Here is a 54,486-nt window from a genome sequence, read left to right on the forward strand (position 1 = left end):
ATTGAAAAAGTAATGTAAAAGTCATTTTATTATGATATAATTTATAAAAAGTGGATAATTATACTGCGTGAAAGAGGCGAAAATGTCAAATATAATTGAATTTGTTGATTATAAAAATTTAAGAGATGATATTGAAAAGTATAGATCTGAAATAACTTCAAAAATTATAGAAAAAGACAATTTATTTTTTCATATATGTAAAAATATTGAATCTGATTATATATATAAGTTTGGATTTTTAGAATACAAAGCATATGAATTAGAATTGTATTATAGAAGATTAAAGAAAAAATTAGAAATTTTAATTTATTATAGAAATCACGATAAAAAAATTAAAGAATCTGAAATAGAAAGTATTCTTGATGATTTGTTTAAGGAATATATGGTTCAATTAGATAATAAATTAAAAAATATTAATAATTCCTTAGAAAGAATTAATTCAAAAGGTTTGTCTGAAGAAGATAAAAAAGAACTAAAATCTAAATATAGAAGTATTATAAAAAAATTACATCCAGATTTAAATCCAGAATTATCAGAATCAAAAATTGAATTATTTTATAATGCTGTAACGGCATATAAAAATGGTGATTTACAAACAATTAAGTTTATATTCAATATTGTTGAACTAGATAAGGAATTAGAAGTTGGAAATTCATTGGATTCATTAAAAAAAGAAAAAGATAGATTAAAAAATACGTTAGATGAAATAAATAAGATGATTGAAGATATTAAATTAGATTATCCATATGTATTAAAGGAATATTTAGAAGATGAAGAAAAATCTAAAGAGAGATTTAATTTCTTAAATCAACAAATAGAAACTTATGAAGCGTATATATTTAAATATGATAAAGAGATTGAGAAGTATTATGAAATATTATTATAGAATTATAAATGAATTATCAAAAAAATATCTAGAATGGGATCATGGTGCTTTTACAAAATATGAAAAAAATACAATGAATCAAATTTTTCAGATGTTTATGGTGATGTTATTAAATATCTATAGTTATGGAGGGAAGAATGAAAAATGAAATTCAAAAACATAGTATAAATAATATAGTAAAAAAGACTTTATCAGGAAAAAGTGAATTAAAAGAATATAAACCATTTCAAAAAGATATTTTTTTATTTGATACATATATTGCAGGGACCACTCATATTGAAAATATCGATGAATTAGAAAAAGAGATAAATATCGATAACAGATTGGAATTTTTTAGGCAAGAAGAAAATACAAATGATACAAATGCTATTGAAATAAGAAACTCTAAAAATATTAAAATAGGTTATGTACCAAAAGTTGATAATATAATTTTTTCAAGATTAATGGATGCTGGGAAATTATTGTATGCTATAGTTACAAATAAGGAATATTATGGTAAATGGGTAAAGATTTACATTGATATTTATTTGAGTGAGTTGTGAGATTGATAAAATAATAGTATTGATATATAATTAATATGAAAGACGTTTTCTAGTTAAAAATTTAAAATAAAAAAACAAATCTAATGATTTGTTTAGTTTGCCAATGCAAGCCCAAAAGGGCGATCCGAATAAATTTTTATTTGAACTCATGATGTAATCTCGTATAGGTATTAACAAGATTATGTATACATTATTTCAAAAAAAATTTTATTTGTCAAGTTTTTATTATATTAGGAGGAATAATGGGAAAATATTACTTAGGATTAGATATTGGAACAAATTCTGTAGGATGGGCAGTTACTGATGAAGTTTATAACCTTATAAGAAAAAAAGGTAAAGATTTATGGGGTGTAAGATTATTTTCTGAAGCTAAAACGGCAGCAGAAAGGAGAGGTTTTAGATCTTCAAAAAGGCGTAACGATAGGAAACGAATGAGACTCCAATTATTAAGGGAAATTTTCGAAGAAGAAATTAGTAAAGTAGACAAAAATTTTTATTTGAGGTTAGATGAAAGTAAGTATTGGGAAGAGGATAAAAAAATAAATGGAAAATACTCATTGTTTGATGACTTGAATTTTACTGATAAAGACTATTTTAAAAAATATAAAACAATTTTTCATTTAAGAAAAGATTTAATTGAACATTCTGAAAAGAAGGATATTAGGTTATATTTTTTGGCAATTAATCAAATGATAAAGAGAAGAGGACATTTCTTAATAGATGGTGAACTAAATAATATAACAGATTACAAACCATATCTATATAATTTAATGAATATAATTAATGAAGAATTAGATATAAATTTAGATGAAGATTTTTATAATGAAATATTTACTGTCTTGTTAGATAATTCATTAAAAAAGACTGATAAGAAAAATAAAGTAAAAAATATTATACCTAATTACAAATCAGATAAAACTAAAATAAAAATACTAAATAGTATTTTTACTCTTGTAATATCAGGAAAAGTTAAGGTAAAGGATATATTTAATGATGATGAAATAAAAGTGAAAGTAGAAGAAGATAAAAAAACTGATTTTGAACTTTCTGATGAAAAATATCAAGAAAATTTAGAATATTTTGAAAATTTATTAGGATATAAATATGAATTAATCATTAATTTAAAAGCAATATATGATTTCATTTTATTAAAAGATATACTAAAAGGTCATAAATATTTATCTGATGCAAAAGTTGAGTCTTATGATAATCATCAAAATGATTTAAATTTATTAAAAAAATTATTAAGAAAGTATGATTCAGATAATAAAGTTTATAATCAAATTTTTAGAGATAAATCTAATGAAAAAGGATATGTAGCATATTTGGGATATTACAATAATAAAAATAAAAAAATACCTGTAAAAAAATGTAGTTATGAAGATTTCACAAATTATATAAAAAAAGAATTAAATAAAATTGTAGATAATAATGATAAAGATTATTTATATATTATTTCAAAAATTGAAAATGAGCAATTCCTATTAAAACAAATCGTTTCAACTAATTCGGTAATACCTCATCAAGTTCATTTAATTGAGCTAAGAAAAATAATAGAAAATTTACTATTAGATTATCCATCTTTTGAAGTAAAAGAAGATGGATTTACTAGGGCTGAAAAGATTGAAAAGATATTTAAATTTAGGATTCCATATTATGTAGGACCATTAAATGACTATCATAAAAATAAAGGTGGAAATGCTTGGATAGTTAAAAATGAAGAATATAAAAATGAAAAAATTAGGCCTTGGAATTTTGAAACTGTAGTTGATTTACATAAATCTGAAGAAGAATTTATAAAAAGAATGATTAATGAATGTACTTATTTACCTAATGAGAAAGTTTTACCTAAATCATCTTTGCTTTATCAAGAGTATATGGTGCTAAATGAATTAAATAATATTAAAATTAATAATCAACCATTACAAGTTGACGTAAAGAAAAAGATAATTTACGAATTATATAAAAAATATTCTAAAGTGACTTTAAAAAAAATAAGGAATTTTTTAATTATAAATAATTATATAGAAAAAACAAATGAAATAAATTTTACGGGAATTGATACTGAACTTAAATCGAATATGAGCTCTTATGTAGAGTTTAAAAATATATTGGGTGACAATTTTGATATAAATATGGTTGAAGATATAATTGAACAAATTACTATTCATACGGGTAATATAAAATTATTAACTAAAAAAATTGGAGAAAAGTATCCTAATTTAAGTGAAAAACAACTGAAAGAAATAGTCTCTAAAAAGTATAAAGACTGGGGAAGATTTTCTAAAAAATTATTAAATGGACTAGAAGGAACTGAACTAGAAACAGATCAAATTGGGACGATTATTTATTTTATGAGAGAAAATAATGATAATTTTATGCAAATATTAAGTGGTAATTATGATTTTATTTCGAAGATAAATAAACTTAGACAAGCTAACTTACCTAAAAATTTAGATTATAGTGTTATTGATTCTTTGTATGTGTCTCCATCTGTAAAAAAAATGATATGGCAAGTTATTAACATAAATAAAGAATTGATTAAAGTATTAGGGAAAGAACCTGATAAAATATTTATTGAAATAGCTAGATCAAAAGATGAAAAACCAGAAAGAAAAGATTCAAGAAAAACACAATTATTGAATTTATATAAATTTATTAAAAAAGAAAATGGAAAATTATATAATGAATTAGAAAATTTTAATGATATTGATTTTAGAAATAGAGCGTTATATTTATATTTTACTCAAATGGGAAGATGCATGTATTCTGGAGAAAAAATTGATTTAGAAGATATTTATGATAAAAATATGTATGATTTAGATCATATTATTCCAAGAAAATTAAAAAAAGATGATTCAATTATAAATAATTTAGTTTTAGTAAAAAGAAATTTAAATCAAACAGTAAAAGGAGATAAATATCCAATACCATCTTCAATTAGAAATAATGAAGAAATAAAAAATTATTGGTATAGATTACTAAAAAATGGTCTTATTTCTAAAGAGAAATATGATAGATTAAATAGAAATCAAGAATTGACAAATGAAGAGCTAGCAGGATTTATTAATAGACAATTGGTAGAAACTAGACAGTCTACAAAAGTTGTAAAAGAACTTTTTGAAAAATATTATATTAATTCAAAAGTAATTACTGTAAAAGCTGAATTAACAAGTGAATTAAGAAAAGATTTTGAAGTTCTAAAGTGTAGAGAATTAAATGATTTACACCATGCTCATGATGCATTCTTAAATATTATTGTCGGAGATGTATGGAATAAAAAATTCACATCAAACCCTATGAATTTTATTAAAAATAATAGAAAAGAAAATTTATTAGATTATTCTATAAAACATATTTTTAAAAGGGACCAATTTTCCAAAGGTGAAAAAATATGGGATGTTGCTGAAGGTAAGAAAAAAATAATTGATACTTTGAATAAATTTTCTATATTGATTACATATGAATCTCTAGAAAAAAAAGGTGAATTATTTGATATTAATTTAATAAGTAAAAGTAGAATTAAAGACAACAATTTATATATGTCCTCAAAAAATGATAGTCGTTTGATTAATTATAAAAAATATGGTGGATATTCTAGTATAAAAAATCAAGTGTTTTTTACTGTAAAAAATGAATATGGTGAAAAAAATATAGAAGCACTTCCTATATATTATAAGAATTATAGTTTAGATGACGTGTTAAATTATTCTAAAAATGAATTGAAATATAAAAATCCTGTAATTATTAAACCGAAAATAAAATATTATAGTGAAATTATAGTTAATGGATTTAATTATTTAATTACTTCAAAAACAGTTGGTAATCAGTTGAAACTTTTACCATTTACACAAATGTTTTGGAGTGTAGAAGATACAACATTAATTAAAGAATTATTAAATATGTTAAAGAAAGATATTACTATACCAGATGAAAAAAAAGATCAAATAATTTTATTGTTAAGAAAACTTAAAGAAAAATTTAATGATAAAAAATCAATTTTTAGTAAATCTTTCATAAAAAAATCAATTTTAAAACAGATAGATAATTATGAATGTAAGGATAAATCATCAGATGAAATATTTAAATTTTTCACTGAAATGATAAAAGCTATACAAGAAAAAATATATCAACCAAAATCTTCAAATTATAAAAATATAGAAATTTTATATAAATCTATAACTGGATTATATGAAAGGAAAGAGAAATTATAATGGGATGGAGAACAGTTTTAATTTCAGGTCGAGCTAAACTCGACTTGAAATTAAATAATATGATTGTTAGAAAAGAGGAAATTTATAAAATACATATTCCTGAAATAGCTATATTAATTATTGAATCAACAACTGTTTCAATTACAACTGCATTAATTGAGTCTTTAATTGAAAATAAAGTAAAAATAATTTTTTCTGGAAGTGATCATTGTCCTATTGGGGAAATTATTAATTATTATAATAAGTTTAATTGTGTAGCTAGTATAAAAAAACAAATAAAATGGAAAAAACAAAATAAAGAAAAAGTATGGGCTGAAGTGGTTAAATGTAAAATATTTAATCAAGCAAGAGTACTATCATTTATAGATAATGATTCATACAATTTATTAACTAAATATATAGGTGAAGTAGAATTAGGAGATATTTCAAATAGAGAAGGACATGCGGCTAAAGTATATTTTAATACATTATTTGGTAAGGATTTTTCAAGGGGAATGGATCATCCTATAAATGCTATGTTAAATTTTGGTTACTCAATTTTATTGTCGATTTTTACTAGAGAAATAGTTTCAATGGGATATTTAACTCAATTAGGAATATTTCATGATAATCAATTTAATTATTATAATTTGGCGAGTGATTTCATGGAAATTTTACGTCCAATTGTTGATAATGTAGTTTTTGAATATATGCCACAAAAATTTGATAAATTTGAAAAGAGTGTAGTATTAAATATTTTAGAAAAAAATGTAAAAATTGAAGGAATAAATTATACTTTCTTAAACTCGATTACAGTATATTGTAAGAGTTTATTTGAAGCTATAGAAACAGGAGATATAAGTTTAATAAAGTTTATTGATTATGAGTTATAGATTTATGAGAATATTATTATTTTTTGATTTACCTAATATAACATTAGAAGATAAAAAAGAATATAGAAATTTTAGAAAATTTTTGATAAAAGAAGGTTTTTTTATGATGCAGGAATCAGTATACTGTAAATTACTATTAAACCAAACTACTTTAAGAACTATAAAGGATAGGATATATAAGAATAAACCAAAAGAAGGCTTGATTCAATTCATAGCTATTACTGAAAAACAATATCAATCTATGGAATATGTAATAGGAGTAAAACGTTCAGATATTATTGATAGTGATAAAGGAGTAATTTTGTTATGAATTTAGTTTATAATTTATTAAATGAACCATATTTGCTTGATTACGGAAATTTTTATAATATAACTATAGAAAATTTACATGAATTTAGAAAAGTTATAGAAGGAATAAAAAATAATGAATATATAAATATATATGAAGAAGAAAAAATTATAAATAATTTTGAATTTATTGAAAATATTACTACCTTTAATTTTGAAGATAAGAAAATAATTAATAAAATAATTAAAGATTTATTTTTATTATCAAAAAGTGAAATATTTTTAGATAAATATTATCAAAATAATATAATGTTAAAAAATTTTATTTCAGATTTGATATTTGAATATGAAATACCATTGGAAATAGAGGATGAATTAGATTTTACATATATATTAAAATCTTTTGGAATCAAAATAAATAATGAATATAGTTCATATATTGAAAATTTGATTAATTACTTAAAATTATATTTAGAAGTTTTTGGAGTGGATATCTTTATATTTATAAATTTAACACAATTTTTGAGTGATGAAGAATTTAATATATTATTTGATTTTTTAGTGAAAAATGATATTTTGATTATAAATTATGATAAAATATATACGAATAATAAAATTATAAAAAATCAAATTTTATTTGATAATGATTTATGTAGAATTTTATAATTTATACCATATATGAAATTACCACTTGTGATGGAGTTGATACAACTCATGGATTTGAGGTTTGAGGTTTGAGTATGATGTAATTTCGTATAGGTATTAAACGATTTGTTCCCACGACCTTACGACGAAATGGTTTGAGTATGATGTAATTTCGTATAGGTATTAAACCTAGCTCCTCTTTAATTCTTCTATCTTCATGTTTGAGTATGATGTAATTTCGTATAGGTATTAAACAATAAATTATTTCCCAACAAAAGAGGATGAGTTTGAGTATGATGTAATTTCGTATAGGTATTAAACTCATTTATTAATTTTTAATTCTTTTTTTATGTTTGAGTATGATGTAATTTCGTATAGGTATTAAACTTTGGTAAAAATATAATTGAGTTTAAAAGAGTTTGAGTATGATGTAATTTCGTATAGGTATTAAACACAATAATTTTCTTACAACTGTCAAGGTATGTTTGAGTATGATGTAATTTCGTATAGGTATTAAACCGAAGGACATCAAGTATTCCAAGATGATGCGTTTGAGTATGATGTAATTTCGTATAGGTATTAAACTACTCTATACCACAAACTTGGCTCAAGTAAGTTTGAGTATGATGTAATTTCGTATAGGTATTAAACATGCAAAGTAGTCTGCTTCTCGTTCATAAAGTTTGAGTATGATGTAATTTCGTATAGGTATTAAACAAATAACAGATGAACTTTTATCAGATATATGTTTGAGTATGATGTAATTTCGTATAGGTATTAAACAGTAGTAAGAGACATTGATCTACTTAATGAGTTTGAGTATGATGTAATTTCGTATAGCTATTAAACAGAACTTGCAATATAATGAAATCTTTATCTGTTTGAGTATGATGTAATTTCGTATAGGTATTAAACAGTAGTAAGAGACATTGATCTACTTAATGAGTTTGAGTATGATGTAATTTCGTATAGGTATTAAACTCTAATGAAGATAACAGAATGACAAAAGAAGAACGTTTAGCATATGTTGAATGGAAGATGAATCAGCCTTTACCTATTTATGATGATGAAGGGGAAGAAATCAAAAATATTAAGGGACAAGTTAATATGAAAGAATTATAAAGAAAGAGGTAAATATGAACAAAAAAAACTTTATTAAACTTATGATAGCTATATTAGGAGGAGCAACTTTAGGAAACTTATTGTTAAAAAAAATAAATCTATTAAATGTAGCATTTTTTTTAATAGGGTGTATCTTTTTAGGATTTTTACTTAGTAAAGAATAAATAAAAAAAGGACCTTAAGGTCCTTTTTTTATTTTAGGTTCCAAACTCTCATATAGTAATAATAAGCATCTTTACATATGCGATCATATTCTAAAAGTAAGTTAAAGGAAACAGCTCCTGCACCTGCTGTCGCAGCTATACTAGTCCATGCTGCTGGAGATAAAGTTCCCCCTGTAAATATTGCTCCTGCACCTGCAGCCGCTGCTGCCATAGTAGAAAGAGCAGTAACTCCTGCTGAGACTATTAATTTTTTTTCGACAGAATCAAGTTTATCCACTTCTTTTTTAAAACTGTTTAAATACGATTTGTTTTTGTATGTTTCTGTAGTTTGTTTGAGTATGATGTAATTTCGTATAGGTATTAAACAAAAACTAAAATATGGACTATTGAGGAATTGTTTGAGTATGATGTAATTTCGTATAGGTATTAAACAAAAATATGGAACTTTTTCGCTACGCTCAAGCTTGAGTATGATGGGCTTGAGATATAATAGGAATGCAGAGAAAAAACTTGATAATTCGGAGCGTTCAGTGCTATATCCCTATTTTAACAATAATAGAAACATAATAAAATTTTGTAAAATGAAGTTTTTATAAGAGTGAAAAAAATTTTAAATCAATATATAACTCCTTCTGCTTACAAAAAATGTGAAAATAAATTAGGTGGGTAATAAAAATATATTGTTTATATTTGTAAATGTCAATCGAAAAATGGTCACCAAAGGCGATAGAGTAAAATTATCGTTTTTTTATTTATGAATTTTAAGGAATGTAGGTAAAACGATTGAATTTCACTATTTCTATAACAGATAAGCGGAAAGATTTAATTTCTTAAAAGTTCCGAAGATATTGGTTGATGGAGAAGAATTTAAATGATTATCTGCTGAAGCTATTATCCTTTATTTAATTCTTCTTAAACGGACAAGAATGTTTTTTAAGAATAATTTGGTAGATAAAGATTGTAGCGTATTTATTTTACAAATGAACTCACAGATTGATAATTGTACTGAGAGATTATCATCATATATCAAAAAGTACCGTAAAGATATACAAAAAACATAAGATAAGAACCTTTACTTGTTTTTATAAAAATCAGGGAAGAAGCAAATAAGTAAAATATCAAATATCCAGACATGGGAAGAATATGATAAATGTGAAAATCTTTTGTAAAGCTTGCCATGAAAGGAAAGATTGAAAATGATGGAGTTTTGTGATAATAAAGAGTCTTACCATTTTATTTTTAACTTTTCAATAAGATTTTCAGAAATTGACTTAGATACTTTATTAAAATTTTCAACCTTTTCATTTTCTATGTTTTCTAAAAGTGAATTTTGCCATTTATCAAGAGTGTCTTTTAAATAAGGAATTAATTTTTTACCATTTTCAGTAAGATAACACATATTTTGTCCAATCATTTCTTCACTTGCAACTCTATAAATCAAATCCTTATTTTCAAGTTGTCTTAAAAATTTTGAGAAATTTCCTTTATCTAGAGCGGTAAAATTTAGCAATTTACTTTGGAAAATCCTTTTTGATTCATTAATAACTAAAAGTACTATTAATTCTTGCATATTTAAATTTTTATCTGACAACATTTCTTCTAAAAGTTTTTTGCCATATCTATAAAACATATTAATAAAACATATAAAATCCATAAATACCTCATAAATTTTTCATAAATATATCCTAACATTAATAGTTGTAAAATACAACTCCTTAATATATAATATATAATATATTATATAAAATTAATAAGGAGAGATAATGTTTTTAGCAATAAAAGAAATGAAAAAAGAGAAAAGTAGATTTGTTTTAATTATATGTATTGTAGTATTAATTTCATATCTAGTTTTCTTCTTAACTGGCTTAGCATATGGACTTGCAAAAGACAATGTGACAGCTGTAGAAATGTGGAATGCAAATAAAATTGTATTAAAATCAGGTACAAATTCAAATTTATCAGCATCAATGATGGATAAGAAGGCACTTGACGATTTAAAGAATTATGATATTTCACCAATAAATTTGGCAAGAGTTGTAGCATATAAAAATTCAAATGAATCTAAAGAAAATACCATTAACATTGCTATGATTGGACTAAATCAAGATTCTAAGGCTTATCCTGAAATAATAGAAGGAAAAAAACCTGAAAATAAAGATCAAGTTCTAGCTTCAATTTCACTTAAAGATGAAGAAAAACTTGAAATTGGAGACAAACTGTTAATAAGTATGAATGATAGAGAGTATGAAATAGTTGGATTTACAAAAGAATCAAAATACAATGTTTCTTCAGTTATTTATACAGAATTAAATGAATCATCACCAAACATTTTAAGTTTTGTAAAACATGATGCTGAATCAAATGATGATAAAACTGATGCAACTTCGGGTGCTACACAAAATATTCCGGAGCGAATAGCTGGTATAATTGTACATGGTGAAAATGATTTAAAAACTAATGAAAAATATGATGTAATAAGCATTGACGAATTCATAAATGAAATTCCTGGATATTTAGCTCAAGTACTTACATTTGGACTAATGATAGGATTTCTAATACTAATATCTACTATAGTACTAGGTGTCTTTATGTATATTATAACAATGCAAAAGAAACAAACATTTGGAATAATGAAAGTACAGGGGATATCAAACTTATATATTTCTAAATCTGTAATTAATCAGACTTTTTTAGTAAGTGTGATAGGTGTATTAATTGGATTAGGATTAAATCTGGTTTCAGAAATATTTTTACCTAAGACTGTTCCATTTAAATCAAATTATACATTTTACGGATTAATAGCGTTGATAATAGTTGTAATTTCACTTGTTGGTGCAATATTTTCTGTAAGAGGTGTAACAAAAGTTGATCCATTAGAAGTGTTAGATTAGGAGTTAATAATGAGCGAAATAATTAGATTTGAAAAAGTAAATAAAGAATTTCAAGATGGAAATGATAAAATAGAAGCATTAAAGGAAACGTCATTTTCAGTTAATTCTGGAGAATTAGTAGCTATAATTGGACCATCAGGTTCAGGAAAATCTACACTCCTTACAATGATGGGTGGATTGCAAAAGCCAACGAATGGAAAAATATTTTTCAATGGACAAGATATTAGTGAATTGAATGAAAAAGATAGAAATAGTTTAAGATTTGATAAAATTGGGTTTATATTGCAAGCTTCAAATCTAGTACAATTTTTAAAAATTTCTGAACAATTTGAGTTAGTTGATAAGTTTAATAAAACGAAACACAATAAGGAAAAAGCAAAATCAATAATGGAAAAATTTGGAATTTACAATAGAAAAGATCAATATCCTGGTGATTTATCTGGTGGGGAAAGACAAAGAGCGGCTATTGCTAGAGCTTTATACCCAGAGCCAAATTTAATATTAGCAGATGAGCCTACAGCAAGCTTAGATACAAATAGGGCAATGGATGTAGTAAAAATTCTAAAAGAAATTACAGAAGACTCAAATAGAACAACTATAATGGTAACTCACGATAATAGACTTTTAAAGTATTGTGATAGAGTTTTTAAAATTGTTGATGGTAAAATGAGTGAAGAATTTAGTGAATAATTAAAAATATAAAAATTGGACTGTTAAAACAGGTTAAATTATTTAAACTTGGAGAAATTTAGTTCAATTTTTTTATGTTTTTAATAAACTATATAATTTTTCTACTATTATAATTTACCTATACAAAATCACATATTTATTAACATAAAAATACTATAAATTACTCAAATATATATCCTTATTCCTCAATCAATTCTATAATTAATACAGATTCATATCTAAATATGAACATATTAAAAATTATATGGAGATGAAAATGGATAATAAAAAATGTATAAATCTAGTACAGACAAAAAAATAGATGGAGTATGTGCTGGAATAGCAGAATATTTTGAAATTGACTCTACATTGGTTCGCTCTTAAAAGATGTATTCATATGTTCATTAGGAGCATATGGCGGTCCAGAAGCTCATTATGGGATATTTACTGATCATTTGGTCTTAAAGAAAAAGTAAATTAGCGAGAAGAAATTAGTTGAATTAATTGCTTTGACAGGAGTGTTACCTGGTTTAAGTAGCTCACAGACAATTGTATCTATAGGTTATAAAATTGGAGGACCATTATTAGCATTTTTAACAATGCTCGTGTGGGCAATTCCAGCAATTATCTTTATGACAATATTATCATTCATAATTAAAAACTTTGGAAGCTTTAGTTTATCCAAAAATATTTTTAGATTTATTGGACCTATGGCGATAGCATTAATACTAAAATCTGGATATGATATTGGTAAAAAAGTAATATGTGATAAGATTACTATTTTACTGTTTATATTTGGATTATTAACTGCGTATTTTATAAGAAATGTATGGATTTTTCCTGTAGTATTGATAATTGGTGAAATTGTTACAGTATTAATTTAAAATGAAAAAAATATTTGGACAAAAGTAAGATTAACACCTTCATGGAGATATTTTATTGCATTTTTATGATTTGCAATATTGGGAATAATTTTATCAATATTTACAAAAAATATATTTGTACACCTTTTTGAAAGTTTTTATAGATATGGATATTTAGTAATAGGTGGTGGATAGGTTGTAATTCCAATGATGTACAATGATTTAGTTGAAATGAATAATTATATGACTAGCCAAGAGTTTATGTCAGGATTTGGATTAGTTCAAGGTATACCTGGACCATTGTTTAGTTTTAGTTCATTTGCAGGTGAAATGGCATCAAGTAATTTAGGTACAATATCGCAAATTACTGGAGCAATTTTATCAGGAATATCAATATTCTTGCCTGGAATATTATTAATATATAGTAAAAATGGAATCTAAAGATAAATAAAAGCAAAAAGGTTTCAAAAACAAAAAATTAATAGTTTTATATAAAAATATTGATAAGTATATTAGAATATTCTAATATACTTATATAGTTTGAAAATGAAAGGTATAGATATGGGATCAGAACTAGAAATGATAGAAACACCAGATTTCTATGAATTTAAATTTAGAGATAGTAAATTTAATATTGTAAAGGGTCTTGCACCAAATATATTTACAGAAAAACAGGCTGAATCTAATATCAAAACTGAGTCAAACTTGATTATAAAATTTAATAAAAATAATTTTTCTCTAAATACACTAATTTAAATCTTAAGGATATAAACAATGATTTGAATTTTAAAGTAAATATAAAATATGATAAAATTAATAATGTTGATGTAAATAAAATTAAAGAAGCTGAGAAAACATTTAAGGATAGAGAGAAAAATAATAATTAGAAAATAGCAATTATAGTGTAATAGATAGAATTTACTATTATTATATTATTATTGCTTTTTTTTGAACAATTTTGTACAATTTAAAACAATATATCATGGAAATTGTTTTCATGATATATTATCATTTAAACAAGATAAAAATTATAAGGAGAAAAACTATGAGTAAAAAAATATTTGCATTGTTAATGTCACTAGTACTAGTGTTTTCACTAGTTGCATGTAGTAATGGAGGAGATGGTAAAACATTAGGAGATAAAGGTAAACTTGTTGTATATTCACCAAATACTGAAAATATTATGAAGACAATTATTCCTATGTTTGAAAAAGAAACAGGAATAAAAGTTGAAGTTATTTCAGCAGGTACAGGTGAATTATTATCAAAGATTGAAGCTGAAAAAGGAAATCCATTAGGAGATGTGTTATTTGGTGGAAGTAAATCAACAATAAGAGAAAAGAAAGACTTATTTGAACAATATGTATCACCAAATGATAAAGATATGTTACCAGATCATAAAAATGTAGATGGTTTTTTAACACCATATACAGCAGATGGTTCTGTTATTTTAGTTAATACAGAATTAATAGGAGATATAAAAATCGAAGGATATGCAGATTTATTGAATCCTAAATTAAAAGGGAAAATAGCATCAGCTGATGCTTCAAATTCATCATCAGCATTTGCACAATTAACAAATCAATTGTTAGCAATGGGTGGAGATTACGAAAATGAAGCTGGTTGGAAATTTGTAGAACAATTATTGAAAAATATTGATGGTAAAATCCTAAATTCATCATCAGCTGTTCATAAAGGTGTTGCAGATGGTGAATATGCTGTAGGTTTAACATATGAAGATCCATCAGCTGCATATGTTAGAGATGGTGCACCAGTTAAAGTTATATATCCAAAAGAAGGTACAGTATATCTTGATGCAGGTGTAGAAGTTATAAAAGGAGCAAAAAATCTTGAAAATGCAAAGAAATTTGTAGATTTCGTTATTTCTAAAGAAGCTCAAGATGCATTTGGATCACAATTAACAAATAGAGCATTGAGAAAAGATGCAAAAACAGGTGATTATATGACACCACTTGATAAAATTAAAATTATAAAAGAAGACGAAGAATATGTAAAGAAAAATAGAGAAAATATTATTAAAAAATACACAGATATGCTTGTAAAGACTAGAGGTTAAAATGAGTACAACAATAAAATGTGAAAATTTAATAAAAAAATATGGAAATAAGACTATAATTCCTGATTTATCTGTAAAGATAAATCAGGGTGAGTTCTTTACTTTGTTGGGACCATCAGGATGTGGGAAGACAACGTTATTAAGAATGATAGCTGGATTTAATTCAATTGAAGGTGGAAGCATTTATTTTGAAGATAAAAGAATAAATGATGTAGCTCCAAAAGACAGAAATATAGGTATGGTATTTCAAAATTATGCAATATTTCCACACTTAACTGCTGGAGAAAATGTTGCTTTTGGTTTGAAAACTAGAAAGATTGAAAAGAAAGTTATAGAAGGAAGAGTTGATAAGATTTTAGAAACTGTTAAAATTTCAAATTTAAAAAATTCACTTCCTGAAAACATGTCTGGAGGTCAACAACAAAGAATTGCATTAGCTAGAGCAATTGTTATAGAACCAGATGTATTATTGATGGATGAACCACTTTCAAATCTTGATGCAAAGTTAAGAGTTGAAATGCGTAATGTAATTAAACGAATTCAAAAGGATGTCGGTATAACAACAGTTTATGTTACTCACGATCAGGAAGAAGCTATGGCAGTTTCGGATAGGATTGCGGTAATGAATAATGGGGTGATTCAACATATAGGTACACCACAACATATATATCATAGACCTGCAAATGTATTTGTAGCTAGTTTTATAGGAAGAACAAATATTATTTCAAGAGAGGTTGAAATTGAAAATAATAAAAAATATATTGTATTTTCTGATGATTATAAAGTTGTGTCTGAAAACATTGATATAGAAACACCTAAAAAAGTAAAATTATCAATTAGACCAGAAGAATTTATAATCAGTAGAGAAGGTAAAGGATTAAAAGGAAAAGTTATAGACAATATGTTTTTAGGAATTAATACTCATTATTTTGTAGAGTTAACAAATGGAGAAAGAGTTGAAATTATTCAAGAATCGTCACTTTCAAATATAATTCCTATAGGTGAAGAAGTTGTTTTAACTGTTAAAATGGATAAAATAAATCTATTTGATTTTGACACAGAAAAAAGTATTACAAAAGGAGTAGAAAACGATGCAAACTAAAAGAAAATCTAAAAATATTTGGTCTGTAATTACAATCGCACTTATTCTTTTGTATGTGTTATTTTTAATAGTTCCTTTATTTGGACTTATTAAATCAAGTTTTTATGTAGAAGGACAAGGATTTTCTTTAGCTTATTTTAAGAGATTTTTTGGAGAATCATATTATTCTCAAACATTGATAAATTCACTATTAGTTACTGTTGCAACTACTTTAGCTTGTGCAGTAGTAGCATTTCCACTAGCATATTTTATGACTACTGTAAAAATTAAAGGATCATCATTTATTCAAATTTTGATACTTATTTCATCAATGAGTCCTCCTTTCATTGGTGCATATTCTTGGGTACTTTTATTAGGACGATCAGGAGTTATAACAAAATCATTACGAAGTATAGGTATTACGGGAATAAGTATCTATGGTTTCCATGGTATTTTGCTAGTGCTTACACTTCAAATGGTTCCGTTAATTTATATGTATTTGATGGGAGCGATGAAGAATATAGACAAATCATTAGTAGAAGCTGCAGAAAATTTAGGTATGACAGGCTTTAAGAGAATAATGAAAGTATTTGTACCATTATTAATTCCTACAATTTTATCAGCATCATTGCTTGTATTCATGAGAGCATTTGCTGACTTTGGTACACCTATGTTAATCGGGGAAGGATATCAAACAGTTCCTGTTATGATATATAATCAGTTCGTAGGAGAGATTGGTGGAGATACAGCATTTGCAGCTGCAATATCTGTTGTTGTAATTATAATGGCTATAACAATATTCTTAGTTCAAAAGTATATTGCAGAAAAAAAGGCATTTTCAATGAGTGCCTTACATCCGATAGAAGCTAAGAAAGAATCGGGAATAAAAAATATAATTGCACACGTATATGTATATTTATATGTATTTATTTCTGTAGCGCCTTTATTGTATGTAATTTACACCTCATTTAGAAAAACAAGGGGTTCAATATTTGTAAAAGGACTATCATTAGATAGTTATAAAAATGCATTTAGTAGATTAGGTACGTCAATCACATCTACATTCTTACTTGCATTAATAGCGATAATTATTATATTAATAATGGGTGTTTTAATAGCATATGTAGCAGTAAAAAGAAGAAATAATATGTCACAAACATTAGATGTGTTATCAATGTTACCTTATATTGTTCCAGGTTCAGTAATGGGTATTTCATTATTATCAACATTTAGCGCAAAACCATTATTATTAAGTGGTACTGCTACAATAATGATAATAGCGTTTGTAATTAGAAGATTACCATATACAATTAGATCATCAGTTACAGCATTATACCAAATTAGTCCTTCAATTGAAGAAGCTGCCGAAAACTTAGGAGCAACTCCAATGAAGTCATTTACAAAAACTGTTTTACCAATGATGAAATCAGGAGTAATATCAGGTGCTATATTAAGTTGGATTTATATTTTATCAGAATTATCAACATCAATTCTTTTATATAGTCCCAAAACTAAGACAATGACAGTAAGTATTTATACAGAAGTTTTAAGAGGAAATTATGGTAATGCTGCTGCACTTGCAACAATATTGATTGTGTTGACGGTTATATCATTAATGCTATTCTTCAAAGTTTCTGGAAAGAAAGAAATTTCAATGTAGAATTTGTATATTATTAATAAAAAAGAGTGTGAAATAATATTTACGTTTTCACACTCTTTTTTGATATAATATATGTATGAGAGATAGTAAAATTACATTTAAAAAATACAACAGAAAATTAGCGTATAAGTACAGTATTATTCCAATTATGGTTATAATTATTTTAATTATGATTTTATTTATATCATTAGTACGATTTAATGAACGAAAAATAAATAAAAGCTCTAATAATACTATAAGTAATATTATAAATAAAGATTATAGTGAAATTGTAAAGTTTTCTAAAAGTTTTAAGGATGAAAAATATAAGGATGGAGTTAATAATGTAAATAAAGCAAATATTTTATATAATTTTTATAATTTTAAGAATTCATTAAAATTAGATGTAAATTTAATTGTATTTGATGAATTGTATAATTCTGTATTTACGTCAAAAAATTATGATGAAAATATTGTAAACTATAAAAATATTAATATTTGGCAAAACGAAAAAATAGATAAAAATATTTCATTGATAACAAGTTTTAATAGTAAAAAAATACAGCAATTTGTGAACATTAAACAAAAAATAAATAATAAAAATTATGTTATAATCATCGATATTGACTTAAATAGCATCTCCAGAATCTTAAATTCAAATACTAATTCGATTAATTTTATTATTGGAGAATTTAATCAAGTTATTAGTTCCAATACTGATTATATAATAGGAGAAGTTTACAAATTTAAAGGAGAATTTATATCTAATAATTTAGTTAAAATAGAAAATAATAAATTTTATTATACAGAATCAACTATTGGTAATTTAGGGGTGAGAGTTGCGACTATGACAAAGATTACACCTATTATGAATTTTGGGTGGATATTGATTTTTAGTTTATTTGCACTTTCAATTATTACTTTTTTTACAGTTGTTATTACATGGGATATTTTATCTAAAAAAAATATGAATGCATTAAAAATTATGATTTCCAATATAAGAAGAAATAATTTAAATCAAGAAAAACAATTAGATTCAGAATATTTTGAAGAATTTAAGTATTTGGATGAAGACTATAATAATATGCTAAATAAAATTCATGATTTAATTGCAAAAAATCAACAATATTCTTATTTAAATGATGTGGATCAAGTTAAATTTTTAAATACACAATTTAATCCTCACTTTTTATTTAATGCCTTAGAATCTCTAAGATATTTACTTTATTTTGATACAAAGTTAGCCGATAAATATATTTTAGATTTATCGAAAATATTAAGGTATACAATTGATTATAAAGGATTTTTCGCCACAGTTAATGAAGAAGTTGATTATTTAAAATCATATTTAGAAATTCAAAAAATTAGATATCAAGATAGATTAAAATATGATATTGAAATAGAAGAAAATGTCTTAAATAGAGAAATACCTAAATTGATTTTGCAACCAATTGTTGAAAATTCAATAAAATATACATATAAAATTCAACAAAACTTAGAAATAAATGTATTTATTAGAAATTTAGAAGATAATGTGGAATTGATAATAAATGATAATGGTCCCGGAATTTCAGAAGAGCAATTATCCGAGTTACTGAAAAATATGGATAATTATAATAGTAAAAACAGTATAGGACTTTATAATATAAATAAAAAGTTAAAATTAATTTATGATGATAGATATAAATTTGATATAAAAAATTATAATTTTGGTTTAGAAATTAGAATTGTAATTCCAAAGGAGTAGTTAATGTATAAGGTTTTATTGGTTGAAGATGAACTTTATGTAAGAAGAGGACTTTCATATTTATTTAATTGGGAAGAATTAAATTGTATTATAGTTGGAGAAGCAGAAAATGGGCAAATTGGTCTAAAAATGATTGAAAATCTTAATCCAGATATAGTGATTTTAGATATAAACATGCCTATACTTAGTGGATTAGATATGTTAAAAGAAATTAAAAATAAAAAATTTGAAAGTATAATATTATCTGGATATGATGAGTTTGAATATGCTAAAGATGCTATAAATCAAAATTCAATAGCGTATTTGTTAAAACCGGTTGATCATGAAGAATTAAAAATTGCAATAAAAAAAGCTATTAATAAAATAAAAAGTAATAAAAAAATTATTAGCTTAGAAAAGGAATTGAATAATAAATTAGATAAATTAGATTTAGATTCAGAAGATATCTTAAGTAATAATTCAAAGTCTACAGTTCAAATATTAGAATATATAGAACAAAATTATAAAGATAAAATAAATATTGATGATTTAATTAAAATAACTAATAAAGGAAAAACAAGTTTACTTGTTAATTTTAAGGAAGATACAAATAAGACATTAACTGAGTATGTTAATATATTTAGAATAAAAAAAGCTATTTTATTGATGTATGAAACTGATTATACAATTGAAAATATTTCTTATGAAGTTGGTTTTTCTAATTATCGATATTTCTCTTCAGTATTTAAGAAATATATGGATATTACACCATCTGAATTTATAAAAAAATACAATTAAGGAGGACGATATGAGATTTGGAATAGTTGGCACAAATTTTATTACTGATGAATTTATGGAAGGAGCAATGCTCTTAAAAGATAAAATCGAAATTACATCTATTTGTAGTGGTAAAATTGAAAATGCAAAAAAATTTGCTGAAAAATATAATATTAAAAATGTTTATGAAAATCACATTGAAATGTTAGAGAGTGGAAAAATAGATGCTATATACATTGCAGTACCAAATTCTTTACATTTTAAAATGACAATGGATGCTATTCAAAGAAATATCCCTATTTTTTGTGAAAAACCTCTAGCAGTTAATTCAAAGCAGGTAAAAATATTAATTGATGCTGCTATTAAAAATAAAGTTTATATACATCATGGGGTTGTACCTCTTTACACAGAAAATTTTAATATAATAAAAAATAATTTGCAAAATATTGGGAAAATTAGAAGAGCAGTTTTCGCATTAAATCAATATTCATCAAGATATGATAGATATTTGCGTGGAGAAAATCCAACTACTTTTAGAAATGAATTTGCAAATGGGGCAATAATGGATTTGGGAATATACATTGTGTCGCTATGTGTAGCTTTGTTTGGCAAACCTAAGACTATATCTGCAAATAGTTTTATATTAGATAGCAAAGTTGACGGGGCTACATCTGCTATACTATCATATGAAAATTTTGAAGTAATTTTATTATGTTCAAAAATTACTAATTCAAATATAATAAGTGAAATTTCAGGAGAAGATGGAATTATCAGTATTAGTATACCATCAAGAGTATCAACAGTTAAAATCCAAAATAGATTGGATAAAGTAAACATTCAAACATATCATGAAATGGAAAATTCATTTAAACGTGAACTGAAGGAATTTCTCAACGTTGTTGAAAATGGAAAGTATGAATCTGAAATTTTACCATATAAATTAACTAGTGAAATAATTGATGTTATGACACAAATTAGAAAAATTTCTGGTGTGAAATTTAAAGAAGATAATTAAAAATAAAACTTTGGGGTAATAAAGGCATATAAAAGATTATAAACTTTAGGAGGTAATATGAAAAAGTTTTTAATATTTTTAGCTGAAGGATTTGAAGAAATTGAAGCATTAACTCCAGTTGATTATTTAAGAAGATCAGGTATAGAAGTTGACACAGTATCTATTACCGATAGAAGAGAAGTAGTTGGATCGCATAATATTCCAGTATTAGCTGATAAAACTATATCTGAAATTAATGAAGAAGATTATTTAGGATTATATATTCCAGGTGGAATACCAGGAGCAACAAATTTAAGAGATAACGAAAGAGTTATCGAAATTGTTAAAGAATTTAACAATAAGGAAAAAATTGTTAGTGCAATCTGTGCAGGTCCAATTGTTTTAGGTAGAGCTAATATTATATGCGGTAAAAAAGTTACAAGTTTTCCAACTTTTGAAGACAAGATTGAAAATCTTGGAACTTACGTAAATGACGAAATTGTTGTGGAAGATGGAAATATTATAACAGGTAGAGGCGCTGCTATCGCAATTTACGAATCATTTAAATTAATTGAAAAAATTAAAGGAAAAGAAGCTGTTGATCAATTAAAAGAAGGTATTCAACATACAAGAGTTGAAGAATTTTATAAATTTGAATCATAGTATATAAAATTAAAAAGTCTTTTTACAATTTTATTTGGAAAAAGGGCTTTTTTCATATATTACAATTTGCTTAAAAACTTTTTTTATTTTTTATAATGAGGTATAATTTGGCCAGGTTAAAAAATTTTTTTGATAAAATAGGGAACAATATGAAAGAAAATGAAAAAATTAGATATTCAATAAGAAGATTAACAATTGGTGTATGTTCTTGCGCTTTATGAGCAACAATTTTATTTGCACCTATTAATATTGGTAAATCAGATTCAAGAGCCTTTGCTATGGAAGAAAAAACAATATCTGAAAGTTTAAGCATTGGTGGAAGAAAGGCTAAACTTACAAAATTAGATGAAAATAGCTTCAAACTAAGTGTTGAAACAAATTCAGGAACAAGAAATAATTTAAATATTCATTTAATATCATTTGGAACAAAAGATTTTGATAAAAAATTTGAATATGAAAAAGAAGATACATATTCAAAAGAAAAAATGCAAAATCCAAATACAAGTGATGCAGGAATTTTATCATCATTAATAATATTAATTGCCTCATTAGCATCAGTTATATTCTTAAATAAAAGAAAATAATAATTAAATCCAATAGAACTATCTTTTCTAAAATTTAGAAATAATAGTTCTATTTTTGTTTTACCAAATCTTCTAAAATGATATAATAATGTATATAAATTACAGGAGATATTGATGAAAAAAAAAGAATTAAATGAAATAAAGAAAGCAATTAAATCCGATGATTTTGCAATTACAGATGTTTGGGCTACATATGTAAACATGACTAAAGAAATTATATTTTCAACAAAGACAAATTTTGTTGTAATGAATGAAGAAATTAGAGAAGTTTATGCAGCTATTTTTTCTAAAGTATTGTCAGGTGCACAAGGAAGAAATTTATTAACATTAAACTTTTTACCGGAAGAAGAAATTGAAGGTGGTAAACAAGATATCTTATATAAGACTGTTAGAGATGCTACTGGAGAAAAATATCAAGATTTGATAGATAAAATAATTGAAAATTATAATCCAAAATCTAATTATGCAATATTAATTGCAAAAGGATCTTATGATATTCCTAGAAAAGCATCAGATGGTGAGTTTTTAGAAGATTCAGAAGATGTATATAACTTTATGGTTGTAGCTATTTGTTCTATGAATTTAACAAAACCATCATTGTGTTACAAGAGTGAGCAAAACGATTTTGTTGAAAATCCAAGGAATTGGACAGTTCAAATGCCAGATACTGGATTTTTATATCCAACTTTTACAAATCGTCAAAGAAATATTTATGAATGTTTGTATTATACAAGAAAAGTTGTTGATATTCACGAAGAATTTATAGATGGGGTTTTAGGTTGTGAAATGAAGTTAAATCCAGTTGAACAAAAAGAAAAATTTAATGAAATAATTGAGAACAATCTTCCTGATTTAAAAATTTCTGATTTTGTAGAATTAAATAAAAATATTGCAATTTTTACTGAAGAATTGAAAAATGAAGGGGAAACACCAAAATTAAAATCAAGACAATTGAAGCAATTTTTAACATCTGCAGGCGCTGAAAATGTTGAATTGGAAGATGATTTGGAAATTATGGCTGAAAATGTAACTAATAAAAGCTACAATATTGTAAGTGGTGGAAATATTACAATTAGAACAAATAATGATGGTATTGCATTTATTGAACAACGTGTAATAGATGGTCGTCCATGTCTTGTAATTCCAATGGATGAAGTAGAGTTGAATGGAATAAAGTTGAAGTAAAATATTTTTTGGTTAAACAATATGTTGAAAAATTATATAGATATTGCTTAACCTTTTTTATTTTTCTGAGGAATCGATACGGTAGAATATGCTGTTTTTTCATTTTCATCCCCATTTTTCTCAATAATTAATATGGTAGTGATCTGATTTTCTAAAATTGTAAAGTAATATACGATATTCTAAAAATATAAAATATAGGAGAAAATAATACTAAAATAAAAATTTAGATATAATTATTAAATTTAAATTTGAAGAAATTATTAGAAAAAATTATCAAATTCGATAATTTGCAATTCATTTGATGGTACAAAAATTTAAAACCTCAGAAATTCTATAAAATTTAGAGTATTGTTGAATTTATAACATGGATAATATATAATAAAATTATCTAAACAATAGATAAAATCAATATTAACAAACTATTTAAATGATATGGGGTATCAGATGAAAATTAATAAAAAACCTATTGTAGCAATCTGTTATGATTTTGATAAAACATTATCTCCAGATGATATGCAAGCTCAAGGATTTATCCAATCTATAGGATATGAAGTAAATGAGTTTTGGAAAGAATCTAATAAACTTGCTGTTGAAAATGAAATGGATACAAATTTAGCGTATATGTATCTTATGACTAAAAATAAAAATCTTACAAAATTAAATTTAAAGGAATATGGATCAAGAGTTGGACTTTTCCCAGGAGTTGATACATGGTTTGATAGAATTAATCAATATGGTATAGAGCATGGGGTTGAAGTTGAGCACTACATTATCTCTTCAGGTTTAAAAGAAATGATTGAAGGAACAATAATTAGTGATAAGTTTAAAAAGATTTATGCAAGTTCATTTTATTTTGATGAAAGTGGTGTGGCTGTATGGCCAGCACAAGCAGTAAATTATACTAATAAAACTCAATTCTTATTTAGAATAAAAAAAGGAGTTTTAGATATAAATGACCAAAATGTAAATAACCATTATGAAGGGGATAAAAAGAGAGTTCCTTTTAGAAATATGATTTATATAGGGGATAGTGATACTGATGTACCATGTATGACACTTGTAAATATGAATGGTGGACATTCTATCGGTGTATATAATGCAGAAACAAACGATAAATCTAAGGTTTTTAAGATGCTTGAAGATAGAAGAATTAAGTATTTTGCTCCTGCTGATTATCAAGAAGATTCTGATTTAGAAATGCTTGTAAAACAAATAATTGATCGTACGGTAACAAATGAAATTTTGGAACATCATTTTTATACCGCTTTACATGAAAAAGACATAGAAATGAAAAATCAATCTGATGAAGAAAAGTATAAAGAAGATTTGATAAACAAATTGGAAGATAGTACTAGTTTTTCACACACACATAATCTTATACATGAAATGAGTAAAATTAGTGATTGGACTTCATCACAAAAAAATAAATTAATTAAAGTTGCACTTTCAAATACACAAGTTAAGTTTATACTAAGAGATAAAGACTTGTTAGAATTTTATAAAAATATTTACGAAAATGTAGCATCTCAGGATGCGGTTATTTTACAAAAGTTAATAGAAGAAAATAAATAAAAATTTAGCACTAAAATTATGTATTTTAGTGCTTTTTTACTAGACTAAAGTTAAATAAAGTTATAAAATATAAAGATAATAAATAAACACAGAGGTAAATATGAAATTTAATAAAATAGTTGAAAAACTTAGTGAATCAAATATATTAAAATTTAATCACGAGATAAATCAAATACCTGAAATTGTAAAATTAACACTTGGCGAACCAGATTTTAATACACCGGATCATATTAAAAAAGCAGCTAAACAAGCAATAGACGATAATTTTACACATTATACAGCAAGTAATGGAATATTGGATCTTAGGGAAGAAGTTGCTAATTACTATAATGAAAAATTTAATTTTAATTATACAAAAGATCAAGTTATAGTTACAGTTGGAGCGACAGAAGGTATGAATTCAACTTTCCAAGCAATATTAAATCCAGACGATGTTGTTATTATTCCTACACCAACATTTCCATTGTATATGCCTGAAATCATGATGACTTATGGAAAATTTCAATTAGTAGATACAAGTGATAATGGATTTGTTTTTACCGCAGAAAAATTGGAAGAGATTATAAAAAATAACCCTGAAACTGAATATAAGGCTGTAGTTTTAGTAAATCCTAATAATCCAACAGGTGTTTCATATACAAGAGAACAACTTGAAGAATTGGCAAAAGTTATAAAAAAATATGATTTATACGTTATTTGTGATGAAATTTACGCAGAATTAGTTTACGAAAAATCCCATTATTCAATGGCGAATATTATACCTGAAAATACAATTTTGATTACAGGATTGTCTAAATCTCATGCTATGACTGGTTGGAGAATAGGATTTATTTTATCATCGGATGAAATTGTAAAAGAAATTTCAAAACCACATCAATTTAACGTTACAAATGCAACATCAATTAGTCAATATGGAGCATTAGCAGCTGTTAAATACGGAAAACAAGATTCTGAATTGATGAAATTTGAATATAAAAAGAGAAGAGATTTCTTAGTTGATGAACTTACAAAATTAAACTTTGAGGTTTCAAGTCCAGATGGAGCTTTTTATATTTTTGCAAAAATTCCACAAGATAGAAATCAAAATTCTCAAGAATTTGCATCTGAAATTGCATATAATGCAAAAGTTGCTACAATTCCTGGATCGTATTTTGGTCCTGGTGGAGAAGGACATTTAAGAATAAGCTATGCAACATCAATGGAAAATTTGGAAAAAGCTGTAGAAAATTTAAAAGAATATTTAAGATAGGGGGCATTTAAAATGGATATAATTGAAAGATTTAAGAAATATATTGCAGTAGATACAAAATCAAATGAAGAAAATACAACATGTCCAAGCACACCGGGACAATTAGAATTAGGTAAAATTCTAGTTGAAGATTTAAAAGCTTTAGGAATTAAAGATGCATTTCAGGATGAAAATGGATATGTTTATGGTACTTTGGAAAAAAATGTAGATAAAGATATTCCTACAATTGGATTTATTTCTCATATGGATACAGCACCAGATTTAGATGGCAAATGTGTAAATCCTAAAATATTTAAATATGAAGGTGGAGATATTAAGTTAAATGATGAATACACAATGAAAGTTTTAGATTTTCCTATTCTTAATGATTTAGTTGGAATGGAGCTTATAACAACTGATGGGACAACACTTTTAGGAGCTGATGATAAAGCTGGGATTTCAGAAATTATGGATGCTATCCAATATTTAGTAAATCATCCAGAAATCGAGCATGGAGATGTTAAGATTGGATTTACTCCAGATGAAGAAATTGGTAGAGGCGCAGATTTATTTGATGTTGAAGGTTTTGGAGCAGATTTTGCTTACACTATGGATGGTGGACCACTTGGCGAATTAGAATATGAAAACTTTAATGCTGCAACTGTGATTGTTAAAATTCAAGGTAAAAATGTTCACCCGGGTTCATCAAAAAATACAATGATTAATTCAGTAAGAATTGGTATGGAATTTGAATCAATGCTTCCTGTTGCACAAAAACCAGAATACACAGAAAATTATGAAGGATTTATACATTTATCAGATTTCTCAGGAAGTGTTGAATTTACTGAAATGACATATATAGTTCGTGATCATGATATGGATAAGTTTAATGAAAAGAAAGAAGTGTTAAAAGCTGCAGCACAATTTTTGAATGTGAAATATAAAGATGCTGTAAAGCTTGAAATAACAGATTCTTACTTTAATATGAAAGAAAAAATTACACCAAAAATGGAAATAGTTGAACTTGCTAAAAAGTCAATGGAAGATATTGGCATAGTTCCAAATATTGTTCCAATTAGAGGTGGTACAGATGGGGCTAAATTGTCATTTATGGAACTTCCTACACCTAACATTTTTGCAGGTGGTATGAATTTCCATGGTAGATATGAATTTATCCCAACTGAATGGATGAGAAAAGCATCAGAATTGATTGTTAAAATTGTAGAAAATAATGCAAAATAGGAGTTTTATGTCGGAAATATTAAAAATTAATAAAATAATTTCTAACATAGTTTGGGGCTGGCCAATGATAATTTTATTATTAGGGGCTGGTCTCTTAATTATGATTAGAACAAAAGGAATAATTTTTAGAAAATTTGGTTTTATCTTAAAAAATACATTTCTAAAAATGTTTCATAAAAATCATGAAGGAGATGGGACTGTTACACCATTTCAAGCAGTTGCAACAGCTTTGGCTGCTACTGTGGGTACGGGGAATATTGCTGGAGTTTCATTGGCTATTGCAGTTGGTGGACCGGGTGCTGTGTTTTGGATATGGATTTCTGCATTTTTTGGAATGTTTACAAAATATGCAGAAGTAGTTTTATCAATTGTTTATAGAGAAAAGAATGAAAAAACTGGACATTTTTCAGGTGGGCCAATGTATTATTTGAAAAATGGAGCAAAAATGCCTATTTTAGCATTTCTGTTTTCTATATTTGGTATGTTAGCATCATTTGGAATTGGTAATATGACTCAATCAAATTCAATTACTCAAGCATTGAAAACATCATTTAATTTTAATCCATCAACAGTAGGGATTATTGTTACAATTTTAAGTTCATTAGTTTTAATTGGTGGATTAAAAAATATTGCTAAAGTTACTGGTAGATTGGTACCAGTAATGGCATTTTTTTATATTTTTGGCTCAATTATAGTAATATTTGTAAATTATAGACAGATTCCATCGGTAGTAGTTGAAATTTTTAAGAGTGCATTCACAACTCATGCTGCAGTAGGTGGTTTCATTGGATCAACCATATTATTAACATTAAGGCAAGGTTTATCAAGGGGAATATTTACCAATGAAGCAGGATTAGGTTCAGCACCAATTGCACACAGTGCTGCAAAAACAAATCACCCTGTAGAGCAAGGTATTTGGGGAGTATATGAGGTATTTATGGATACTTTAGTTATTTGTACAATGACTGCTCTTGTAATATTGACTTCTGATAAATGGAATAGTGGATTAAAAGGTGTAGAACTTGCAATGTCAGCATTTAATACAGGATTTAATGGTGGAGAATACATAGTTTCAATTGGATTAACATTGTTTGCATTTTCAACGATTGTTGGCTGGTATTATTACGGCGAAAGATGTTTTGCGTATTTGTTTGGTGAAAAACATGTTTTAATCTACAGAATTGTTTACATACCATTAATCTATGTTGGTGCAGTTGGTGGACTTGAGGATATTTGGACGATTTCAGATACATTGAATGGACTGATGGCTATTCCAAATTTAATAGGATTATTTTTATTAAGTGGTGTAGTAGTTAAAAAGACTAATGAATATTTTAATAAAAGATAGTAGGTAAATATGAATAAAAAATTATTTTTTAGCGACAAAATATTTTTAAGAATGATGTTATCTGTGGCGCTTCCTGTATCAATACAATTTTTGATTTCAACATCAATAAATATGGCTGATACAGTAATGATTAGCTCATTAGGTGGCTCGGAAATAGCAGCAGTAGGACTTGTAAATCAATTTGTATTTTTCTTCTTTGTTGCTTGTTTTGGTGTGTGCAGTACAGGATCAGTATTTTTTGCACAATATTTTGGAGATAAAGATATAAATAGTGTTAGGAAATATCTAACTATAATTATGCAATTTAGCATTTTAATTGGTGTGATATTTACTGTGTTTTCACTATTATATCCATATCAAATAATGAGAATATTAATCCCAGATGAATCAGTAATTAATGTCGGTATTAGTTATTTAAGGTTAATATCATTAACATTCTTAATAACAGCTATTTCTCAATGTTTTAATACTGTTTTAAGATCATGTAATAGAGCTAAAGAGCCTTTGCTGGTTTCTATAGTATCATTTTTTGTGAATGTATTTTTCAATTACATGTTTATTTTTGGAAAGTTTGGAGCACCAGCAATGGGAGTTTCTGGTGCAGCATTAGGTACGATTATTGCTAGAATTGTGGAAATTGTACTATTAACATTAATGATTTTAAGACATAAACCAGGGGTTAATTTATTGACTCCTACAAATTTACTAAAGTTTGAATCAGTAAGAATTAAGAAGTATTTTGAAATTGGTACTACAATTATTCTAGCAGAAATCTTATGGGCATTAGGACAATTATTATTTGCAATTGCTTATGCAAGAATTGGAAAAGATGCAACTGCTTCTATTCAGCTTACCAATACAATTCAAAATATATTTTTCATAATTGTAAATGCTGTAAATACATCTGCGACTGTACTTATTGGTCAAACATTGGGGGCTGGAAAAATTGAAAAAGCTGATAGATATGCTAAATATTTCTTGCAGATAACATCTACATTAGGATTTATTTCATTATCAATATTGGCTGGATTGCCACATTTATTGATGAAGATTTATACAAATATTGAACCACATATATATGCCATGGCTATATCTTTATTGATAATAAGAGGTTTATTTATTCCTTTTAGATTCCTAAATGGTATGCTTTATACTGGTATTTTTAGAGCAGGTGGAGAGACAAAAATTCCATTCTTAATTGAACTTTCAACAATGTGGGGATTCGCAATTCCTATGTCATTTATTGGAGTTTTATTCTTAAAATGGCGAATTGAATGGATTTTTATGATAGTTAGTCTTGAAGAATTTATAAAATTCTTCCTAATTTTGCCTCTTTATAAAAAGAAAAGATGGCTAAATAATTTGACAAATTAGTGTAGAAAAAATAAATTAATTGATATAAAATATTTGGTGTAACTAAAAATGTTTTATAGAAAGGTAAAAATATGAAAATAGATAGTTTTAAGGACTTTAAATATATTAGTAATGTCGATCAAAATGCAGATTTTGTTGCATATCACATTACTACTGTAAATATGAAAGCAAATAGATATGAAAAAAATATTTATTTGTATGATAAAAAATGTAATAAGCAAATTCAATTGACAAATTCTGGAAAAGATGGCTATTTTACATTCTTCAAAGATGGATCAATTGTATTTTCATCAAGTAGGAATGTAGACTCAAAGAAAAAAGATAAACTTCCAAAAGAATTAGAAGAAATGATATACGGAGATTCAAAAGAAGAAAAAGAAATTAAGTCTAGATTATACAAAATTAATCCAAATGGTGGTGAAGCTGTTGAATTAATAAAATCAGAGCATTCCATTGGAAAGTTTTATGAATTAAATGATAATAAAATTATTTATACAAGTAATATTTCAACTGAAAAATCGGATTATCAAGATATAGCTAAACTTCCATTTTGGTTTAATGGTGCAGGATACATTTATGGGAATAAAACTGATTTGTACATTTTAGATGAAAATGGAAACGACATAAAAATTAATTCTGATGAGATTGAAATATCTGATTTTGTCTTAAATAAAAATAAAACACATGCTGTTGTTATTTATTCAAACAATACTGATGTAATGGAATTGACAAATTATATAGGAATATTAGATTTTTCAACTCTAGAAATTAAAGAAATATCTAAAGGTAAAGCTCATTATTATGTAGATTTCATAAAAGATGGAATAATCAGTATCGCAACAGACATAAAGAAAACAGGATTAAATGAAGATCCTAAAGTTTTCTATTACGATATAGATGGAAAAAATGAAAAACAAATTTCATCAGATAATATCGATATTGCGTTTTTCAATACAGTTGGGACTGATGCCAGACAAGGAGAAGGTAATCCGGTTCAAATAGTTGATGATAAAATGTATTTTGTTTCTACATATTTTGATAATTCTGTGGTTTGGAGTATTGATTTAGATGGAAATATAGAAGAAGTGATTTCAAGAAATGGGTCAGTTGAAGGATTTACATATGATGGGAATGAATTTTATTTTACAGCAATGAGGGATTTACAACTTCCTGAGTTATATAAATTAGAAAATAATCAAGAAATTAAGTTAACAGATTTTTCAAAAGATTTAGAAGCAGTAAATTTATCCCAAATTGAAGAATTTAATTTTGAAAATGATGGAAATAAATTTGTTGGTTATGTTATAAAACCAGTTGGTTATGAAAAAGGTGAAAAATATCCAGGAATTTTACAAATTCATGGTGGGCCAAAAACTGCTTATTCAACAGTTTTACATCATGAAATGCAATTTCTAGCAAATCAAGGATATTTTGTATTTTACACAAATCCAAGAGGCTCATCAGGTAGAGGAGATGATTTTTCAGACATTCGTGGAAAATATGGAACTATCGACTTTGACGATTTAATGAAATTTACAGATGAAGTTCTTGAAAAATATTCAGATATAGATGAATCAAGATTAGCCGTAATGGGTGGAAGCTATGGTGGTTTCATGACAAATTGGATAATTGGTCATACTGATAGATTTAAGGTTGCAAATAGTCAAAGATCAATATCAAATTGGACTTCATTTTATGGAGTAAGTGATATAGGATACTACTTCGTTGATGATCAAACACAGGCAAATCCATGGGATGATTTAGAGCTTGTTTGGAGACAATCTCCATTAAAATATGCTAAAAATGTAAAAACACCAACATTATTCATACATGCAAGTGAAGATTACCGCTGTCCTTTAGAACAGGGTGTTCAAATGTATGCTTCATTAAAGATGAATGACGTAGATACAAAGCTTGTAATTTTTGAAGGTGAAAATCACGACCTTTCAAGAACAGGAAAACCACAAGGAAGATTAAAAAGACTATATGAAATTCAAAAATGGTTTGAAAAGTATTTGAAGTAAAAATTTTTGATATAATAGTAAAAAAAATTATTATAAATTAATTTAAGGAATTTAAGATGAATGCCGATTTTAAATTAAATGGAAAAATCATTGAAACAGAAAGATTAATACTTAGACCGTTTAAACAAAGTGATTTGGATGATTTCTATGAATATGCTTCAGTTGATGGTGTAGGGCAAATGGCTGGTTGGAGTCCACATGAAAATAAAGATAAATCCCAAGAAATCTTAAATATGTTTATTAATGGAGATAAAACTTTTGCATTATTCCATAAAGAAGATAAAAGAGTTATTGGATCATTAGGAGTTGAAAAATATGGAAGTGAAGATAAATTAACAGAATTTGATGATTACATTGGTAGAGAACTTGGATTTGTATTGAGTAAAGAATATTGGGGAAAAGGACTAATGCCTGAAGCAGTAAATGCAGTAATAAATTATTTATTTAATGAATTTCATTATGACTTCTTAACATCAGGATATTTTATTTTTAATAATCAATCAAAAAGAGTTCAGGAAAAATGTGGATTTAAGCCTTATAGAAAATTGGTTATAGATACAAGAATGGGAACTAAAGAAGATACAATATTAAATTTACTTATAAATCCAAATAAAAATATTAAATTTAATTTTTCACATCCTGAGACATTAATTTATAAAAATTAAAAAATACCGAAAATTCACTAAAATGTAATTAAGTGATTTTTCGGTATTTTTATATAAATTATTAATAAGATTTATTTTTTTCTAAATTTCTAATATTTTTTGATTTTATTATTATTAAAGCTGTGAGGGAAAGACATATTCCAGCAATCATAATTAATAATCCGATTCCTTTTCCATTTCCAACGCCCATGATTTTACCAATAGAATTTCCAAGTAAACCATTTTTTGACATTATAGGAGTAAATATATTATCTGCTAAAAGACCTGCAGTAGGATAGGCTAGTACAAATCCCATCTGAGAGATGAATGTTATAAACGACCAAATTCTTCCTTCATGTTGGTTATCTAAATTTATTCTAATCATGTAATCTATTGTACTATTTGCAACTGGTAAAGTTGAAAAAAATAAAAAACCAAATAGAGTAATTATATATATATTTATAGTCAAACCAAATCCAAACATAAACATGCCTGCTAGGAAAAGAGAAAGAGCCATATACTTGATATGATTTTTTTTAATAGAGTAAACTCCTAAAATCGATCCTGAAAGTAACATTCCAAAAGCAGCGACTGTCATTGCTTTACCTAAAGTTTCACTGTTTGAAAATGAAAGAAAATATGGACTAGATAAAGTTTGTATAAATGCAATAAAAAATGTAAGAGCCGTTGAAATTAAAACTAAATCAAAAACTCCTCGATTATTTTTTAAGATTTTCCAAGAATTATATAAACTTTTGAAAAAATCTTTTTCTATTTCATAGACTTTACTTTCTAATCCGGATTTTATATAAAATGATGTAGCTATTGTAACAAAAACTGTTAATATATCTATTAATAATATAATCTCAAATCCTTTAGAAATACCGATTAAAAATCCAGCCAATACAGGTGAAATAAGGAACTTTGCAGAGTTTGAAATTTGTATTAAACCACTTGCTTTTATATATTCATCTTTACTAAGAATGTCACTGACAGTTGCTTGATATGCTGGAGTCATAAGTGCAGAAAAAATTGAACTTATGGTAACACCGATATATACATCTATCAATGAAAGATTTCCATTCATTTTCATGATCAAAATATATAAAATTCCTAGTGCAGAAAGTCCATCTCCTAAAATCATTAATAATCTTCTATCATATTTATCAGCTAATACTCCTGAAGGGACTATTAGAATTATATAAGGCAAAAATCCTAAAAGCATTACCATTGATGCATCAACAGCTGATTGAGATACAGAGAATGCAAAAACACTAAGTACAAAAGTTGTAAGTCCGTGTCCGATGGAGGCAGTTAATTGGCCAAACCATAAAACTATAAATTTTTTCATTGATTTTTTCATTATTTACTCCTAACTTAATGTTTTAATTATATGTGTAAATTGTATAAAAATCAATTTTGTAAAAATATTGTTATATTTGATTAATTGTTTTAGATATAAAATCGTGGGTAAAATTGTAAGAAGAAAAGATAGGGGGAATATTATGGAAAGAAAAGTAAAGACAAAAGTACAAGGATTTAGAACTGTTGATGGAGCAGGAGTAAACCTGGTAAGAGTTTTAGGACATAGAAATACCAAAGAATTTGATCCAATTTTAATGTTAGACTCATTTGATAGTGTAAATCCTGATGAATATACAGCAGGTTTTCCACTACATCCACATAGAGGGATAGAAACAATAAGTTACTTATACAAAGGTAAAATGGTTCACAAGGATACATTGGGAAATGAAGATGCTATTGGTGATGGACAAATACAATGGATGAATTCAGGATCAGGTATTTTACATGAAGAACAAGTTCCTGCATCTGATAGATTGTTAGGGGTACAATTATGGTTAAATTTACCTAAAAAAAACAAAATGAGTTCACCAACATATCATAATATTGGAAATGATCAAATTTATGAAATTGAATTTGATGGAGGATATTTAAGATTACTTGCTGGGGAATATGGTGAATATAAAGGTCATCAAGGCGAGCATTTACCATTGAATTATTATGATATTCACCTAAATGAGGGTACAGAATTTAATATTGAAATGAAAGAAGATGATTCTGTAATGGTATTTACTTTATTGGGAGGTGCTGTAGTAGCAGGTGAAGAAATTAGTGAAAAAACAGCTGTTAAATTAACAAATGGGACATCTTTAACACTTAAAGGCAAGGATGGTGGATCACAAATATTGTATATACAATCAAGAGCATTAAATGAGCCTATCGCATGGGCAGGCCCAATAGTTATGAATTCTAGAGCAGAATTAGAAGAAGCTTTTGGGGAATTAGAAAACGGAACATTTTTTAAGGAAAAATTAGATATTGAATAATTTCGATAAAATAATGGATGTATATAAGGTGGTAAACTTATAACTTTGATTATTTTTTTATTGTTTTAATTGAAATATTAAGTATGATTAAATTAAATAATGTTTCACTAGTTTATAACGAAAATTTAAGAAATACTCATGCTATTAGTAATATAAATTTAGAGATTGATAAATCAGATTTTATAGTTGTATTAGGACCATCCGGGTGTGAAAAAAGTTCGCTACTAAAATTAATAGCAGGTTTTATAAAGCCAAGCAGTGGACAAGTATAAAAAAAAATACTGAAATATCAGGCCCAGGAGATGACAGAGGCGTAGTTTTTCAATCAACTAATTTGTATCCATAGTTAAATGTTGAAAATAATATAAAATATGGATTAAAAGTTGCTAAAACAGAGAAACATATTATAATAAACTTGTTGATGAATATTTGGAAAAAACAAAATTATCTGAATATAGAAAACATTATCCTTTTGAATTATCTGGTGGTATGCAACAAAGAGTTGCTCTTTCAAGAACATTGATAACTAGTCCAGACATTGTATTAATGGATGAACCATTTGGTGCGTTAGATGCAATTACTAGAGCATCCATGCAAGCATTTATAAGACAAATGTGGGTAAATGAATCACAAACATTTTTTATGATAACACATGATATAGATGAGGCTCTAACTCTTGGAAATAGAGTGCTTGTAATGAGTAAATCACCAGGTAGTATAGTTAAAGAATTTAAATTAAATTACTATAAAAAATTAGTAGATAATCCATATGAAATTATTGAAAATGATAATGAATATAAAAATAAAGCACAAAATATTAAAAATAATTAATGGTTAGTTTTGAAAAAAAATTCAATTACTACTATTATTTTTTTTAAATAAATGTTATAATCAGATTAAATAAAAACGTTATCACAAATAATATTTTTATTTAATTTTTTTTTACAAAATAAAAAGGGGGAGCGCATGATTGATTTTACAGATCTACTTAAGAGTGAACTAATCAAAGCTTGTGGCTGTACCGAACCCATTTCTATTGCTCTTGCTGCTGCAAAAGCAAGGGAGGTTTTAGAAGTATTACCAGTTAAAGTTGAAGTTAAATGTTCCGGAAATATCATTAAAAATGTAAAAAGTGTAACAGTACCAAATACAAATGGCATGAAGGGTGTAGAATCTGCTGCTGCAATAGGCATTATAGGAGGGAAAGCTGATAAAGGACTTGAAGTATTATCAGAGGTAACACAAGAAGATATTCAAAATGCCAAAAGAATGCTTGATAATGGACAAATTTTTGTTTCTTTAAAAGAAGGAGAAGAAAATTTAGATATTGAAATTGTTTTATATGATAATGAAGGAAATGAAGTTGAAGTTGAAATAAAAAATAAACATACAAACATTGTTAAAATCATAAAAAATGGTGAAGTACATATGTATGACAATTGCTATTCAAACGCAAAATCTCACAAAGATTATGATAAATTGTCGGTAAAAGAAATATTTGAATATGCTGAAAATATTGACTTAAATAAAGTTGAAAATTTATTAGAACAACAAATTTCATCAAATACTGCAATTTCAAAAGAAGGATTAACTGGAAATTGGGGTTCTGCAGTAGGAAAAATGCTTTTAGATGAAGACGATAGTTTGAGAACTAGGGCAAGAGCTAAGGCTGCTGCAGGATCTGACGCAAGAATGAGTGGCTGTAGTTTATCAGTTGTTATAAATGCGGGGTCAGGAAATCAGGGTATAACATGTAGTATACCAGTTATTGAATACGCAAAGGAAAGGAATGTATCTAAAGAAATACTTTATAAAGGACTTATTATTTCAAATTTAGTTGCACTTCATATAAAAAGATTTATAGGAAGACTTTCTGCATATTGTGGAGTTACCTCAGCTGGTGTAGCTGCAGGAGCAGGTATTGCATATGTTGAAACACAAAATTTCAAAATTATTGAATATACAATTAGTAATGCTTTAATGATTGCATCTGGTATGTTGTGTGATGGTGCAAAACCATCATGTGCTGCAAAAATTGCCACAGCTGTTGATGCAGGTATAACTGGATTTAATCTTGCTAAAAAAGGGAAAAACTTTATTGCAGGAGATGGATTGTTAAAAGATTGTGTTGAAAATACAATAAGGAATATCGGATATGTTGCTAAAGAAGGCATGAAACAAACCGATATTACAGTGCTTAATAGAATGATTGAAAAATAGGAGGAATGATGAAAAGACCAGTAATTGGGATTTCAGGTTCAATAATAATTGAAAGTGCAGGAGGATTTGAAGGTTATAGAAGATCCTATGTAAATGAAGATTATTGTGAATCTGTAATAAAAAATGGCGGAATACCATATATTATTCCAATGAACAGTGATGATGAAGTTATAAGACAACAAGTTGAAAATATAGATGCACTTATTTTAAGCGGTGGACATGATGTCACACCAACATTATATGGGCAAGAACCTCATCAAAAAATTGGACAAACACTTTTAGAAAGAGATAAATTTGACTATAAATTAATAAAATATGCTAAAGAAAGAAATATTCCTATTTTAGGTATTTGTAGAGGATATCAAATATTAAATGTATATCACGGTGGTACATTATATCAAGATTTATCCTTAAATAAAGATGTTTACATAAAACATAATCAAGTAGGGAATCCTACATTATTAACTCATACTGTAAATATCGAAAAAGGTACAAAATTACATAAATTTTTTGAAAAAGACAGTATGATGGTAAATTCATTCCACCATCAAATAGTAGATAAAGTAGCAGATGAATTTAAGGTTTCAGCAAAAAGTAAAGATGGTGTAGTAGAAGCTTTTGAAAGTAAAAATTATTCTTTTATGATTGGAGTTCAATGGCATCCAGAAATGCTTCATAGAGTTGAAGAAGCAATGAATTTACTATTTAAAAATTTAATTGAAAATACTAAAAAGTAAAGGAGAAATATATGAATAGTGAAAATGTAAAAAAATTTGGATTTTGGTCGATTGTATTGTTAACAATTAACTCAATTATTGGGGCTGGTATTTTCTTATCACCTGGTGAAGTTGTAAAAATGTCAGGACAATATGCTCCATATATATATTTAATTTCAGCAGTATTTGCAACAGTTTTAGCTGTTACATTTGCTTCAGCAGCTAAATATGTTTCTAAAGGTGGGGCAGCTTATGCATATACAAAGGCGGCATTTGGTGACGGTACAGGATTATATGTAGGGGTTACGAGATATTTCTCTGCAGCAATTGCATGGGGAGTTATGGCAACAGGTGTAGTAAAATCCGTTTTAAGAATTTTTAATCTTGATAGTGCAAGCTTTACAAATATAACACTTGGTTTCGTTGTATTAATGATAGTTTTAGTTATTATAAATTTATTAGGAACAAGATTTATAGAATTTGTAAGTAATATATCAACTGTAGGTAAATTATTGGTTTTAGTTACAGTAATTATTTCAGGAGTATTAATAGTTGTATTTACAGGTACAAATAATTATTCACATATTAATGATGTAACAAAAGATGTAGTTTCAAAGATGGACCTTTCAGCATATGTAGTTGCGATAATTGCTGCATTTTATGCATTTACAGGATTTGAATCAGTTGCATCGGGATCTGATGATATGGAAAATCCAGAAAAAAATCTTCCAATAGCAATTCCACTAGGAATGGGCATAATTGCATTTATTTATATTGGTATCGTATTAGTAACAATGATGATAAATCCAGTTGAATTAGTAAAGTCAAAAGAAGTAGTTGCATTATTATCAGTGTTTGATAATCCGATTATAAAGAATATTATATTATATGGATCATTAGTTTCAATGTTTGGTATTAACGTTGCAGCTTCATTCCATACACCAAGAATATTAGAATCAATGTCAAAACAAGGTCAAGTTCCAGTTATATTTGCAAAAAGAACAAAGAGTGGTTTCCCAATTTATGCTACAGTTATAACAGCGGTAATAGCAATATTATTACCAATTGCATTTGATTATAATATGGGTTCAATTATGATTATAAGCTCAATAGCAAGATTTGCTCAATTTGTATTAGTTCCAATAGCTATAATTATGTTCTTCTACGGAAAAAATAAACAAGAAGTTATAAAAACTGCAAAGAAAAATTTTGTTACAGATGTTATAATTCCTTTAATATCATTAGTATTAACAATAATTTTATTATTGAAATTTGATTGGGTTGGTAAATTCACACTTACTTCAGAAGCTGGATTAAAATCACCAAATTACTTGGCTATAGCTTCAATGATTATAGGATTTGTAGTTTTACCAATAATTACATCAATTTATAACAAAAGTAAAAAATAGAATATAAATAAAAATAAGAAAAAAGTGGCTGTTGCAAATAACATTTTTAGTTATTTGCAACAGCCTTTTTAACTGTTTATATTAAATTATTTTTAATTAAAATAGGTCTTACCGCCATATAAAATACTGTTGCAAAAATTACTGCCAATACAGAGTTAAACAATGTAACACCTGCTGAAATTTTAGCCAAAGCTTTTGCAATATTTTGAGGTTGTCCTAATAGATATAGTTTGTAAAAATATCCTACTAGTGGGTCAGCAATAACATTGAATCCCATACCACAAATAGAAGCTATTATAGTCCATTTTAAAATATATTTTTTATCATTACTTTTATTAATATATTTTAAGTTATGTGCAATAAATCCAACAATTAATCCTATACATAATTTCAATAAAAATGTTTTTGGTGCAACTAAAATATACACAGGATCCAACAAATCTCCAATTGTCATTCCAATTGCTCCAGCTAATCCTCCATAAAACCCACCTAAAAGTAAAGCAGCTAAAACTAAAAATACATTACCAAAGTGGAATGATGTAAAATCAGCTCCTCCAGGAACAGGAACTTTAATTTGTAAAAATTTAAATGCAATAAAGCATAATGCAGCTAAAATAGCTGTTTGTGTTAATTTTAAAATTTTATTATTCATCTATTTCTCCTTATGAGTTCAATATCTATAAGTCTATATTCGGTAATGACATTTGTCAATTATATATTTGAAATCACATAAATGTATTTATATTTGGGTTATAATTTTTTATATAAAATATAAAGGAGTAATTATGTATAAAAAAATAAAAAATATTTTATTAAAATATAGTGCAATTATTTTATCCGTACTATTGGTAAGTACAACAGTTGTAATTGCAAGTGATGCAAATGTAAAAAATAGCAGTAAATTCGTTTTAGATAAAGAAGCTTATAAAAAACTTTCTGCTACTCAAATGGCTAAATTGGTTAAAGACGGAAAAGTTACTGCAAAGCAATTAGTTGATTTGGCTTATGAAGTTATTGAAGAAACTGATCCTGTCTTAAATAATATAATAAAACAAGATGGAAAAACTATTAATCAAGCACTTAAAGATAGGGCATATGCTGATGCTGAAAACACTGAAAATAAAGATAAGCCATTTTTTGGTGTTCCAATACTTATAAAAGGACTAACATTTGAACTTGAAAATGGTATGAATTCTTACGGGCTAGAATTTATGAAGGACAATATTTCAAATAAAGATAATGGATTGGTTAAAACGTATACTGATTTAGGATTTATACCTATTGCTCAAACAACAATTCCACAAATGGGATTAATTAATGTTACAAATTCAAATCTGTTTGGCTCTACTAAAAATCCATGGAATACTGAAAAAAATCCTGGAGGATCATCAGGAGGATCAGCTTCGGGAGTAGCAATTGGGCAAAGTCCAGTTGCAACAGCTAATGATGCTGGTGGATCTATTCGTATACCTGCTTCATTTAGTGGTCTTATTGGATATTTTCCATCAAGTGGTGTTGTTAATCCAAACACCCAATTAAAATCTTCTTCATTTACTACTGAAAATTATATTTTAGCTGAGAAGATGGAAGATGTTACAGGTATTGCAAATGCTTTAGGCGGTAAAATAAAAGCCAATGATTTACATTTAGATAAAAGTAAAATTATTGCATATACTACAAAAACACCTGCAGGTACACCAATAAGCGATGAAGCGATATCGGCGGTAAACGATGCTGTAAATTTCTTAAAATCAAAAGGATATACTTTAGAAGAGGTTGAATATCCAATTGATGGTAAACAGATGATGATGGATTATTACATTAATGCAAGCAAGGCTGGGGGAATTTCAAATTATTTCTTTAATCAAAAATTTAAGAAAGACATGTCTAAAAATGATGTAGAATTATTAAACTGGGGATTATATCAATTAGGAAAAAAATTATCACCAGTTGATATGAAAAATGCAAAAAATGATTTAAAAAATTTTAGAGATAAAATGGACAATTTTTATGAAAAATACCAAGCATTTATAACACCTACTACATCATATTCTGCACCTGAAGCAGATTATAATCATATTCCTGAAAAATTAAAAGATAAGATGAAGGATATGTCCGATTTAAGTAAAGAGGAAGCGCTACAACTAATTTATGATCAATGGTTACCTGCTTGGACGATAACACCATTTACGCAATTATCAAATGTAACGGATACACCAAGTATAAGCATTCCTACTCATCTAACAAAAGATAATATGCCATTAGGTGTATTGATTTCTGCTAACAGATTAAATGATAATATTATATTAGAAATGGCTGAATTATTTGAAAATAACAATAAATTTTATTTATATCAAGATTTTGAAGAGTATAAAAAATATGGAGAAGACAGAAAAGTTGAATTAAAAGAAAGACAAAAAATTGATCAAATTTTGGAAGATGAAAGTGCTAGTATCATGGAAAAAGAAGGCTCAAAAGTAAAATTAGAAGATTCAAACAGTTCTCATTCTGATAAAAAATCTGATAAAAATGATATACATAGTAGTAATGATGTATTGCAAAAAAATATTGTTGATGATGAAGAAAAAAATAAAAATATTAATAAAAAGATAATTACAGTTACTGAAAATAATTTAGGTAAAATTAACAATGAAAACTCAAAAATTATAAATCCTAACACATCAGACTCTGGAGTTAAAACTTATATTTATATTATTGAATTTGCAATTATTGCCTTGATTGCTAAAAAAATATATAATAAATCTATAAAGTAATTATTTTATATTGAATTAAAGGAGAATAATTATGGAACAAAAGAATAAAATAGGATGTTTGGGTGGATTTATTGCTATATTGGTTGTTTTATATGTGTTATTAACTATCATGAAATTTTTTGTAAGTGTTACATTAAAAATTGCATGGTTTGGTTTAATTGTACTGTTGATAATGTGGTTATTTAAGGAAATATTTGGAAAAAATAAATAACATATTTGTCTATTAACTAAAGGGGATTATATGAAAAAACCAAATTTAATGATGATCTTGGAGTAGGAGATGTTTCAGCATTTAATCAAAATAGCAAAATTAGAACTGAATGTGTATGTTGAGAATGATAGAGTGACAACAATTCCTACTAAAATTACTGGAGAATTAAATTTAAGTAGATACAATGCTGAAAATCAACAAAAATGGCAAATTGGTGTTGCATCTGAAGACTATGATCATGTTAAGACACCGGATATAATGCAGGAAAAAGTATTAAGTTTGATTGATGAATATAGTAATCATGATAATCATTTTTTTATTTACTATCCAACTCCATTAGTACATGGACCACTTTTGCCAAGTGAAAAAGATTTGAAAAAATCTGGCATTGGAATATATGGGGATTTTGTCCTACAGGTTGATAGATACGTTGGAGAGATTGTTGATAGTTTAAAATCTAAAAATATATTTGATGATACCATGATAATATTTACAAGTGATAATGGAGCATCGGCAGTAGCAAATTTCCCTTACTTACTTTCAATCGGACATAATCCAAGTAATGGACTAAGAGGCAAAAAGGCAGAAATTTGGGAAGGTGGTAATACTAAGCCAAATATTATAACTTATCCTAGAATTATAAAATCAGGTTCTGAATCAAAAGGACTGATAAGGCATACAGACTTCTTTTGGACATTATCATATATTCTGTCAAATAAGTTAGAAGATAATACTGAGGAAGACTCATATTCTAATTTAGAGGTATTAAAAGGAAATAAAGATACTGTAAGAGAATTTATTGTATATAGTAGTGGAAATATATTAAAAATGGTCGATCAACTCCAGGTAAGATTCAAAAAAATGAACTTGAATTGCCTAAAAAAGATTGGGAACAAGTAAAGTGGATTGAAAATTATGAAGAATTTTTAGATGAAATTTCATAGTTGAAATTTGCTCAAATTTTAGAAAATTTTAATGGAACCTAAATAGGCTGTATAGCTAAAAGGTTCCATTTTTGCAGTGAAAATTAAGTAAGAAATTAAAAATAATGGAATCTAAAGAATTAATAAAGGCAAAAAGTTTCCATTATAGTCAGTTAATTATTTTTACAAATAGTCGTTTTTCTTTAATAAATAAATTATTGCGAAGCTCAATCCAAATGAAATTAGTATCAAGTACCAAAATGCGTTTGGATGATTTTCGGTATTGCTCATTTTTATAGGATAATTTAATATTAACAAATTTGGACTATCGTCGTCTAATCCTTCAGTTCGAGGAAGCTTATATTTATCAGTTATATCCGTGATATAATCTTTAGGTAAATTGTAAGTTGTGTATATTTCTTCAATTTCTTGATTATTAGGATGAATCATTTCAATCCATTTAAAATTACTATTTTCATTATATTTTTCAATTTTCTTTTCTACTATTGAATATTTGTTTATCATATTTCTTTCTTAAATATTTTAATTATCGATTATAGGTATTTTATCAAAATATTTCACCCATCATGCATCTGGCAGATCCGCCACCTATTTTTTCTATTGTTTCAATGTTTACTTTAACAATTGGAAGTGTAGATTCTATCACTTCTTTTTGTTCACTGCTCAAAATATTATATGCTGAATTTGACATTACAATAAATTTACCTTCATTTCCTTGAAGTTCAAGTACATTTCCTGCAAAATTTAATATTTGTTCAGAAGTTAATTCAATAATTTTATGATATTTTGATAATTCTGAAATTATATTTTCTCTATCATTTTCATCTATCAATTTACTAGCAACAAAAATGAAATCACTGCAGATACTCATCATTACATTAGTATGATAAATTTCACCACCTAGATGAAATGATTTGAATGTAAATCCATTATAATTAAGTGATTTACATATTTGTAAAAATAATTCTTTATCAGCTCTTTTAGAGAGAGAACAAAATGCACGTTTATTTACTCTATCAAAAATTATCGCACCTGTACCTTCAAGAAATTTTGAATTTTGATATGCGTATTTTGAAAAATCAAAAATTTGCATAGGATTATATATATCAATTAATTTATTCTTGAATTTAAAAATTTCTTCTCTACGATTTTCAGCAAACATTGGATAAATGCATAATGTGCCATTATGTGTTGAAAACCAATTATTCGGGAAAATACTATCAGGAGTGTAAGGATGATTTGTATCTTCAAAAATAATTAGATCAACACCTTTAGATTTTAGTATGCTTGTAAAATTTGAAAATTCTTCAAGAGCCTTATTTTGAATTTCATTATTGCTTTTACTTGATTTATTTTGATACAAATTGTCTTTTGCAGTTTCTTTGTTAAAGCTGAAGTTTACTGGTTTAATCATTAAAATTTTATTTGTTGATTGTCTCATATTTACCTCTTATATAATTTATTATTATCTTATCACTCAGTAATTTATAATACAATAAAAAACTATTTATTATTTTTTTGATTTGTGGTAATGTATATATAAATTTATTTAAGGGAGGAATTGATTATGAAAGAAATTGAAAAATTATATTTAAGACATAATATTATTTCCTCTGTAGAGCTTCTTAAAGGTTGGTCAAAAGATAAAAAATACATTCTAACATCATCAAATTCTGAAAAATTTATACTGCGTTTAACTAGTTCCGATTATTTCATGGAGAGAAAGCGTCAATTTAATATCTTGAAAAAAGTATCAAAACTTAATATAAATACTACAAAAGCTGTTGATTTTGGATATTTAGAAGATGGGACTGTATACATGCTTTTAACCTACTTACCAGGGGAAGAAGGTCTTGACTATATAAAAAAGGTAAGTGATGAAGAAGCATATAAATTAGGCATACAAGCTGGAAAAATACTAAAAAAATTACATCAAATTAAGATTAAAAGACCTGAAATTTCATGGAAAGACAGATACGATGTAAAAGCTGAAATTAAAATCAACAATATTTTGAATTGTAAATATAAGATAAAATATTTAGATAAGCTAATTAAATATTATAAGGACAATATTCACCTTATGGAAAATAGGCCAATAAAATTTTCTCATGGTGATTTCCATTTAGGTAATATGATTATTAATGATAATAAAATTGGAATAATTGATTTTGAAAAATCAACAATAGCCGATCCATATGATGATCTTAAACCGTTTAGATGGAATGTTTTTGGAAATGCATATTTTGAAACAGGACTTATAAACGCTTATTTTAGTAATAATATTCCTAAAAATTTTTTTGAAATATTAAAATTTTACTCTGTAGAGGCGATGATATCTCAACTTCCTTGGGCATTAAATTATGGACAAGAAGAGATAGATATGGCTTATTATATGATTGAAAAACAGATGGAATGGTTGGAAGTTTTGGATTTAATTGTACCTACATGGTATAAAGGAATTATTAAAAAATTTGAGTAAACTGTTCATTTTTGGGTAGAAATATACTGTACAAAGTTGAAAGCATAAAAGGAGATCGATATGCCAATCAATAGATTTTTGACAAAAAAAATTATAAAAATGGGAACAAACGGAGTTAAAACCGTTAGTAAGAAAATTAAAGATAATCCTGAAATAGCAATGGAAACATTAAAAGTTGCAAGTTCTGCAGTAGCTGGTGTATTTTTAGGTATTAAAAATACAAAAGATAAATATGTAAAAGTACCTGATGTTAGAGATTTATTAATTAGTGATGCTGAAAAAGTTCTTAGCGATTTAGGATTTGATGTTCATGTGATTCTTGATAAGCCAAATGCTAAATATGCAAATGAAAGAATTGAAGAAGTGACAAAAATTTTACCAAATTCAAAAAAACTTGTTAAAGGTTCATTAATTAAAATTTATTACCTAGATGAAGATGGAGTTGAAGAAAGTAAAAAACTTGCTGACGTACAAAATCATAAAAGAGAGAACAGTAACATTTTAAAAAGATTTTTGAAAAAATAAAATCTAGATGCTGTAAAATGACTTAATGTCATTTTGCAGCATTTTTTTATTTTAATTGATAAAAAATAAATAATTAATAATTTATTTTGTAAATTTTAATATTTGTTATATACTTAAATAGAGATATTTATCAGTAAATATGTCAATATAATGACAATATAGTGAGGTGTGTTATGATAGAAATCAAAAATTTGCAGAAAGTTTTTGATAATAAATTTGAAGCATTAAAAAGCATTAATCTTCAAATACAAGATGGGGATTTAGTATGTTTACTAGGTCCTAGTGGGTGTGGTAAAACAACAATTTTAAATTTAATTGCTGGACTTTTAGATCCTACAAATGGAGATATTAAATTTGATGGACAATCAGTTGTTGATTTACATCCAAAAGATAGGGGGATAGGGTTAGTTTTTCAAAATTATGCATTGTACCCACATATGACAGTTTTAGATAATATTATGTTTCCATTAACAGTTGGTAAAAATAAAATTTCTAAATCTGAAGCTATGAAGATAGCAAGAAAATATATGAAAATTACAAGTATTGAAGAATTAGAAGATAAAAAACCAGGACAAATGTCTGGCGGTCAACAACAAAGGGTCGCTATAACAAGAGCTTTAGTACAAAATCCTAAAGTGCTTCTATTGGATGAACCACTTTCAAATCTAGATGCACGTCTTAGACTTAAGATTAGAGAAGAAATTCGTCTTTTAGTTAAAGAATTAGGAATCACAACAATATTTGTTACTCACGATCAAGAAGAAGCACTATCAATAAGTGATAAGATTGTAATTATGGACAAGGGTGTAGTACAACAATATGACAAACCATACAATTTATATCTTGATCCAGTAAATCTTTTTGTTGCTAAGTTTATGGGGAATCCAGTCATAAATATTTATGAGTTTACAAAACAAGGCAATTCACTAGTTTCAAGAGATTTCAATATATCACTAAATGAACTTGATAATGCTAAATTAAAAGTAGAATTAATAGATGGACAAAAATATATTGTAGGTATAAGACCGGAATACTTTAATATTTCAGAAAAACCATTATTAAATGTTAATGTAAAATCTATTGAATTAATTGGTAAAGATTGTATTGTAAACTTTATGTTGAATGATGTATTTTCTAAGACAATTACAGATGTCGCAAATCGTGTCGAACAAGGAGATAATATTGGATTAGAATTAGATACTAAGGAAATTTACATTTTTACAGAAGATGGAAAGAGAGTATACTGATGAAAAATTTTAAGAAAAAGTTTTTTAAGTATAGAGCAGAAAATTCTCCAAAAGCTTGGTTATTTTTACTACCAGCTTTGATTTTTATTGGAATATTTAATGTAATGCCTTTGATAAATACTTTTATAATATCATTCCAAAGAGGAACATTAAATAATCCAAAGTTTAATGGAATTAAAAATTTTCAAATTGTATTGAAAGATCCAAAATTTCATAGAGCATTAACAAATACATTTATGTACGCATTTATAGTTGTACCAATTGCTTTGATTATTTCATTATTTATCGCTGTAGCTATAAATGAAAGAATAAAATTTAAAAAAGTATTTGAATCAATATTTTTTATTCCTTATTTGACAAGTATTATTGCGATAGGTGTTGTATTTAGATATATGTTTAATGGAGATTACGGATTCATTAATCACTTATTGAGTTTTATAGATATGGGACCAATTAATTTTTTGGATAACCCTGCAATGAGCATGACAACAGTTATGATATTTGGTATTTGGATGGGATTAGCATTTAATATCATAATATTATTAACAGGTTTAAGAAATATAGATGAAAGTTATTACAAAGTCGCTGACATGTTTGGAGCAACAAAATTTGAACAATTTAGAAGAATTACATTGCCACAACTAATTCCGATAATAACATTCTTATTACTAGTTAATTTTATTGGGGCGTTTAAGATTTACGGACAAGTTTTTGCTATATTTAACGGATTGCCAGGCATAGCTGAAAGTGCAACAACTGGTGTTTTCTATATTTATACTAAATTCTATACAGAAAATAGATATGGTCAAGGTATGGCAGCAGCTGTTATTTTATTCTTTATAATTTTAATATTTACAGTTGTTCAAAATAAAATATTAAAGAAAATTTCTAAGTAGGAGGGGAATATGAAAAAAATATTTGACTTTATTTCAAGATTTGCAATTGTGATTTTAGCAGTAATAACATTATTCCCATTTATTTACATGTTGTTATCGTCACTTATGACATTCCAAGAGGCGACAAGCATACCACCAAAGTTATTTCCTTCTAAATTAAACTTTAGCAATTATGCTGAAGCATTTAGTAAGGCGCCATTTTTTAGATATTTTTTAAATACAATTTTTACATCATTATCTACAACATTGGGTACATTGGTTACCACAGTACTTGCAGCATTTGCATTTGTAAAATTACAATTTAAAGGGAAAAAATGGTTATCACTTTTTATGGCAGCTTTATTAATGGTACCATATGAAATTACGGTATTTACAAATTATCAAACCATCGCTAGATATAAATTGCTTGACACTTATTGGGCATTAATTATTCCTCACTTAGCAAGTGTATTTTACATTTTTTATTTAAGAGGATTTTTAGAAGGAATCCCAATGTCATACTATAATGCAGCTAAAGTTGATGGATGTTCTGATTTAGAGTTTATTTGGAGAATATTGATTCCAATGTCAAAACCTGCGTTATTTACAATGGGAATATTGAGCTTTATTACAGGATGGAATTCATTCTTATGGCCAATACTTGTAACAAATAATAAAAACATGAGATTAATAAGTAATGGTTTATCTGCATTTACATCTGAAAGTGGTACGGCTGTACAACTACAAATGGCAGCATCAACATTTGCCATTTTCCCAATTTTAATCTTATATTTTGTATTTAGAAAACAAATTATGAGAGGGGTGTCAAGAAGTGGAATTAAAGGATAAAAAAACTAAAATTAAGTTTTATGCAGGAATGCGTACAATCGGTGGGACATATATAGAAGTAAGTTATCTTAATCATAGAGTATTGTTTGATTGTGGATCTATTTTTGATCCTACAATAACAGAAGAAATTGATAGTTTAAATAAAATTTTATCCTATGAATTAGTACCTAGAATCGATGGCGTTTTTGATAAAAAAATTACATTAGAAAATGATGAAAAATATAAAAATACTGCATTTTGTGTTTCACATGTTCATTTGGATCATACAAAAATGATTAATTATATTGATGAATCAGTTCCGATATATATGACAAATGATACAAAAAATATATTAAATGCATGTAATGTAAATAAAGATTTTATATTTAATAATTTAAATTTAACAAAAAATACACGTGATTTAATTGGCGTGAATTACGGAGAAACGGTTAAAATTGGTGAAATACAAATAAAATTTATTAGAGTAGATCATGATGCATACGGAGCATGTGCATTTGTAATAACGACTCCTGATATGAAAATTGCATATACCGGAGATTTAAGATTACATGGATATTTAGAAAATGAAACATTAAATTTCATTAATGAAGCGAAAAATTGTGATGTATTAATTTCTGAAGGAGTATCTGTTTCATTTATGGATTTTGATGATGAATTAGAAGATGAGTATGCTACTGAAAAACAATTGATTGCGGAATTTTCAGATATATTAAATCAAAATTTAAATAAACAAATTACATTTAATTATTACATTACAAATATTGAAAGATTATTAAAAATAATCGAAATTTCAAATAGAAAAGTTGTTTTAGACGCTTTGGAAGCATATGTATTATACTCAACTACAGGGAAAAAAGTAAATTATTATTGTTTAGATGGAAAACATTATAATTTAGATGAAAAATTAGAAATTTCATATGAAGAATTATTAAATGATTGTAGAAAATATTTATGGCAATTTAAGTCGATTGAAAAAAATGATGCGTCTAAATTGAAAAAAAATGGGATTTATATCCATTGTGATGCAAGTCCACTAGGAGAATTTGATCCTTCATATTTGCCATTTGTCTCAAATTTTGAAAATAATGAAATAAATTTTAAGGAGCTAAAATGTAGTGGACATGCTCATCCTAAAGATTTATTGAAAATAATAGATGGTATTGGACCTAAAATTTTAGTACCAATTCACTCATTTAAACCAGAAATGTTGTATAATAAAAAGGGGATAACAATTTTACCCGAAAAAAACGAAATAATATAATTGGAGGGATTATATGAAACTTAAAAATTTGTTGGCTTTATTTTTAGCTTTTGCATTGGTTTTAACAGCTTGTGGACAAACTAATAAAACTAATGAAAAAGAAACTAAAAAAGTTGAAACAACAAAAGAAGGTAAGGCAAAATTAGAACCAGCTAAAGTTGTTTTTTGGCATGCTATGAATGGTAAACAGGAAGAAGCATTAAAAGAAATAACAAAAGCATATATGGACAAAAATCCAGATATTAAAATAGAATTACAAAATCAATTAGGTTATAAGGAATTACAAGAAAAAATTACAAATACTTCTTCATCTCCTGATAACTTACCAACAATGACTCAAGCATATCCAGATTGGATGTTTAATCCAATTAAAGATGATTTAGTTGAAGATTTAACAAAATATACAAAATCATTAGCAGACTACAACGATATTCTTGAAGGATTTAGAAATGGTTCAATGATTGATGGTAAAGTATATTCAATGCCATTCAATAAATCAACAGAAGTTTTATGGTACAACGAAGATTTATTCAAAGAATTAAATCTAAAAGTTCCAACAAACTTAGATGAACTAAAAGAAGTTTCAAAGAAAATTTACGAATCAAAGAAAATTCCTGGTTTAGGATTTGATTCTTTAAGTAACTACTATACAACATTCTTAAACGCTGAAGGTGTTAAATATGATGATAAATTTGATCCAACATCAGATTCTTCAAAGAAAGCTGTAAATTACTATTTAGACGGTGTAAAAGAAGGTTATTTCAGAATTGCAGGTACAGACAAATACATGTCAGGACCATTTGGTAATCAAAAAGCTGGTATGTACATCGGATCAAATGCTGGTGAAACATACGTTTTACAAGGAGCAAAAGGTAAATTCACTCCAAAAGTTGCAAAATCACCATTCCCAGCAACAATTCAACAAGGTACAGATGTATTTATCTTTAAGAAAGCTACAGATGCTGAAAAGAAAGCTGCATTTGACTATTTAGCATTCTTAACAAATAAAGAAAATCAAATTACATGGGCTTCAAAGACAGGTTACATTCCAGTTAGAGAATCAGCAGTAAATGATGATAAATACAAAAATTCAGGTTCATTAATAGCTCCAATTTTAGGAGAAGTAACAAAGAATCTATATTCAAACCCAATATTAAGTGGCGCAAATAATGCCTACAGAGAATCAGGTACAGTTTTAGAACAATTATTAGCAGATCCTGCAAATGCAGATGTTGATGCAACATTAAAGAACTTCAAAACAACACTTGAAGGAATTTGGAATCAATAATGAATTACAGGCAGCATTGCAATTGCAGTGCTGTTTTTTTGGTTAAGCACAATCATTACTACTAAAGTTTATCTTGTACAGACGAATACTTGTTATTATTATGACTCAGGAGATGTAGAATTTAATTTTTGGAACAGAATTGTGAAAAACAAAGAAACTGTTCCAAAATGGAAGCAGGAAAAGCAGGGAAATTTGGAACAGAATTGTTGAAAATACAAAAACGGTTCCAGAGCGACTAATTTAATCACTACCAATACATAAAAGTATAAATTACCATAATAAATATATTAAAAAAAATTAATAATAATGACAGTTTCATTTTCTAAAAGTATGTAATAATAATATTATAATATAATATGAAAGGAATGTGGAAAATGAAAAATTATTATTTTCAATTTAATTTATTAAAGAAACTATTAAAGCATATATTGAATTATTACAAAAAGTTGTATAATTCTCTACCTGAAAATGAGGAAAGTTTTGGAAGCTTGAGGATAAAGGATAGAAATGCATTTTATCATGTATATAGAGATAAGGTTAGTGGAAAGTTAAAAAATGAGTATATAAAAGATAAAGCTAAGATTAAATCTTTAGCACAAAAAACATATAATAAAAAAGTGAAAAATATGTTACATAAAAATATAAACGTAATGTTAAAACTTGATAAAGTTTTAGAAATGGGAAGTGTAGATGATTTTTATTTAAATTTATCAAGTCATAGAAAAAATATTGTAACGCCAGTAGATAATACACATGTAAATTATTTTAATCAATGGAAAATAAAAAATATGATTCATTACCATTTAGAGATATTGATCAAAAGATTTTAACTAATAAAGGTGATCGTGTGAGATCTAAAACTGAAAAAATTTTGGTGGATAAGTTTTATAATTTGGGGATTGAATATAAGTATGAATGCCCAATATCAATTGCTGGAGAAGTAAAGTATCCTGATTTTACTTTTTTTGATTTTAAAACAGGTGGAGAAATTTATTGGGAACATTTTGGAATGATGGATGATGACGACTATTCAAAGAATGCATTAAAAAAATTAAACTTTTATCAAAGAAATAATTTTATAGTTGGTAAAAATTTAATAGTTACATTTGAATCTTCTAAATCATATGTTGACTATGAGGTTGTGGATATTTTAATTAATGAATACTTGATAAATAACAATTGACATTTTTTTGATTTTTAGAGATAATATTTTTAAGTATGTTAATTATAATGTACAAAAGAATAAGGAAGGATAAATATATGAAATTAGTATTAGTTAGACACGGTGAAAGTGAATGGAATAAGTTAAACTTATTTACAGGTTGGACAGATGTAGAATTAAGTGATAAAGGCCACGAAGAAGCTATCGAAGGTGGTAAAACACTTAAAGCTGAAGGATATGACTTTGACGTATGCTATACATCATACTTAAAGAGAGCAATCAACACATTAAATCACGTTTTAGAAGAAATGGATAGACAATGGTTACCAGTTGTTAAAACATGGAAATTAAACGAAAGACACTATGGTGCATTACAAGGTTTAAACAAATCTGAAACAGCTGAAAAATATGGTGAAGAGCAAGTTAAAATCTGGAGAAGATCATTTGACGTACAACCACCATCATTAGAAGAATCAGATGAAAGAAATCCAAAATCACAAGAAGCTTATAGAGGTGTTACAGAAGAATTACCTTTAGCAGAAAGCTTAAAAGATACAATTGCTAGAGTTATTCCTTATTTTGAATCAACAATCAAAAAAGATATGTTAGATGGTAAGAGAGTATTAATCGCTGCTCACGGTAACTCATTAAGAGCATTGGTAAAATACTTTGAAAAATTAACAGATGATGAAATCATGGGCGTAAACTTACCAACAGGTATTCCATTGGTTTATGAATTTGATGAAGACTTTAATGTTGTATCAAAAGCATTTATTGGTGATCAAGAAAAAATTGCAAGCAAGATTAATGCTGTAGCAAATCAAGGAAAAGCTAAATAATAAATAAAAAAAAACTCTCTTCAAA

The 54,486-nt window shown here is 26.3% G+C and carries 57 protein-coding genes, 1 pseudogene and 1 CRISPR repeat array; of the genes and pseudogenes, 52 read left to right on the forward strand and 6 right to left on the reverse strand.

Going from position 1 to position 54,486, the window contains the following annotated elements; translation table 11 throughout:
* Positions 1-82 precede the first annotated feature (82 nt).
* The 9 genes from ABGF48_RS05235 to ABGF48_RS05275 all read left to right on the forward strand — a co-directional run bounded on the left by ABGF48_RS05235 (position 83) and on the right by ABGF48_RS05275 (position 8,733).
* The gene (locus tag ABGF48_RS05235; RefSeq protein WP_408105287.1) at positions 83-886 is read left to right on the forward strand and encodes a molecular chaperone DnaJ; all 804 of its coding nucleotides are present in this window, start codon (positions 83-85) and stop codon (positions 884-886) included.
* Positions 870-1,034: a hypothetical protein gene (locus ABGF48_RS05240; protein ID WP_408105288.1), complete on the forward strand. Its 165-nt coding sequence runs from the start codon at positions 870-872 to the stop codon at positions 1,032-1,034. Before ABGF48_RS05235 ends, ABGF48_RS05240 begins: the two co-directional genes overlap by 17 nt.
* Positions 1,024-1,428, forward strand: coding sequence for an HIRAN domain-containing protein (locus ABGF48_RS05245; protein ID WP_408105289.1), 405 nt, complete (start codon positions 1,024-1,026; stop codon positions 1,426-1,428). Before ABGF48_RS05240 ends, ABGF48_RS05245 begins: the two co-directional genes overlap by 11 nt.
* Before the next feature lie 242 nt (positions 1,429-1,670).
* Entirely contained in the window at positions 1,671-5,642 is a 3,972-nt protein-coding gene (cas9, locus tag ABGF48_RS05250; RefSeq protein WP_408105290.1) for a type II CRISPR RNA-guided endonuclease Cas9, read from the forward strand.
* Positions 5,642-6,514, forward strand: coding sequence for a type II CRISPR-associated endonuclease Cas1 (gene cas1, locus ABGF48_RS05255; protein ID WP_408105291.1), 873 nt, complete (start codon positions 5,642-5,644; stop codon positions 6,512-6,514). Before cas9 ends, cas1 begins: the two co-directional genes overlap by 1 nt.
* Positions 6,504-6,824, forward strand: coding sequence for a CRISPR-associated endonuclease Cas2 (gene cas2 / locus ABGF48_RS05260; protein WP_408105292.1), 321 nt, complete (start codon positions 6,504-6,506; stop codon positions 6,822-6,824). Before cas1 ends, cas2 begins: the two co-directional genes overlap by 11 nt.
* Positions 6,821-7,468: a type II-A CRISPR-associated protein Csn2 gene (gene csn2, locus ABGF48_RS05265; protein ID WP_408105293.1), complete on the forward strand. Its 648-nt coding sequence runs from the start codon at positions 6,821-6,823 to the stop codon at positions 7,466-7,468. Before cas2 ends, csn2 begins: the two co-directional genes overlap by 4 nt.
* Before the next feature lie 66 nt (positions 7,469-7,534).
* Positions 7,535-8,428: a CRISPR direct-repeat array (repeat unit 36 nt; unit sequence GTTTGAGTATGATGTAATTTCGTATAGGTATTAAAC).
* A gap of 18 nt (positions 8,429-8,446) precedes the next feature.
* Entirely contained in the window at positions 8,447-8,569 is a 123-nt protein-coding gene (locus tag ABGF48_RS05270; RefSeq protein ID WP_408105294.1) for a hypothetical protein, read from the forward strand.
* A 14-nt stretch (positions 8,570-8,583) separates the two neighbouring features.
* Positions 8,584-8,733, forward strand: coding sequence for a hypothetical protein (locus tag ABGF48_RS05275; protein ID WP_408105295.1), 150 nt, complete (start codon positions 8,584-8,586; stop codon positions 8,731-8,733).
* Positions 8,734-8,761: 28 nt separating this feature from the next.
* Here ABGF48_RS05275 and ABGF48_RS05280 read toward each other — a convergent pair whose 3' ends face one another.
* Positions 8,762-9,208 (reverse strand): geobacillin-26 family protein, encoded by a 447-nt coding sequence (locus ABGF48_RS05280; protein ID WP_408105341.1) that lies wholly within the window; start codon positions 9,206-9,208, stop codon positions 8,762-8,764.
* Between the two features lie 307 nt (positions 9,209-9,515).
* Between ABGF48_RS05280 and ABGF48_RS05285 the strand changes: the two are divergent.
* A pseudogene (locus ABGF48_RS05285) lies at positions 9,516-9,902 on the forward strand (replication initiator protein A).
* A gap of 56 nt (positions 9,903-9,958) precedes the next feature.
* Here ABGF48_RS05285 and ABGF48_RS05290 read toward each other — a convergent pair.
* Positions 9,959-10,387, reverse strand: coding sequence for a MarR family winged helix-turn-helix transcriptional regulator (locus tag ABGF48_RS05290; protein WP_408105296.1), 429 nt, complete (start codon positions 10,385-10,387; stop codon positions 9,959-9,961).
* A 109-nt stretch (positions 10,388-10,496) separates the two neighbouring features.
* On the opposite strand from ABGF48_RS05290, the gene ABGF48_RS05295 reads away from it, so the two are divergent.
* The 23 genes from ABGF48_RS05295 (at position 10,497) to ABGF48_RS05405 (ending at position 33,335) form a co-directional block, all read left to right on the forward strand.
* Positions 10,497-11,624: an ABC transporter permease gene (locus ABGF48_RS05295; RefSeq protein ID WP_408105297.1), complete on the forward strand. Its 1,128-nt coding sequence runs from the start codon at positions 10,497-10,499 to the stop codon at positions 11,622-11,624.
* Positions 11,625-11,633: 9 nt separating this feature from the next.
* Positions 11,634-12,314, forward strand: coding sequence for an ABC transporter ATP-binding protein (locus ABGF48_RS05300; protein ID WP_408105298.1), 681 nt, complete (start codon positions 11,634-11,636; stop codon positions 12,312-12,314).
* Between the two features lie 270 nt (positions 12,315-12,584).
* Positions 12,585-12,677 carry a PspC domain-containing protein gene (locus tag ABGF48_RS05305; RefSeq protein WP_408105299.1) on the forward strand — a complete coding sequence of 31 codons (93 nt, stop codon included), beginning with the start codon at positions 12,585-12,587 and terminating at the stop codon, positions 12,675-12,677.
* 92 nt (positions 12,678-12,769) lie between these two features.
* On the forward strand, positions 12,770-13,177 hold the full coding sequence (locus ABGF48_RS05310; RefSeq protein WP_408105342.1) for a chromate transporter: 408 nt from the start codon (positions 12,770-12,772) through the stop codon (positions 13,175-13,177).
* A 186-nt stretch (positions 13,178-13,363) separates the two neighbouring features.
* Positions 13,364-13,597: a chromate transporter gene (locus tag ABGF48_RS05315; protein WP_408105300.1), complete on the forward strand. Its 234-nt coding sequence runs from the start codon at positions 13,364-13,366 to the stop codon at positions 13,595-13,597.
* Positions 13,598-13,702: 105 nt separating this feature from the next.
* The gene (locus tag ABGF48_RS05320) at positions 13,703-13,912 is read left to right on the forward strand and encodes a hypothetical protein (protein WP_408105301.1); all 210 of its coding nucleotides are present in this window, start codon (positions 13,703-13,705) and stop codon (positions 13,910-13,912) included.
* A 289-nt stretch (positions 13,913-14,201) separates the two neighbouring features.
* Positions 14,202-15,233 (forward strand): ABC transporter substrate-binding protein, encoded by a 1,032-nt coding sequence (locus ABGF48_RS05325; RefSeq protein WP_408105302.1) that lies wholly within the window; start codon positions 14,202-14,204, stop codon positions 15,231-15,233.
* Position 15,234: 1 nt separating this feature from the next.
* Positions 15,235-16,335, forward strand: a complete 1,101-nt coding sequence (locus ABGF48_RS05330) for an ABC transporter ATP-binding protein (protein WP_408105303.1) — start codon at positions 15,235-15,237, stop codon at positions 16,333-16,335.
* The gene (locus tag ABGF48_RS05335) at positions 16,325-17,974 is read left to right on the forward strand and encodes an ABC transporter permease (protein ID WP_408105304.1); all 1,650 of its coding nucleotides are present in this window, start codon (positions 16,325-16,327) and stop codon (positions 17,972-17,974) included. Before ABGF48_RS05330 ends, ABGF48_RS05335 begins: the two co-directional genes overlap by 11 nt.
* Positions 17,975-18,050: 76 nt before the next feature.
* Positions 18,051-19,700, forward strand: coding sequence for a sensor histidine kinase (locus tag ABGF48_RS05340; protein ID WP_408105305.1), 1,650 nt, complete (start codon positions 18,051-18,053; stop codon positions 19,698-19,700).
* Positions 19,701-19,703: 3 nt separating this feature from the next.
* Entirely contained in the window at positions 19,704-20,477 is a 774-nt protein-coding gene (locus ABGF48_RS05345; protein WP_408105306.1) for a response regulator transcription factor, read from the forward strand.
* A 10-nt stretch (positions 20,478-20,487) separates the two neighbouring features.
* Positions 20,488-21,471, forward strand: a complete 984-nt coding sequence (locus ABGF48_RS05350; RefSeq protein ID WP_408105307.1) for a Gfo/Idh/MocA family protein — start codon at positions 20,488-20,490, stop codon at positions 21,469-21,471.
* Between the two features lie 57 nt (positions 21,472-21,528).
* Entirely contained in the window at positions 21,529-22,113 is a 585-nt protein-coding gene (locus tag ABGF48_RS05355; protein ID WP_408105308.1) for a DJ-1 family glyoxalase III, read from the forward strand.
* Between the two features lie 149 nt (positions 22,114-22,262).
* On the forward strand, positions 22,263-22,334 hold the full coding sequence (locus ABGF48_RS05360) for a YSIRK-type signal peptide-containing protein (protein WP_408105343.1): 72 nt from the start codon (positions 22,263-22,265) through the stop codon (positions 22,332-22,334).
* 57 nt (positions 22,335-22,391) lie between these two features.
* On the forward strand, positions 22,392-22,697 hold the full coding sequence (locus ABGF48_RS05365; protein WP_408105309.1) for a hypothetical protein: 306 nt from the start codon (positions 22,392-22,394) through the stop codon (positions 22,695-22,697).
* Positions 22,698-22,811: 114 nt separating this feature from the next.
* A complete protein-coding gene (locus tag ABGF48_RS05370) occupies positions 22,812-23,882 on the forward strand; it encodes a DUF4317 family protein (protein ID WP_408105310.1) in 1,071 nt (356 codons plus the stop codon).
* A 444-nt stretch (positions 23,883-24,326) separates the two neighbouring features.
* Positions 24,327-25,454: an HAD family hydrolase gene (locus ABGF48_RS05375; RefSeq protein ID WP_408105311.1), complete on the forward strand. Its 1,128-nt coding sequence runs from the start codon at positions 24,327-24,329 to the stop codon at positions 25,452-25,454.
* Between the two features lie 100 nt (positions 25,455-25,554).
* Positions 25,555-26,703, forward strand: coding sequence for an aminotransferase class I/II-fold pyridoxal phosphate-dependent enzyme (locus tag ABGF48_RS05380; protein ID WP_408105312.1), 1,149 nt, complete (start codon positions 25,555-25,557; stop codon positions 26,701-26,703).
* A gap of 12 nt (positions 26,704-26,715) precedes the next feature.
* A complete protein-coding gene (gene pepT, locus ABGF48_RS05385) occupies positions 26,716-27,924 on the forward strand; it encodes a peptidase T (protein WP_408105313.1) in 1,209 nt (402 codons plus the stop codon).
* 7 nt (positions 27,925-27,931) lie between these two features.
* Positions 27,932-29,272: an alanine/glycine:cation symporter family protein gene (locus ABGF48_RS05390; protein WP_408105314.1), complete on the forward strand. Its 1,341-nt coding sequence runs from the start codon at positions 27,932-27,934 to the stop codon at positions 29,270-29,272.
* Positions 29,273-29,281: 9 nt separating this feature from the next.
* Positions 29,282-30,646: an MATE family efflux transporter gene (locus ABGF48_RS05395; protein ID WP_408105315.1), complete on the forward strand. Its 1,365-nt coding sequence runs from the start codon at positions 29,282-29,284 to the stop codon at positions 30,644-30,646.
* Between the two features lie 71 nt (positions 30,647-30,717).
* Positions 30,718-32,670 (forward strand): S9 family peptidase, encoded by a 1,953-nt coding sequence (locus ABGF48_RS05400; RefSeq protein WP_408105316.1) that lies wholly within the window; start codon positions 30,718-30,720, stop codon positions 32,668-32,670.
* Positions 32,671-32,726: 56 nt separating this feature from the next.
* Positions 32,727-33,335: a GNAT family N-acetyltransferase gene (locus ABGF48_RS05405; protein WP_408105317.1), complete on the forward strand. Its 609-nt coding sequence runs from the start codon at positions 32,727-32,729 to the stop codon at positions 33,333-33,335.
* Positions 33,336-33,396: 61 nt separating this feature from the next.
* On the opposite strand, the gene ABGF48_RS05410 is transcribed toward ABGF48_RS05405, so the two are convergent.
* Positions 33,397-34,677 (reverse strand): MFS transporter, encoded by a 1,281-nt coding sequence (locus ABGF48_RS05410; RefSeq protein WP_408105318.1) that lies wholly within the window; start codon positions 34,675-34,677, stop codon positions 33,397-33,399.
* 142 nt (positions 34,678-34,819) lie between these two features.
* Here ABGF48_RS05410 and ABGF48_RS05415 point away from each other — a divergent pair, with 142 nt between their 5' ends.
* The 6 genes from ABGF48_RS05415 (at position 34,820) to ABGF48_RS05440 (ending at position 40,007) form a co-directional block, all read left to right on the forward strand.
* The gene (locus ABGF48_RS05415) at positions 34,820-35,662 is read left to right on the forward strand and encodes a pirin family protein (protein WP_408105319.1); all 843 of its coding nucleotides are present in this window, start codon (positions 34,820-34,822) and stop codon (positions 35,660-35,662) included.
* Positions 35,663-35,745: 83 nt separating this feature from the next.
* Entirely contained in the window at positions 35,746-35,934 is a 189-nt protein-coding gene (locus ABGF48_RS05420) for an ATP-binding cassette domain-containing protein (protein WP_408105320.1), read from the forward strand.
* Positions 35,935-36,091: 157 nt separating this feature from the next.
* Entirely contained in the window at positions 36,092-36,493 is a 402-nt protein-coding gene (locus ABGF48_RS05425; RefSeq protein ID WP_408105321.1) for an ATP-binding cassette domain-containing protein, read from the forward strand.
* Between the two features lie 135 nt (positions 36,494-36,628).
* Positions 36,629-37,882, forward strand: coding sequence for an L-cysteine desulfidase family protein (locus ABGF48_RS05430; protein ID WP_408105322.1), 1,254 nt, complete (start codon positions 36,629-36,631; stop codon positions 37,880-37,882).
* An 8-nt stretch (positions 37,883-37,890) separates the two neighbouring features.
* Complete coding sequence (locus ABGF48_RS05435; RefSeq protein WP_408105323.1) at positions 37,891-38,619, forward strand: gamma-glutamyl-gamma-aminobutyrate hydrolase family protein; 729 nt, start codon at positions 37,891-37,893, stop codon at positions 38,617-38,619.
* A gap of 11 nt (positions 38,620-38,630) precedes the next feature.
* The gene (locus ABGF48_RS05440) at positions 38,631-40,007 is read left to right on the forward strand and encodes an APC family permease (RefSeq protein WP_408105324.1); all 1,377 of its coding nucleotides are present in this window, start codon (positions 38,631-38,633) and stop codon (positions 40,005-40,007) included.
* Between the two features lie 76 nt (positions 40,008-40,083).
* Here ABGF48_RS05440 and ABGF48_RS05445 read toward each other — a convergent pair whose 3' ends face one another.
* Complete coding sequence (locus ABGF48_RS05445; protein ID WP_408105325.1) at positions 40,084-40,659, reverse strand: ECF transporter S component; 576 nt, start codon at positions 40,657-40,659, stop codon at positions 40,084-40,086.
* 133 nt (positions 40,660-40,792) lie between these two features.
* On the opposite strand from ABGF48_RS05445, the gene ABGF48_RS05450 reads away from it, so the two are divergent.
* From ABGF48_RS05450 to ABGF48_RS05460, 3 genes are all read left to right on the forward strand, one after another.
* A complete protein-coding gene (locus tag ABGF48_RS05450; protein WP_408105326.1) occupies positions 40,793-42,781 on the forward strand; it encodes an amidase family protein in 1,989 nt (662 codons plus the stop codon).
* A gap of 31 nt (positions 42,782-42,812) precedes the next feature.
* The gene (locus tag ABGF48_RS05455; RefSeq protein ID WP_408105327.1) at positions 42,813-42,992 is read left to right on the forward strand and encodes a hypothetical protein; all 180 of its coding nucleotides are present in this window, start codon (positions 42,813-42,815) and stop codon (positions 42,990-42,992) included.
* A gap of 69 nt (positions 42,993-43,061) precedes the next feature.
* On the forward strand, positions 43,062-43,892 hold the full coding sequence (locus ABGF48_RS05460; protein ID WP_408105328.1) for a sulfatase-like hydrolase/transferase: 831 nt from the start codon (positions 43,062-43,064) through the stop codon (positions 43,890-43,892).
* A gap of 206 nt (positions 43,893-44,098) precedes the next feature.
* Here ABGF48_RS05460 and ABGF48_RS05465 read toward each other — a convergent pair whose 3' ends face one another.
* Both ABGF48_RS05465 and ctlX read right to left on the reverse strand, forming a co-directional pair.
* On the reverse strand, positions 44,099-44,440 hold the full coding sequence (locus tag ABGF48_RS05465; protein WP_408105329.1) for a CorA family divalent cation transporter: 342 nt from the start codon (positions 44,438-44,440) through the stop codon (positions 44,099-44,101).
* Between the two features lie 43 nt (positions 44,441-44,483).
* Entirely contained in the window at positions 44,484-45,377 is an 894-nt protein-coding gene (gene ctlX, locus ABGF48_RS05470; RefSeq protein WP_408105330.1) for a citrulline utilization hydrolase CtlX, read from the reverse strand.
* Between the two features lie 126 nt (positions 45,378-45,503).
* Between ctlX and ABGF48_RS05475 the strand changes: the two genes are divergently transcribed.
* The 10 genes from ABGF48_RS05475 to gpmA all read left to right on the forward strand — a co-directional run bounded on the left by ABGF48_RS05475 (position 45,504) and on the right by gpmA (position 54,461).
* Entirely contained in the window at positions 45,504-46,415 is a 912-nt protein-coding gene (locus ABGF48_RS05475; protein WP_408105331.1) for an aminoglycoside phosphotransferase family protein, read from the forward strand.
* A gap of 60 nt (positions 46,416-46,475) precedes the next feature.
* Positions 46,476-46,940, forward strand: coding sequence for a hypothetical protein (locus ABGF48_RS05480; RefSeq protein ID WP_408105332.1), 465 nt, complete (start codon positions 46,476-46,478; stop codon positions 46,938-46,940).
* A 173-nt stretch (positions 46,941-47,113) separates the two neighbouring features.
* Positions 47,114-48,187: an ABC transporter ATP-binding protein gene (locus tag ABGF48_RS05485; RefSeq protein WP_408105333.1), complete on the forward strand. Its 1,074-nt coding sequence runs from the start codon at positions 47,114-47,116 to the stop codon at positions 48,185-48,187.
* Positions 48,187-49,083: a carbohydrate ABC transporter permease gene (locus tag ABGF48_RS05490; RefSeq protein ID WP_408105334.1), complete on the forward strand. Its 897-nt coding sequence runs from the start codon at positions 48,187-48,189 to the stop codon at positions 49,081-49,083. The genes ABGF48_RS05485 and ABGF48_RS05490 overlap by 1 nt, the downstream gene beginning before the upstream one ends.
* Positions 49,084-49,092: 9 nt before the next feature.
* Positions 49,093-49,911 carry a carbohydrate ABC transporter permease gene (locus ABGF48_RS05495; RefSeq protein ID WP_408105335.1) on the forward strand — a complete coding sequence of 273 codons (819 nt, stop codon included), beginning with the start codon at positions 49,093-49,095 and terminating at the stop codon, positions 49,909-49,911.
* Positions 49,895-51,172 carry an MBL fold metallo-hydrolase gene (locus tag ABGF48_RS05500; protein WP_408105336.1) on the forward strand — a complete coding sequence of 426 codons (1,278 nt, stop codon included), beginning with the start codon at positions 49,895-49,897 and terminating at the stop codon, positions 51,170-51,172. The genes ABGF48_RS05495 and ABGF48_RS05500 overlap by 17 nt, the downstream gene beginning before the upstream one ends.
* 13 nt (positions 51,173-51,185) lie before the next feature.
* Positions 51,186-52,460, forward strand: a complete 1,275-nt coding sequence (locus ABGF48_RS05505) for an extracellular solute-binding protein (protein WP_408105337.1) — start codon at positions 51,186-51,188, stop codon at positions 52,458-52,460.
* A 374-nt stretch (positions 52,461-52,834) separates the two neighbouring features.
* The gene (locus ABGF48_RS05510; protein WP_408105338.1) at positions 52,835-53,290 is read left to right on the forward strand and encodes a hypothetical protein; all 456 of its coding nucleotides are present in this window, start codon (positions 52,835-52,837) and stop codon (positions 53,288-53,290) included.
* Positions 53,233-53,643 (forward strand): hypothetical protein, encoded by a 411-nt coding sequence (locus tag ABGF48_RS05515; protein ID WP_408105339.1) that lies wholly within the window; start codon positions 53,233-53,235, stop codon positions 53,641-53,643. Before ABGF48_RS05510 ends, ABGF48_RS05515 begins: the two co-directional genes overlap by 58 nt.
* Before the next feature lie 77 nt (positions 53,644-53,720).
* Entirely contained in the window at positions 53,721-54,461 is a 741-nt protein-coding gene (gpmA, locus tag ABGF48_RS05520) for a 2,3-diphosphoglycerate-dependent phosphoglycerate mutase (RefSeq protein ID WP_408105340.1), read from the forward strand.
* The last annotated feature ends 25 nt before the right edge of the window (positions 54,462-54,486 follow it).

The sequence above is a fragment of the Helcococcus bovis genome (genome assembly GCF_046035835.1).
Taxonomy (GTDB): Bacteria; Bacillota; Clostridia; order Tissierellales; family Peptoniphilaceae; genus Helcococcus; species Helcococcus bovis.

Bases quoted from the DNA above. Each gene is read 5' to 3' on its own strand.
- cas1 (WP_408105291.1), top strand. From the start codon at position 5,642: ATGGGATGGAGAACAGTTTTAATTTCAGGTCGAGCTAAACTCGACTTG.
- ABGF48_RS05330 (WP_408105303.1), top strand. From the start codon at position 15,235: ATGAGTACAACAATAAAATGTGAAAATTTAATAAAAAAATATGGAAAT.
- ABGF48_RS05300 (WP_408105298.1), top strand. From the start codon at position 11,634: ATGAGCGAAATAATTAGATTTGAAAAAGTAAATAAAGAATTTCAAGAT.
- ABGF48_RS05420 (WP_408105320.1), top strand. From the start codon at position 35,746: ATGATTAAATTAAATAATGTTTCACTAGTTTATAACGAAAATTTAAGA.
- ABGF48_RS05415 (WP_408105319.1), top strand. From the start codon at position 34,820: ATGGAAAGAAAAGTAAAGACAAAAGTACAAGGATTTAGAACTGTTGAT.
- ABGF48_RS05290 (WP_408105296.1), bottom strand. From the start codon at position 10,387: ATGGATTTTATATGTTTTATTAATATGTTTTATAGATATGGCAAAAAA.
- ABGF48_RS05245 (WP_408105289.1), top strand. From the start codon at position 1,024: ATGAAAAATGAAATTCAAAAACATAGTATAAATAATATAGTAAAAAAG.
- ABGF48_RS05320 (WP_408105301.1), top strand. From the start codon at position 13,703: ATGAAAGGTATAGATATGGGATCAGAACTAGAAATGATAGAAACACCA.
- ABGF48_RS05365 (WP_408105309.1), top strand. From the start codon at position 22,392: ATGGAAGAAAAAACAATATCTGAAAGTTTAAGCATTGGTGGAAGAAAG.
- cas2 (WP_408105292.1), top strand. From the start codon at position 6,504: ATGAGTTATAGATTTATGAGAATATTATTATTTTTTGATTTACCTAAT.
- ABGF48_RS05305 (WP_408105299.1), top strand. From the start codon at position 12,585: ATGTATAAATCTAGTACAGACAAAAAAATAGATGGAGTATGTGCTGGA.
- ABGF48_RS05240 (WP_408105288.1), top strand. From the start codon at position 870: ATGAAATATTATTATAGAATTATAAATGAATTATCAAAAAAATATCTA.
- pepT (WP_408105313.1), top strand. From the start codon at position 26,716: ATGGATATAATTGAAAGATTTAAGAAATATATTGCAGTAGATACAAAA.
- ABGF48_RS05275 (WP_408105295.1), top strand. From the start codon at position 8,584: ATGAACAAAAAAAACTTTATTAAACTTATGATAGCTATATTAGGAGGA.
- ABGF48_RS05510 (WP_408105338.1), top strand. From the start codon at position 52,835: ATGAAAAATTATTATTTTCAATTTAATTTATTAAAGAAACTATTAAAG.
- ABGF48_RS05340 (WP_408105305.1), top strand. From the start codon at position 18,051: ATGAGAGATAGTAAAATTACATTTAAAAAATACAACAGAAAATTAGCG.
- ABGF48_RS05445 (WP_408105325.1), bottom strand. From the start codon at position 40,659: ATGAATAATAAAATTTTAAAATTAACACAAACAGCTATTTTAGCTGCA.
- ABGF48_RS05345 (WP_408105306.1), top strand. From the start codon at position 19,704: ATGTATAAGGTTTTATTGGTTGAAGATGAACTTTATGTAAGAAGAGGA.
- ABGF48_RS05435 (WP_408105323.1), top strand. From the start codon at position 37,891: ATGAAAAGACCAGTAATTGGGATTTCAGGTTCAATAATAATTGAAAGT.
- ABGF48_RS05270 (WP_408105294.1), top strand. From the start codon at position 8,447: ATGACAAAAGAAGAACGTTTAGCATATGTTGAATGGAAGATGAATCAG.
- gpmA (WP_408105340.1), top strand. From the start codon at position 53,721: ATGAAATTAGTATTAGTTAGACACGGTGAAAGTGAATGGAATAAGTTA.
- ABGF48_RS05380 (WP_408105312.1), top strand. From the start codon at position 25,555: ATGAAATTTAATAAAATAGTTGAAAAACTTAGTGAATCAAATATATTA.
- ABGF48_RS05390 (WP_408105314.1), top strand. From the start codon at position 27,932: ATGTCGGAAATATTAAAAATTAATAAAATAATTTCTAACATAGTTTGG.
- ABGF48_RS05355 (WP_408105308.1), top strand. From the start codon at position 21,529: ATGAAAAAGTTTTTAATATTTTTAGCTGAAGGATTTGAAGAAATTGAA.
- ABGF48_RS05430 (WP_408105322.1), top strand. From the start codon at position 36,629: ATGATTGATTTTACAGATCTACTTAAGAGTGAACTAATCAAAGCTTGT.
- ABGF48_RS05295 (WP_408105297.1), top strand. From the start codon at position 10,497: ATGTTTTTAGCAATAAAAGAAATGAAAAAAGAGAAAAGTAGATTTGTT.
- ABGF48_RS05460 (WP_408105328.1), top strand. From the start codon at position 43,062: ATGTTTCAGCATTTAATCAAAATAGCAAAATTAGAACTGAATGTGTAT.
- ABGF48_RS05350 (WP_408105307.1), top strand. From the start codon at position 20,488: ATGAGATTTGGAATAGTTGGCACAAATTTTATTACTGATGAATTTATG.
- ABGF48_RS05405 (WP_408105317.1), top strand. From the start codon at position 32,727: ATGAATGCCGATTTTAAATTAAATGGAAAAATCATTGAAACAGAAAGA.
- ABGF48_RS05485 (WP_408105333.1), top strand. From the start codon at position 47,114: ATGATAGAAATCAAAAATTTGCAGAAAGTTTTTGATAATAAATTTGAA.
- cas9 (WP_408105290.1), top strand. From the start codon at position 1,671: ATGGGAAAATATTACTTAGGATTAGATATTGGAACAAATTCTGTAGGA.
- ABGF48_RS05325 (WP_408105302.1), top strand. From the start codon at position 14,202: ATGAGTAAAAAAATATTTGCATTGTTAATGTCACTAGTACTAGTGTTT.
- ABGF48_RS05505 (WP_408105337.1), top strand. From the start codon at position 51,186: ATGAAACTTAAAAATTTGTTGGCTTTATTTTTAGCTTTTGCATTGGTT.
- ABGF48_RS05395 (WP_408105315.1), top strand. From the start codon at position 29,282: ATGAATAAAAAATTATTTTTTAGCGACAAAATATTTTTAAGAATGATG.
- ABGF48_RS05440 (WP_408105324.1), top strand. From the start codon at position 38,631: ATGAATAGTGAAAATGTAAAAAAATTTGGATTTTGGTCGATTGTATTG.
- ABGF48_RS05515 (WP_408105339.1), top strand. From the start codon at position 53,233: ATGGAAAATAAAAAATATGATTCATTACCATTTAGAGATATTGATCAA.
- ABGF48_RS05480 (WP_408105332.1), top strand. From the start codon at position 46,476: ATGCCAATCAATAGATTTTTGACAAAAAAAATTATAAAAATGGGAACA.
- ABGF48_RS05450 (WP_408105326.1), top strand. From the start codon at position 40,793: ATGTATAAAAAAATAAAAAATATTTTATTAAAATATAGTGCAATTATT.
- ABGF48_RS05490 (WP_408105334.1), top strand. From the start codon at position 48,187: ATGAAAAATTTTAAGAAAAAGTTTTTTAAGTATAGAGCAGAAAATTCT.
- ABGF48_RS05400 (WP_408105316.1), top strand. From the start codon at position 30,718: ATGAAAATAGATAGTTTTAAGGACTTTAAATATATTAGTAATGTCGAT.
- ABGF48_RS05370 (WP_408105310.1), top strand. From the start codon at position 22,812: ATGAAAAAAAAAGAATTAAATGAAATAAAGAAAGCAATTAAATCCGAT.
- csn2 (WP_408105293.1), top strand. From the start codon at position 6,821: ATGAATTTAGTTTATAATTTATTAAATGAACCATATTTGCTTGATTAC.
- ABGF48_RS05375 (WP_408105311.1), top strand. From the start codon at position 24,327: ATGAAAATTAATAAAAAACCTATTGTAGCAATCTGTTATGATTTTGAT.
- ctlX (WP_408105330.1), bottom strand. From the start codon at position 45,377: ATGAGACAATCAACAAATAAAATTTTAATGATTAAACCAGTAAACTTC.
- ABGF48_RS05235 (WP_408105287.1), top strand. From the start codon at position 83: ATGTCAAATATAATTGAATTTGTTGATTATAAAAATTTAAGAGATGAT.
- ABGF48_RS05335 (WP_408105304.1), top strand. From the start codon at position 16,325: ATGCAAACTAAAAGAAAATCTAAAAATATTTGGTCTGTAATTACAATC.
- ABGF48_RS05465 (WP_408105329.1), bottom strand. From the start codon at position 44,440: ATGATAAACAAATATTCAATAGTAGAAAAGAAAATTGAAAAATATAAT.
- ABGF48_RS05410 (WP_408105318.1), bottom strand. From the start codon at position 34,677: ATGAAAAAATCAATGAAAAAATTTATAGTTTTATGGTTTGGCCAATTA.
- ABGF48_RS05315 (WP_408105300.1), top strand. From the start codon at position 13,364: ATGATGTACAATGATTTAGTTGAAATGAATAATTATATGACTAGCCAA.
- ABGF48_RS05455 (WP_408105327.1), top strand. From the start codon at position 42,813: ATGGAACAAAAGAATAAAATAGGATGTTTGGGTGGATTTATTGCTATA.
- ABGF48_RS05475 (WP_408105331.1), top strand. From the start codon at position 45,504: ATGAAAGAAATTGAAAAATTATATTTAAGACATAATATTATTTCCTCT.
- ABGF48_RS05495 (WP_408105335.1), top strand. From the start codon at position 49,093: ATGAAAAAAATATTTGACTTTATTTCAAGATTTGCAATTGTGATTTTA.